At 65.5% G+C, this 57,141-nt stretch carries 48 protein-coding genes, 5 tRNA genes and 1 pseudogene (2 of these 54 only partly in view); 38 read left to right on the forward strand and 16 right to left on the reverse strand.

Features of this window, described 5'->3' with window-relative positions:
* The 10 genes from recO to NHH88_12475 form a co-directional block, all read left to right on the forward strand.
* Positions 1-700, forward strand: the 3' portion of a protein-coding gene (gene recO, locus NHH88_12430) for a DNA repair protein RecO (GenBank protein USX16534.1). The gene continues 197 nt to the left of window position 1, outside the view; the window shows 700 of its 897 coding nt (coding positions 198-897); the start codon falls outside the window, past its left edge; it ends in the stop codon at positions 698-700.
* A 39-nt stretch (positions 701-739) separates the two neighbouring features.
* The gene (pdxJ, locus tag NHH88_12435) at positions 740-1,498 is read left to right on the forward strand and encodes a pyridoxine 5'-phosphate synthase (protein USX16535.1); all 759 of its coding nucleotides are present in this window, start codon (positions 740-742) and stop codon (positions 1,496-1,498) included.
* The gene (gene acpS / locus NHH88_12440; protein ID USX16536.1) at positions 1,495-1,890 is read left to right on the forward strand and encodes a holo-ACP synthase; all 396 of its coding nucleotides are present in this window, start codon (positions 1,495-1,497) and stop codon (positions 1,888-1,890) included. Before pdxJ ends, acpS begins: the two co-directional genes overlap by 4 nt.
* Before the next feature lie 8 nt (positions 1,891-1,898).
* Complete coding sequence (gene uvrC / locus NHH88_12445) at positions 1,899-3,785, forward strand: excinuclease ABC subunit UvrC (GenBank protein USX16537.1); 1,887 nt, start codon at positions 1,899-1,901, stop codon at positions 3,783-3,785.
* Positions 3,786-3,918: 133 nt separating this feature from the next.
* Positions 3,919-4,500: a CDP-diacylglycerol--glycerol-3-phosphate 3-phosphatidyltransferase gene (gene pgsA, locus NHH88_12450; protein ID USX16538.1), complete on the forward strand. Its 582-nt coding sequence runs from the start codon at positions 3,919-3,921 to the stop codon at positions 4,498-4,500.
* 116 nt (positions 4,501-4,616) lie between these two features.
* Positions 4,617-4,692, forward strand: a tRNA-Gly gene (locus tag NHH88_12455).
* A gap of 79 nt (positions 4,693-4,771) precedes the next feature.
* A tRNA-Gly gene (locus NHH88_12460) sits at positions 4,772-4,847 on the forward strand.
* A gap of 53 nt (positions 4,848-4,900) precedes the next feature.
* A tRNA-Gly gene (locus NHH88_12465) sits at positions 4,901-4,976 on the forward strand.
* Positions 4,977-5,030: 54 nt separating this feature from the next.
* Positions 5,031-5,104: transfer RNA gene (locus tag NHH88_12470), tRNA-Cys, on the forward strand.
* 17 nt (positions 5,105-5,121) lie between these two features.
* A tRNA-Gly gene (locus NHH88_12475) sits at positions 5,122-5,197 on the forward strand.
* A 206-nt stretch (positions 5,198-5,403) separates the two neighbouring features.
* On the opposite strand, the gene NHH88_12480 is transcribed toward NHH88_12475, so the two are convergent.
* The 4 genes from NHH88_12480 to NHH88_12495 form a co-directional block, all read right to left on the reverse strand.
* Positions 5,404-5,928: a MarR family transcriptional regulator gene (locus NHH88_12480; protein USX16539.1), complete on the reverse strand. Its 525-nt coding sequence runs from the start codon at positions 5,926-5,928 to the stop codon at positions 5,404-5,406.
* Between the two features lie 28 nt (positions 5,929-5,956).
* Positions 5,957-6,493, reverse strand: a complete 537-nt coding sequence (locus NHH88_12485; GenBank protein USX16540.1) for a YkgB family protein — start codon at positions 6,491-6,493, stop codon at positions 5,957-5,959.
* A gap of 203 nt (positions 6,494-6,696) precedes the next feature.
* Complete coding sequence (locus NHH88_12490; GenBank protein ID USX16541.1) at positions 6,697-8,238, reverse strand: alpha-N-arabinofuranosidase; 1,542 nt, start codon at positions 8,236-8,238, stop codon at positions 6,697-6,699.
* 395 nt (positions 8,239-8,633) lie between these two features.
* A complete protein-coding gene (locus NHH88_12495; GenBank protein USX16542.1) occupies positions 8,634-8,918 on the reverse strand; it encodes a hypothetical protein in 285 nt (94 codons plus the stop codon).
* Between the two features lie 234 nt (positions 8,919-9,152).
* Here NHH88_12495 and NHH88_12500 point away from each other — a divergent pair, with 234 nt between their 5' ends.
* On the forward strand, positions 9,153-9,599 hold the full coding sequence (locus tag NHH88_12500) for a hypothetical protein (GenBank protein USX16543.1): 447 nt from the start codon (positions 9,153-9,155) through the stop codon (positions 9,597-9,599).
* Here the strand turns inward: NHH88_12500 and NHH88_12505 are convergent.
* On the reverse strand, positions 9,527-10,477 hold the full coding sequence (locus tag NHH88_12505) for a LysR family transcriptional regulator (protein USX16544.1): 951 nt from the start codon (positions 10,475-10,477) through the stop codon (positions 9,527-9,529). The two genes, NHH88_12500 and NHH88_12505, sit on opposite strands and share 73 nt — an antisense overlap.
* A 241-nt stretch (positions 10,478-10,718) precedes the next feature.
* Between NHH88_12505 and NHH88_12510 the strand changes: the two genes are divergently transcribed.
* Positions 10,719-11,159 (forward strand): MarR family winged helix-turn-helix transcriptional regulator, encoded by a 441-nt coding sequence (locus tag NHH88_12510; GenBank protein ID USX16545.1) that lies wholly within the window; start codon positions 10,719-10,721, stop codon positions 11,157-11,159.
* Positions 11,160-11,308: 149 nt separating this feature from the next.
* The gene (locus tag NHH88_12515; GenBank protein ID USX16546.1) at positions 11,309-12,280 is read left to right on the forward strand and encodes an alpha/beta hydrolase; all 972 of its coding nucleotides are present in this window, start codon (positions 11,309-11,311) and stop codon (positions 12,278-12,280) included.
* Between the two features lie 2 nt (positions 12,281-12,282).
* Here NHH88_12515 and NHH88_12520 read toward each other — a convergent pair whose 3' ends face one another.
* Entirely contained in the window at positions 12,283-13,098 is an 816-nt protein-coding gene (locus NHH88_12520) for an alpha/beta hydrolase (protein ID USX16547.1), read from the reverse strand.
* Positions 13,099-13,190: 92 nt separating this feature from the next.
* On the opposite strand from NHH88_12520, the gene NHH88_12525 reads away from it, so the two are divergent.
* Positions 13,191-14,150 (forward strand): AraC family transcriptional regulator, encoded by a 960-nt coding sequence (locus tag NHH88_12525; GenBank protein ID USX16548.1) that lies wholly within the window; start codon positions 13,191-13,193, stop codon positions 14,148-14,150.
* 97 nt (positions 14,151-14,247) lie between these two features.
* Positions 14,248-14,793 (forward strand): nuclear transport factor 2 family protein, encoded by a 546-nt coding sequence (locus NHH88_12530; GenBank protein ID USX16549.1) that lies wholly within the window; start codon positions 14,248-14,250, stop codon positions 14,791-14,793.
* Between the two features lie 66 nt (positions 14,794-14,859).
* Here NHH88_12530 and NHH88_12535 read toward each other — a convergent pair whose 3' ends face one another.
* Complete coding sequence (locus NHH88_12535) at positions 14,860-15,510, reverse strand: glutathione S-transferase family protein (protein ID USX16550.1); 651 nt, start codon at positions 15,508-15,510, stop codon at positions 14,860-14,862.
* Between the two features lie 143 nt (positions 15,511-15,653).
* On the opposite strand from NHH88_12535, the gene NHH88_12540 reads away from it, so the two are divergent.
* From NHH88_12540 to NHH88_12575, 8 genes are all read left to right on the forward strand, one after another.
* Positions 15,654-16,217, forward strand: a complete 564-nt coding sequence (locus NHH88_12540) for a TetR/AcrR family transcriptional regulator (GenBank protein ID USX16551.1) — start codon at positions 15,654-15,656, stop codon at positions 16,215-16,217.
* Between the two features lie 225 nt (positions 16,218-16,442).
* Entirely contained in the window at positions 16,443-19,523 is a 3,081-nt protein-coding gene (locus tag NHH88_12545) for a putative Ig domain-containing protein (protein ID USX16552.1), read from the forward strand.
* A gap of 11 nt (positions 19,524-19,534) precedes the next feature.
* Positions 19,535-20,125 (forward strand): NF038129 family PEP-CTERM protein, encoded by a 591-nt coding sequence (locus tag NHH88_12550; GenBank protein USX16553.1) that lies wholly within the window; start codon positions 19,535-19,537, stop codon positions 20,123-20,125.
* Positions 20,126-20,223: 98 nt separating this feature from the next.
* A complete protein-coding gene (locus NHH88_12555) occupies positions 20,224-23,283 on the forward strand; it encodes a histidine kinase (protein ID USX16554.1) in 3,060 nt (1,019 codons plus the stop codon).
* A gap of 32 nt (positions 23,284-23,315) precedes the next feature.
* Positions 23,316-23,966, forward strand: a complete 651-nt coding sequence (locus tag NHH88_12560) for a response regulator transcription factor (GenBank protein ID USX16555.1) — start codon at positions 23,316-23,318, stop codon at positions 23,964-23,966.
* 164 nt (positions 23,967-24,130) lie between these two features.
* Positions 24,131-25,039 (forward strand): LysR family transcriptional regulator, encoded by a 909-nt coding sequence (locus NHH88_12565; GenBank protein ID USX16556.1) that lies wholly within the window; start codon positions 24,131-24,133, stop codon positions 25,037-25,039.
* Between the two features lie 83 nt (positions 25,040-25,122).
* Positions 25,123-26,079: a sensor domain-containing diguanylate cyclase gene (locus tag NHH88_12570; GenBank protein USX16557.1), complete on the forward strand. Its 957-nt coding sequence runs from the start codon at positions 25,123-25,125 to the stop codon at positions 26,077-26,079.
* A 67-nt stretch (positions 26,080-26,146) separates the two neighbouring features.
* Positions 26,147-26,923 carry an ABC transporter substrate-binding protein gene (locus NHH88_12575; GenBank protein ID USX16558.1) on the forward strand — a complete coding sequence of 259 codons (777 nt, stop codon included), beginning with the start codon at positions 26,147-26,149 and terminating at the stop codon, positions 26,921-26,923.
* Between the two features lie 17 nt (positions 26,924-26,940).
* Here the strand turns inward: NHH88_12575 and NHH88_12580 are convergent, their stop codons facing one another.
* Positions 26,941-28,029: an ionic transporter y4hA gene (locus NHH88_12580; protein USX16559.1), complete on the reverse strand. Its 1,089-nt coding sequence runs from the start codon at positions 28,027-28,029 to the stop codon at positions 26,941-26,943.
* Positions 28,030-28,263: 234 nt separating this feature from the next.
* Here NHH88_12580 and NHH88_12585 point away from each other — a divergent pair, with 234 nt between their 5' ends.
* Positions 28,264-29,478, forward strand: coding sequence for an AraC family transcriptional regulator (locus tag NHH88_12585; protein ID USX16560.1), 1,215 nt, complete (start codon positions 28,264-28,266; stop codon positions 29,476-29,478).
* Here NHH88_12585 and NHH88_12590 read toward each other — a convergent pair whose 3' ends face one another.
* Positions 29,479-31,623: a beta-galactosidase gene (locus tag NHH88_12590; protein USX16561.1), complete on the reverse strand. Its 2,145-nt coding sequence runs from the start codon at positions 31,621-31,623 to the stop codon at positions 29,479-29,481.
* Between the two features lie 363 nt (positions 31,624-31,986).
* Here NHH88_12590 and NHH88_12595 point away from each other — a divergent pair, with 363 nt between their 5' ends.
* Positions 31,987-34,245, forward strand: a complete 2,259-nt coding sequence (locus tag NHH88_12595) for a beta-glucosidase (GenBank protein USX16562.1) — start codon at positions 31,987-31,989, stop codon at positions 34,243-34,245.
* Between the two features lie 12 nt (positions 34,246-34,257).
* Here NHH88_12595 and NHH88_12600 read toward each other — a convergent pair whose 3' ends face one another.
* Positions 34,258-34,446, reverse strand: coding sequence for a hypothetical protein (locus tag NHH88_12600; protein USX16563.1), 189 nt, complete (start codon positions 34,444-34,446; stop codon positions 34,258-34,260).
* A gap of 163 nt (positions 34,447-34,609) precedes the next feature.
* Between NHH88_12600 and NHH88_12605 the strand changes: the two genes are divergently transcribed.
* From NHH88_12605 to NHH88_12620, 4 genes are all read left to right on the forward strand, one after another.
* A complete protein-coding gene (locus NHH88_12605) occupies positions 34,610-35,800 on the forward strand; it encodes a DNA-binding transcriptional regulator (protein USX16564.1) in 1,191 nt (396 codons plus the stop codon).
* A gap of 321 nt (positions 35,801-36,121) precedes the next feature.
* Positions 36,122-36,919 carry an SDR family oxidoreductase gene (locus NHH88_12610; GenBank protein ID USX16565.1) on the forward strand — a complete coding sequence of 266 codons (798 nt, stop codon included), beginning with the start codon at positions 36,122-36,124 and terminating at the stop codon, positions 36,917-36,919.
* Positions 36,920-36,935: 16 nt separating this feature from the next.
* Positions 36,936-37,337 (forward strand): hypothetical protein, encoded by a 402-nt coding sequence (locus NHH88_12615; GenBank protein USX16566.1) that lies wholly within the window; start codon positions 36,936-36,938, stop codon positions 37,335-37,337.
* Between the two features lie 70 nt (positions 37,338-37,407).
* Complete coding sequence (locus NHH88_12620; GenBank protein USX16567.1) at positions 37,408-37,866, forward strand: DUF2147 domain-containing protein; 459 nt, start codon at positions 37,408-37,410, stop codon at positions 37,864-37,866.
* Positions 37,867-37,873: 7 nt separating this feature from the next.
* Here the strand turns inward: NHH88_12620 and NHH88_12625 are convergent, their stop codons facing one another.
* Positions 37,874-38,719, reverse strand: a complete 846-nt coding sequence (locus NHH88_12625) for a DUF1080 domain-containing protein (GenBank protein USX16568.1) — start codon at positions 38,717-38,719, stop codon at positions 37,874-37,876.
* 126 nt (positions 38,720-38,845) lie between these two features.
* Positions 38,846-40,132 (reverse strand): ABC transporter substrate-binding protein, encoded by a 1,287-nt coding sequence (locus NHH88_12630; protein ID USX16569.1) that lies wholly within the window; start codon positions 40,130-40,132, stop codon positions 38,846-38,848.
* Positions 40,133-40,295: 163 nt separating this feature from the next.
* Here NHH88_12630 and NHH88_12635 point away from each other — a divergent pair, with 163 nt between their 5' ends.
* Positions 40,296-43,244: a diguanylate cyclase gene (locus NHH88_12635; protein ID USX16570.1), complete on the forward strand. Its 2,949-nt coding sequence runs from the start codon at positions 40,296-40,298 to the stop codon at positions 43,242-43,244.
* A gap of 45 nt (positions 43,245-43,289) precedes the next feature.
* Positions 43,290-44,417, forward strand: coding sequence for a PAS domain-containing protein (locus NHH88_12640; GenBank protein USX16571.1), 1,128 nt, complete (start codon positions 43,290-43,292; stop codon positions 44,415-44,417).
* Positions 44,418-44,441: 24 nt separating this feature from the next.
* Here the strand turns inward: NHH88_12640 and NHH88_12645 are convergent, their stop codons facing one another.
* Both NHH88_12645 and NHH88_12650 read right to left on the reverse strand, forming a co-directional pair.
* The gene (locus tag NHH88_12645; GenBank protein USX16572.1) at positions 44,442-45,419 is read right to left on the reverse strand and encodes a transporter; all 978 of its coding nucleotides are present in this window, start codon (positions 45,417-45,419) and stop codon (positions 44,442-44,444) included.
* Between the two features lie 63 nt (positions 45,420-45,482).
* Entirely contained in the window at positions 45,483-47,243 is a 1,761-nt protein-coding gene (locus tag NHH88_12650; GenBank protein ID USX16573.1) for an amidohydrolase, read from the reverse strand.
* 219 nt (positions 47,244-47,462) lie between these two features.
* Between NHH88_12650 and NHH88_12655 the strand changes: the two genes are divergently transcribed.
* Positions 47,463-47,789 carry an NIPSNAP family protein gene (locus NHH88_12655; GenBank protein ID USX16574.1) on the forward strand — a complete coding sequence of 109 codons (327 nt, stop codon included), beginning with the start codon at positions 47,463-47,465 and terminating at the stop codon, positions 47,787-47,789.
* A gap of 42 nt (positions 47,790-47,831) precedes the next feature.
* Here NHH88_12655 and NHH88_12660 read toward each other — a convergent pair whose 3' ends face one another.
* Positions 47,832-50,015, reverse strand: coding sequence for a TonB-dependent siderophore receptor (locus NHH88_12660; GenBank protein ID USX16575.1), 2,184 nt, complete (start codon positions 50,013-50,015; stop codon positions 47,832-47,834).
* A gap of 236 nt (positions 50,016-50,251) precedes the next feature.
* Here NHH88_12660 and NHH88_12665 point away from each other — a divergent pair, with 236 nt between their 5' ends.
* A complete protein-coding gene (locus NHH88_12665) occupies positions 50,252-50,506 on the forward strand; it encodes a plasmid stabilization protein (GenBank protein ID USX16576.1) in 255 nt (84 codons plus the stop codon).
* Positions 50,503-50,727: pseudogene (locus NHH88_12670) on the forward strand (PIN domain-containing protein). Before NHH88_12665 ends, NHH88_12670 begins: the two are co-directional and overlap by 4 nt.
* Before the next feature lie 97 nt (positions 50,728-50,824).
* On the opposite strand, the gene NHH88_12675 reads toward NHH88_12670, so the two are convergent.
* The gene (locus NHH88_12675; GenBank protein ID USX16577.1) at positions 50,825-53,056 is read right to left on the reverse strand and encodes an NADP-dependent isocitrate dehydrogenase; all 2,232 of its coding nucleotides are present in this window, start codon (positions 53,054-53,056) and stop codon (positions 50,825-50,827) included.
* Positions 53,057-53,357: 301 nt separating this feature from the next.
* Here NHH88_12675 and NHH88_12680 point away from each other — a divergent pair, with 301 nt between their 5' ends.
* From NHH88_12680 to NHH88_12695, 4 genes are all read left to right on the forward strand, one after another.
* A complete protein-coding gene (locus tag NHH88_12680) occupies positions 53,358-54,086 on the forward strand; it encodes a Crp/Fnr family transcriptional regulator (protein ID USX16578.1) in 729 nt (242 codons plus the stop codon).
* On the forward strand, positions 54,083-55,780 hold the full coding sequence (locus NHH88_12685; protein USX16579.1) for an ATP-binding protein: 1,698 nt from the start codon (positions 54,083-54,085) through the stop codon (positions 55,778-55,780). The genes NHH88_12680 and NHH88_12685 overlap by 4 nt, the downstream gene beginning before the upstream one ends.
* Positions 55,773-56,594 carry a response regulator gene (locus NHH88_12690; protein USX16580.1) on the forward strand — a complete coding sequence of 274 codons (822 nt, stop codon included), beginning with the start codon at positions 55,773-55,775 and terminating at the stop codon, positions 56,592-56,594. Before NHH88_12685 ends, NHH88_12690 begins: the two co-directional genes overlap by 8 nt.
* Before the next feature lie 129 nt (positions 56,595-56,723).
* Positions 56,724-57,141 carry the start of an ornithine cyclodeaminase family protein gene (locus NHH88_12695; GenBank protein USX16581.1) on the forward strand. Its footprint extends 524 nt past the window's final position, so 418 of the gene's 942 nt are visible here — the first part of the coding sequence; the start codon lies at positions 56,724-56,726; the stop codon falls past the right edge of the window.

Raw genomic sequence — 57,141 nt, forward strand, 5'->3', positions numbered from 1 at the left:
CGCCGGCCAGCCGGCCTTCGTCCTGCACAGCTATCCGTACAAAGAAACCAGCCTGATCATCGATCTGTTCACGCGTGACTTCGGCCGCGTGGCCTTGATCGCCAAGGGCGCCAAGCGGCCGCACTCGCAGCTGCGCGGGGTGCTGCAAACCTTCCAGCCGCTGTCGTCGAGCTGGGTCGGCAAATCCGAGCTGCGCACCTTGACCGACGCCGAATGGGTGGGCGGCATGCTGCCGCTGGAGAAAACCGCGCTGCTGTGCGGCTTCTACCTCAACGAACTGCTGGTCAAGCTGCTGGCGCGCGACGACGCCCATCCGGCCCTGTTCGACCACTATGTCGCCACGCTCAACCAACTCGCGCACAACGAACCGGCGCCCATCGTCTTGCGAAAGTTCGAACGGGCCTTACTTAGGGAAACAGGGGTCTCGGCCGACCTGTCGCGCTGCACCGCCACGCGCGCGCCGGTGCGGGCCGACGTGGTCTACGTGGTCGATCCGGAGCGCGGCCCGCGTCCCGAACGCGCGTCCGACCAGTCGCCGCGCGTGGCCGGCAAGACGCTGCTCGATATGGAGCGCGAGGACTACCAGGACGCCGCTACGCAATCGCAGAGCAAGCAGCTGATGCGCTTCCTGCTGGCGCACCACCTGGGCGGCGCGCCGCTGAACACGCGCCAAATACTGATCGACCTGTCGCAGTTATAAAACAATCCGCAGTTATAAAAACATACACGGTAAAGACAAATGAGCTACCTGCATCCTTCCGGCACCATCATCGACCTTGGCGTGAACATCGACCACGTCGCCACCTTGCGCAACGCGCGCGGCACCATGTATCCGGACCCGATCCGCGCCGCGCTGCTGGCCGAGCAGGCAGGCGCCGACTGCATCACCTTGCACCTGCGCGAAGACCGCCGCCACATCAAGGACGCCGATGTCATCGCGCTGGCGCCGCAGCTGCTCACCCGCATGAACCTGGAAGCCGCCGTCACCCAGGAGATGATCGACTTCGCCTGCCGCATCAAGCCGGCCGACGTCTGCCTGGTGCCGGAAAAGCGCACCGAGGTCACCACCGAAGGCGGTCTCGATGTGGTTACCCACTTCAATGCCGTGCAGGCGGCCGTCAAGCAGCTGCAGGCCGAGGGCATCCGCGTCAGCCTGTTCATCGACGCCGACGAAGCGCAGATCGCCGCCACGGTGGAAGCCGGCGCGCCAGTGATCGAGCTGCACACCGGCCGCTACGCCGACACAGAGGGCGCCGAGCAGGCGGCCGAACTGGAAAGGGTCAAGCGCGGCGTGTTGTTCGGCGTCTCCAAGGGCTTGAAGGTCAACGCCGGCCACGGCCTGCACTACACCAACGTGCAGGCTATCGCCGCCATTCCGGACATCGCGGAACTGAACATCGGCCATGCCATCGTCGCCCATTCGGTGTTTGTCGGCTGGGAGAACGCCGTGCGCGAAATGAAGGCCATCATGGTCTCGACCCGACTGGGGGCGCGGTGATCTACGGCATCGGCACCGATATCTGCAAAATCCCGCGCATCGAGGAGGCGCTGGCGCGCCACGGCGACCGCTTCGCGAAGAAGATATTGGGCCCGCAGGAAATGGAGAAGTACTTGGCGCGCAAGGCCAAGAATCCGGTGCGCGGCATCCGTTTCGTCGCCACGCGTTTCGCCGCCAAGGAGGCCTTCGCCAAGGCCATCGGGCTCGGTATCCGCATGCCGATGACGTGGCCGGCCGCGCAGATGCTCAACGCGCCGAGCGGCAAGCCGATGATCGTGTGCAGCGGCGTACTGAAAGAATTCATGGACAAGAATAAGCTGACGACGCAGGTGACGGTCAGCGACGAGGCGGAATACGCCGTCGCATTCGTCATCGTCGAACAAGCCAACTGAGATTTGTAATGACTGACGCCGTACCAACCTCGCCAACCGCACCAATCGTAAAAACGCCCGACCCGCGCGAACAAGTGCTGGCCACCGTGGCCAAGCTGCCCAACCTGCCGGGCGTGTACCGCTATTTCGACGCCGAGGACAAGGTCCTCTACGTCGGCAAGGCGCGCGACCTGAAAAAGCGCGTCTCCAGCTACTTCCAGAAGAACATCGCCAGCCCGCGCATCGCCATGATGGTCGAGCGCATCGCACGGCTTGAAACGACAGTCACGCACAGCGAGGCCGAGGCGCTGATCCTCGAAAACAACTTGATCAAGGCGCTGGCGCCGCGCTTCAACATCCTGTTCCGCGACGATAAGTCGTACCCGTACCTGAAGATCACCGGCGGCGATTCGCCGCGCATGGTCTACTATCGCGGCGCGGTCGACAAGAAGAACCAGTATTTCGGCCCGTTCCCCAGCTCCTGGGCGGTCAAGGAATCGATGCAGATCCTGCAGAAGGTGTTCCTGATCCGTACCTGCGAGGACAGCGTCTACTCCAATCGCACGCGCCCATGCCTGCTGCACCAGATCGGCCGCTGCAGCGGCCCTTGTGTCGATTTGATCAGCAAGGAAGATTACAAGGTCGATGTCGAAAACGCTGCCCGCTTCCTGCGCGGACGCCAGAGCGAAGTGATGGAGGATCTGGAAAAGAAAATGCACGCCTACGCCGCCGACCTCAAATTCGAGCAGGCCGCGTCGGTGCGCAACCAGATCCAGTCGCTGTCGCGCGTGCTGCACCAGCAAAGCATGGAAACCACCGGCGACGCCGACGTCGACATCATCGCCGTGCTGGTGCAGGGCGGGCGCGCCTGCGTCAACCTGGCGATGGTGCGCGGCGGCCGCCACCTGGGCGACCGCGCCTACTTCCCCAACCACATCGGCGACGCGGCGGCCATCGCGGAGGACCCGATCGAGGTGGAGGTGCTGGCCGCCTTCCTGGTCCAGCACTACACCGAGAAATTCATCCCCGGCACGCTGATCCTGAATATCGAATTCGACCAGCCGGCGCTGATGGTGGCCTTGCAGGAGCAGTGCGGCCACCGCATCAACCTGATCTTCCAGCCGCAGGACCAGCGCCGCAAGTGGCTGGAGCTGGCGCAAAAGGGCGCCGAGATCTCGCTGGCGCGCCTGCTGTCGGAGCAGGGCTCGCAGCAATCGCGCACGCGCGCGCTGGTCGAGGCGCTGGCGCTGGAGCCGGAGGACATCGACCTGCTGCGCATCGAATGCTTCGACATCTCGCACACGCAGGGCGAGGCGACGCAAGCCTCGTGCGTGGTGTTCCACCACCACCAGATGCAGAACGGCGAATACCGCCGCTACAACATCAACGACATCACGCCCGGCGACGATTATGCGGCGATGCGGCAGGTGCTGTTCCGCCGCTACGAGAAGGTGGCCAACGGCGACGGCGTCATGCCCGACGTGGTGCTGATCGACGGCGGCAAGGGCCAGATCGAGATGGCGCGCCAGGTGTTCGCGGAACTGGGCCTGGATATCGGCTTGATCGTCGGCGTAGCCAAAGGGGAGGGGCGCCGCGTCGGCCTGGAGACCTTGATGTTCGTCGACGGCCGCGCGCCGCAGGAACTGGGCAAGGAATCGGCGGCGCTGATGCTGGTGGCGCTGATCCGCGACGAGGCGCACCGCTTCGCCATCACCGGCATGCGCGCGAAGCGCGCCAAGACGCGCCAGACGTCGCGGCTGGAGGAGATCGAGGGCATCGGCGCCAAACGCCGTCAGCGCCTGCTGGCGCGCTTTGGCGGCCTGCGGGGCGTGGTCAACGCCAGCGTCGAGGACCTGAAACAGGTCGAAGGCATCTCCAGCGCGCTGGCCGAGGAAATCTACCGCCAGCTGCACTAGGGCGTGGTGGAAGGGCCGGGCGGTGGCCCCCGGGGCAAACGTGCTGGTTTAATGTGCGACGGCAAGGTAGACTAGCGGCGCATACAAAATAGTCACAGCGAAAATATTCACACCAGCACTTTCACCCAAGCCTATGCCTTTCAATATACCGATACTGTTAACCTGGTTGCGCGTCGCGCTGATTCCGCTGGTGGTGGGCGTCTACTATCTGCCGACGACGATGCTGCCGGTAGCCGATCAAAACCTGGCGGCCACGCTGGTGTTTATCGTCGCCGCCGTCACCGACTGGTTCGACGGTTTCCTGGCCCGGCGCTGGAACCAGACCTCGGCTTTCGGCGCCTTCCTCGATCCGGTGGCCGACAAGCTGATGGTGGCGGGGGCCTTGCTGGTGCTGGTGCAACTGGACCGCGCCAACGCCGTGCTGTCGTTCGTCATCATCGGCCGCGAGATCGCCATCTCGGCGCTGCGCGAGTGGATGGCGCAGATCGGCGCCTCCAAATCGGTCGCCGTCAGCTCGCTGGGCAAGATCAAGACCACGGCGCAAATGACCGCCATCCCGCTGCTGCTTTATCACGACGTGCTGTTCGGCGCCATCGACACGCAGTTCTGGGGCGCGCGCCTGCTTGAGGTCGCGGCCGTGCTGACGGTCTGGTCGATGTTCTACTACCTGCGCCTGGCATGGCCCCTGATCAAGGAAAAGGCCGGCACGTTGTAGGGCCTGGCGCGGGAACGAAATAAACTATATTCAATCTTTTTCATTCGGCAAAGTTTTGACCATTGACAGCCGGTACAGATACTCTATAATGCTGGCCTGTTGTTGCTGATGACGACGCGGGAGTAGCTCAGTTGGTAGAGCGCAACCTTGCCAAGGTTGAGGTCGAGAGTTCGAGACTCTTCTCCCGCTCCAGTTTGATGGAGCATCAAGTGGTGGAAAAAAGTAGGACTAGAATTAGCAACAGCTTGCTGCTATTATGTTGGACTCCGATGCGGGAGTAGCTCAGTTGGTAGAGCGCAACCTTGCCAAGGTTGAGGTCGAGAGTTCGAGACTCTTCTCCCGCTCCAGTTTCCCAGAAGCTGGCCGGTGCGGTAAAAAGTAGTAAAAATGTAACTCCAATGCGGGAGTAGCTCAGTTGGTAGAGCGCAACCTTGCCAAGGTTGAGGTCGAGAGTTCGAGACTCTTCTCCCGCTCCAGAATTTCGGATCGCAGCGCGTAACCCGCTGCCTTCTCAGGTAATAGTTTCCTCTGGCGAGGTAGCAAAGCGGTTATGCAGCGGCCTGCAAAGCCGTGTAGACGGGTTCGACTCCCGTCCTCGCCTCCAGACAATTTGAACTCCAAGCGGGAGTAGCTCAGTTGGTAGAGCGCAACCTTGCCAAGGTTGAGGTCGAGAGTTCGAGACTCTTCTCCCGCTCCAGTATTGAAGAAGGGCAGCCATGTGGCCGCCCTTTTTGCGTTGGCTTGTCGCCGTTTGCCACAGGGTGGCCTTTCAGGCGCTGGCCGAGTATCGATGATCGCACGCGGCGGTTCAAAATCGATGTCCGCACCATCCGGCGTGGCCAGCGCATGTAGTGATGTTACTACGTCGAGCGCGTAGCTTCAAATGAACATGCCGGGGAGGCATTACATCTGCTTCTTATCCCGACACTCGAGCTCTTCCCCAACCGGGCAGTTTTCGCAGCGCTCATAATCACACAGTCTGCAAATCCGGTAAGCATGCGCCTCATCTTCAACGATCGCGCGGAGCATGCGTTCAGCCAATTCGCCGAGCGTCTTTTGTTCTTCCGGGGTCAACGCTGCAAGGCCACGCGATATCACGTCGTCGCGTGCGCGAAGTATGCCGTCGCACGACATCTCGCCCTTGCTTGTCAGGTGCAATGATCGGGTTCTGGCATCCGTGGCATGGATACGCCGCTCGATCAGACCAAGCGATTCCAGTCGATCGGCGAGGCGTACCGTGCCCGCATGGGTGAGCCCTACACCGCTGGCGAGAGAACGTATCGAAATGCCGGGTGCGTGCCTGATCAGCGCGAGAGCGGAAGCGGCGGGGCCTTCTTCCGGTGCGTTGGAAGAGGCGACCCGGTTGATCTCGTCCGCGAATGCCACAGCGATGGCGCCGATTACATTTCTTTCTTTGAGTTGATTCATATCTTGAGAGGTAAATGAGGTGCAATCATTAATTGTCGCCCGGCGAACCGGCCTTCGCCTTGGCCAATTCCTTCGCCAGTCCTTCGCCGAAAATAAAGAGGCTGACACCGAGCAGCGCGACATCCTTGATCAGGAACTGGCCGAGCGCGCCGAGATAAGGATATCCGCCCAAGCTCGCTTCCCAGATCGGCAGCGCGAACATCGTCGACACCGTGACTGCGAAAGTCCCGACCGCCAGGGCGCCGCCAGCGAGCGCGGCGCGCGGGAACAATGGAGAAGCCAGCAGTAGAAGGGCGGTGATCACTTCGACTACCCCGAGCAGGTAGGAGGTGCCCGCTTCGCCAAACACGGAGTACAGCCATGCCAGCCACGGCGTACCGCTGATCAGCGGTTTCAGTGCGTTGATTTCATAATCGGTGAATTTCAGCACGCCGATGAGAAGCAGGGGGAGCACCACGCCCAGCAGGGCCACCGCCCTCCCGAGTTGAAGGGTGCGGTGCGACACGGTCGCCAGGCGATCGATGCCGAGGGGTGAAATAAATCGTGGGTGAGCCAGTTGGTTCATGGTGTTCTCCGGTTAATGTATGACTCAATCATATATTAATCGGAGGCCATTGCAAGCTCTTTTTCACGATGCCGAGGTCGTGCCCGACGTGGGGCGGAGATTGACGCATGAACCGCTGCTTGATGCGCCGCTGATGTTCAGCGAAAGCAAGAAGGCCGTCCTGAGCACCTGCGTGCCCAAGACGGCCATGGTGGGAGTATGGATTAACCTTCGACCGCGACCACCACCACCGCCTTGGCCGGGATCTTCAAGCTCAACTTGCCATCGACCGCCTTCGCCGCGAACGGCGCCGGCTTGACCGCGTCCTTTTGCTTGAACGTGTTATGCGCGTCCATCACCGCCGCCGTCAGCACCTGGCCGCTGACGCCGGACACCTTCTGTCCGGCGACATTGACCGCCACGTCCGACGCCTCGTGCGGGTTGGTGTTGACGATCGCCAGATACAGCTTGCCGTCCTTGGCGCGCGCCGCCGAGGCGCTGATGCCCGGGACGCTGGCCGCGCCGGCCTTGTACTCAACGTTGTCGCGCAAGGCCACCGGCAACGAGGTCGCGTCCTGGAACGGCACGTACATCTTGAAGGCGTGATAGGTCGGCGTCAGCAGCATCTTGTCCTTCTCGGTGAGGATCATCGCTTGCAGCACATTGACCATCTGCGCGATGTTCGTCATCGTCACCCGGTCCGCGTGGGCATGGAAGATGTTGAAGTGCAGCGCCGCGACCACGGCGTCGCGCAGCGTGTTTTGCTGGTACAGGAAGCCGGCGTTGGTGCCTTTTTCCACGTCATACCAGGTACCCCATTCATCGACCAGCAGGCCGATCTTCTTCTCCGGATCGTTCTTGTCGAGCGCGGCGACATTGTCCTTGATTTGCGTGTCGATCTTCAAGGCGGCCGCCATGGTCGACATCCATTCCTTCTCCGGGAAGCCGGTGGCCGCGCCCTTGACGTCCCACTGGCCGGTCGGAATGGTGTAGTAGTGGAAGCTGATGCCGGTGGTGCGGCCCTTCAGCGTGCGGCTCAGCACGTCGCTCCATTTGCCGTCCGAGTGGCCGCCGCTGGCGATCATTTTCGGACGGAGATGCGCCGGCGCCCTCAGGAAGGTTTCATAGTTGCTGTACAGATTAGCGTAATATTCCGGCGTCATATTGCCGCCGCAGCCCCATGCTTCGTTGCCGACGGCAAAAAAGTCCACCTTGAACGGTTTGTCGCGGCCGTTCTTGCGGCGCAGCTCGGCCAGGGTCGACTTGCTGTCGGAGGTCATGTATTCGATCCACTCCGACATTTCCTGCGGGGTGCCCGTGCCCAGATTGCCGTTCACGTAGGTGTCGGCGCCCAGCATTTCGGCCAGATCGAAGAATTCGTGCGTGCCGACCGCATTGCTCTCTTCCACGCCGCCCCAGTTGGTGTTGACCTTGACCGGACGCTTGCCACGCGCGCCGATACCGTCCCTCCAGTGGTATTCATCGGCAAAGCAGCCGCCGGGCCAACGCACCAGCGGCACGTGCAGTTCCTTGAGCGCGCCGACCACGTCATTGCGCCAGCCCTTGGTATTCGGGATTTTAGACTGCGGACCGACCCACATGCCTTCGTAGATGCCGGTGCCGAGGTGTTCGGCGAACTGGCCATAGACGTTCTTGTTGATGACGGCGCCTGGCTTGGCCGGATCGATGTTGATGGTCACGGCCGCGAACACCGGCGCGGCCGCCAGCATTGCAAGCGCCAGTACGCTGCTCTTCACTACACTCATGTCTTCTCCATTTTTGCAATTTTTGTGGTGCCGGTCCGGCTTCGCTTGCGGAGCGGGGAGGGGCCTCCCTGTCCAGCAAACCGGCCGAGTGTAGCCCAAATATTTTGGCATTTGTATGCGCTGGAATGTGCTGCCGCTTGCCATGCCAGCGGCTCTGCACGGCTTGTACTAGTACTCGTGCGGATTTTGTTATGGCGCGCTTCAGAGGCAGCGGTCCGGGACGGCCGACCGCCTTTGCGCCAGCGGATGCGCCGCCGTCGCGGCGCGTCGAATGCGAAAAAGTGCAGTATCATTGCGAATATTTGCAACTTGTAATTTTTTCACCATTTGCGTTAGTTCGATCATAAAAAAGGGCAGCCGCTGTGGCTGCCCTTTGTACGGATGGCGCGGACCGCTCAGGCGGTGACGTTGATGTGTTGGCCGGTGGTCGGATTGGTGCTGGCAGCCGGCTGGTTCACCACGGGAAGCCGTTGCTCTTCCTGGACACCACGCGCTTTTAGCAATTCTGCAAAGGTGGTCGGCAGTCCGGACACCGGCTTCGGCAGCGGCTGGTCGGTATCCAGCGAGGCATAGTAGGCCGCGTTAGGGCTGCTGGCCCAGCCCGCGCCTGCCGATTTGCCTTGCGCCTGCATGTCCCGGATCCAGGCGGTGCCCGAGTTACTGATCGTTAGTGTGGTCATGTCGTTCCTTTGCTGTTTGGTTGAGGAAATAATCGATAGTTGCTCGTTGACTATACGTTTTCGATGAACCCGTTTCGATGCTCATCTGCACAAGACAGTGATGTCGAAACTGGAACAATTGACGTGCGCGGATTGTCCCGTTTCCGACAATGGTGTAGTGCGTACGGGCCTTCGTCATGTCGCCTGCGGTCCTCTACAATCGCCGCCATCGCATACCAACCACAGGGACCATCCATGCACAAGTTAATACAACTGCGCGAAGCCGGCGCCGGCGCGGAGGAAATCGGCGCCATTCTTGCGCCCGACGTCGTGTTCCACAGCCCGATCCTGTCGCGCAGCGTCATCGGGCGCGATGCCGTGGCGAGCGCCATGGTGGGCGCCATCGCCGTGCGCGAGGGCCATTACGTCACCGAAATGTCGGACGGTAAAGTGACGCTGTTGGTGTGGCGCGGCACGGTCGATGGTCTGCCGCTCGACAGTTTTGAAATGCTACTGCACGACGACGCCGGTCTGGTGGTCGAGCGCAGCGTCGCCATGCGGCCGTTCGCCTCGCTGCTGGCGTTCCGCCAGGCTTTCCACAAGCGGATGAAAGACGTGCTGGACCCCGCTTACTTTGCGTTGCCGTCCACGTCCACGTCGGCGTCGGCGGGGCCGTCGAACGCTTCTCGCGGCAAGGACTGATACAGCGCCGTGAACCAGTCGATGAAGGTGCGCAATCGCTGCGGCATGTGGCGGTTGGGCCGGAACACGATGGACACCGGGCGTGGCGGCGCGGCGTACTCGCGCAGGATTTGACGCAACTGGCCGCGTGTCACAGCGGGACGCAAGGTGTACTCCGACGCGCTGACAATGCCCAAGCCGGCCACGCCGCAGGCGAGGTAGGCATCGGCGTCATCGACAAAGACCGTATGCGCCATCGGCACTTGCTCCAGCATTTGGTCGACGGTGAATTCCCAGGGGCGGCTTCGGCCACCATGGTCCCACACGTAGCCGACGCCGACATGGCGGGCAAGATCGGCCACGCTGCGCGGCTCGCCGTGCCGCCGCAGGTAGTCCGGCGAGGCGCAGGTGATGCGCGCCACCTCGCCGATGTGCTTGACGACCATGTTCGGGTCGTCGCTGGCGCCGACACGGATCGTACAGTCGACGCCGGCCTCGATCAGGTTGACGCGGCGGTCCGAGATGGCCAGTTCGATGTCGATCTGCGGATAACGCGCGATAAAGCCCGGCAGTGCAGGAATCAGCACGCCTTTTGCCATCGCCCCCGGCAGGCTAACCTTCAGCCGTCCGCGCGGCCCCTGCCTGGCGCCGACGGTCGCCTCCATGTCGTCGATCTCGCCCAGCACCCTGGCGCACCGCTCGTAGTAGGCGCGGCCCTCGTCGGTGAGGGTGACATTGCGGGTGCTGCGGTTGAGCAGGCGCACCTTCAGGCGCGCCTCCAGCGCCTGCACCATGCGCGACACCGACGCCGGTGGCAGGTGCAGCGCCTCGGCGGCGCGCACGAAACTGGCCGCGTCGGCCACCCGCACGAATACCTGCATCGTCGCTAGGCGGTCCATCAACGGGGTGCGGCCGTGGCAATGCGGCTGGCCGGGCAGGGGGCTGACTTGGTGCGGGGGACGATGACAGTCTCCATGAAATATCCGTGCGTCGTCGTTCAAGGGAGTTTATTTTACCGCTTGATGTGTAATTGCACATATATAATTGTAAAATGCGGTGGTTTCGGTTCCAGGCCAACGCCGGCGCGGCGCCTGCGGTACACTGGCATCCGCACCGACCATCCTGTTATCGATAGAAGCCATGACCAAGCAACCCGCCAAGCCACTCGCCATTTTGGACTGCAATTGCCTCGCCGTGCGCCAGGCCGCGCGCGCGATCTCCTCGGTGTATGACCGCCACCTCGCGCCGACCGGATTGAGTTCGTCGCAATTCAGCATCCTGGCCGCGATCCACGAGCGGCGCGACATGCCGGTGCAGGAACTGGCCGACACGCTGGTGATGGACCGCACCAGCACGGTGAGGGCGCTGCAACCGCTGACGCGCGACGGCTACGTCTTGCAGCAGCCGGACCCCGCCTATCCGCGCAAGCTGCTGCTGTCGCTGACGGCCGGGGGCCGCGCCACGTACAAGCAGGCGCGCAAGCACTGGCAGGCGGCACAGGCGGAATTCGAAGCCGGCGTCGGCCCGGCGGCGGCGGCGGCATTGCGCCAGCAGCTGGCTGCCTGGAGTCGAAAACCGTAAACTTCGAACGTGCAATAAGCGTGCAATAGTCGTGCAATAAGCTTGCAATAAGCGCGCGATCGGCGCGGCTTGCCGCTTGACAGCGGACGCCGCGCGTTTTACTATCCGCTCAATCTATCTACCGATAGATAGCTAACCAAAGGACTATCATGACGATCAATCACTCCACGACATCCCGCCGCACCTTGCTCGGCTCCCTGGCCGGACTGGCCGCCCTGACCGGACTTGCCGCCGCCGGCGGCCAGGCCGCAGCCGCGACGGCCAAGCCGGCCAAGCCGGCGCCACCGGCCCGACTCACCTCCAGCACCTTGACGCTGAACGACGGCACCACGCTGTACTACAAGGACTGGGGCAGCGGCCCGGCGGTGGTCTTCAGCCACGGCTACCCGCTGTCGTCGGACGCCTGGGAATACCAGATGCTGTTCCTGATGCAGCAGGGCTACCGCGTCATCGCCTGCGACCGCCGTGGTTTCGGCCGTTCGAGCCAGCCGGCCGGCGGCTACGACTACGACACCTTCGCCGACGACCTGGCGGTGCTGATCGAGGTGCTCGACCTGAAGCAGGTCACGCTGGTGGGCCATTCGATGGGCGGCGGCGAGGTGGCGCGCTATATCGGCCGCCACGGCGAACAGCGTGTGGCCCGCGTGGCGCTGGTGGCTGCCGTGACGCCGTTCCTGCTGCAAACGCCGGACAACCCGGGCGGCGCGCCGAAAGCGCTGTTCGACACCTTCCGCGCCGCCGTGCAAGCCGACCGTTCGCAGTGGAACAGGGACGTGACCATGCCTTACTATAGCTACAACCGCGCCGGCGCCAAGGTGTCGGAGGGGGTGCGTGAAGACTACTGGCGCCAGGGCATGAACACCGGCGTACTGGCCGCCTATCACGCGATCACCGCGTTTTCCGAAACCGACTTCCGCGCCGACCTGAAAAAAATCCGCGTGCCGACCCTGGTGGTGCACGGCGACGACGACCAGATCGTGCCGCTGGATATTTCCGGCAAGCTGACGGCGCAACTGGTGCCGAACGCCACGCTGAAGGTCTACGAGGGCGGATCGCACGGCCTGTTGATCACGCAGAAAGACCGCTTGAACGGCGATTTGCTGGCCTTCCTGCGCTCCTGATCCTACAGACCGCCGACGCTGCCGACCGCACCCAGAATGCTGTTGGCGACTTCGGCGGGATGCGAGATCAGCGCCACGTGGCTGGCGCCGCCGATCGCGCTGACACGGGCCTTGATCTGCGCCGCTTCCGCCTGTTGGAAGACGCCGGGGATGATGCCGTCGGCGTCGCCGTAAACCCACCACGACGGTTTGGTTTTCCAGGCGGCGGTGCCGACTTTATCGTCAAGGACATGGTTGAAGATCGGGCCTTGCACCGCCGTCAGCACGGCGCGCTCTGCGGCCGGCACGTCCGGCGCGAAGCTGGCCGCGAAGGTCGGCGCGTCGAGCGACAGATAGCCGGCGCTGTCGACCACCAGGCCCTTTTGCCAGGCGCCGGCCGGGTAGGGCCTGGTGATATCGTTGATCGACTGGCCATCGCCGGGCGCGAAGGCGGACACGTACACCAGCGCCGCCACCTTGCCGTCATTGCCCGATTCCGTGATCACCGCGCCGCCGTAGGAGTGGCCCACCAATACCACCTGGCCGCTTTGCGCGGCGATGGCGCGCCGCACGGTGGCCGCGTCGTCGGCCAGCGACTGGCGCGCCAATTGCACTGCGACGACCTTGAGTCCGCGTTGTTGCAGCAGCGGGATCACCTTGGACCAGCTCGAGCCGTCGGCCCAGGCGCCGTGCACCAGCACCACGGTGGTGAGTTTAATTTCGGCCGGCGCGGTGGCGGCGACAGCGTCTGAACCGCCGCAGCCCGACAGCGACAGGGTGCCGGCGAGCGCCGCCACCGCGAGCGCGATCGCGCCCAAGGGTTTGTACAGTTGTTTCATGAGGTATTCCCGAAAATGAAGATGAAATTAAAGGTGCTGCAGCGATGGGCATCATAGGCAGGCCCCGTCGGCGCGGCCATGGCGCGGACGCCTTGATTCATGACTCATCGTCCGAAACGGCGGGCGTGCCGCAGGCCGATGCCGACCTGCTGTCCCAAGTGCTGACGCAGGTGCGCCTGCGCGGCGGCGCCGTCTACAGGGCCGAACTGGGCGCGCCGTGGGCGTTGCGCTTTTCCGCCGGCGCCGCGCATTTTTACTATGTCGAGGAGGGCGCGGCGTGGCTCCAGCTGGACGGGCGCGCGCCATTGCCGCTGGCGCGCGGGGATCTGCTGCTGTTGCCGCACCGGCAGCAGCACACACTGAGCAGCAGCGCGTTGGTCGCCGCCGCCGACATCGAACCGGTTGACCGGGCCCATTTCGGCGCCGACCGCCGCAGGTTGCGCGCGGGACGGGGCGGGGCGGCCTCCCGGCTGATCGCCGGCCAGTTTCACTTCGACGGCGACGCGGCGGCGGCCGTCGCGGCTGCGCTGCCATCCACGGTGCACCTGCCCGTCGAGGGCGCCGCCGTCCCGCCGTGGCTCGACGCCATCACCCGCTTTCTGCTGCTGGAGGCCGATGGCGGCGGCCCCGGCTCGGCGCTGATGGTGTCACGACTGGTGGACTTGCTGGTGATACGGGCGCTGCGCGGTTGGGCCCAGGGCCAGGCCCGGCACCAGGGCTGGGTCGCCGGGCTGTCCGAGCTTCGGCTGGGCCGGGCGCTGCGCGCTATCCACGCCGAACCACACCGTGGCTGGACGGTGCTGGCGCTGGCGGAGCTGGCCGGCATGTCGCGCTCGGCGTTTGCGGAACGTTTCACCACGGCGGTGGGCAAGGCCCCGCTGCAATACGCGCAGCACTGGAAGCTGACGCTGGCGCATGACATGCTGGCGCAGGGCGCGCCGGTCGGCCAGACGGCCTGGCGCAGCGGATACGCTTCGGAGGCCGCGTTCAGCCGAGCCTTCACGCGCCATTTTGGCTACGCCCCGAGCACGGTTCGCGGGCGGCGCTCTTGACTGAGTGTGTAATTGCACATATGATCGAAGCAGACTATCTGGCGGGACGTAACGTACCTGACCCGATGGCTTTTTAAAATATCCTCGAGGAGTTCTTATGCAAGCTTTTCCCGCCATCTCGCGCGTCAGCCAAGTGGATGCCGCAGACCGCGCCAGCGCCGTCGATTTCGTCAACCGCGTCAACTGGCTGTTTGAAACCTGGGACGTGGAAGGCATGATCGACGCCTTCCTGCCCGACGCCGTGGCCTATCACTTCCACGGCACCATCAGCGGCCACGCGGAAATCCGCCATTTCTTCGAACACGATTACCCGTATCTCATTCCGGGCGTGAGCCGTCATGCGACCAACCACATTGTCGATGCGGATGGCGATGGCGTGCAGGTGCGCTATCACAACCTGCTGGTGCGCCACGCCTTGCCGGAGGATGCGCCCGCGCTCGGCGCCGGGCAGGTGATGACCAGCCACGACGGCCTGCCGGCCATCTGGCTGTATTCGCCGATGCGCGACCGCCTGGTCCGCACGGCCGATGGCTGGAAGATCGCCGAGCGCTATATCGGCGGCTCGACCACCAATGCCGCGCTGACGCCGGCCGATACCTCGGCGGCGGCCTTTGAAGGACTGATGCCGGTCCTGCCTGACTGATAATGGATCGGCACCGGGCGGCACATCGGCCGGCATGAAAAGGGAGTCCCACGGGACTCCCTTTTTTTATTGTCCGCTGCGGTTTTTCACGCTTGGACGCTCCGCCACCGCCGCTTGCCAGGCCTTCAGCGCCGGGTACTCGTCCGTGACCGTGATGCCGACGAAGGCCGCGTGCAGCAGCGCGCAGTACACGGTGATGTCGGCCATCGAGAATTGTGCGCCGGCCAGATAGGGCGTCTTGGCCAGGACGCCGTCGAAATAGCGCATGCCGGTCTTGAATTTCTCCAGCTGGCGCCCGCCCCATTCCTTGCGGCCGACCCAGTCGGGACTCTTGTGCGCCTCCAGCGTGGCGCCCAGGCCCGGCGTGGCGTAGTGGAAGTAGCCGCCGATGCCATCGATCATCCAGTCGTCGGCGCGTTTCTGCATCATGTGGACCATGGCTTTTTCGCGAGGCGTCTTGCCGGTCAGGACCGGGTCGCCATCGAGGTTGTCGAGGTACTCGGTGATCGCCACGCATTCGGCGATGTGGGTACCGTCGTCCAGCTCCAGCACCGGCACCACGCCGTTTGGATTCTTCGCGAGGAAGTCCGGTTGCTTGTGCTCGGCGGCGATCAGGTCCACCGGAATGAAGGTGAACAACTGGTCGATGCCTTTTTCCGCGAGCACGATACGGATGCGGGCCGGGTTGGGGAAGCCTGGGGTGTCATAGATTTTCATGTTCCGCTTTCTGTGAGTCTACCTTTCGGTAGATAGAGTAAAATGAACGATAGAGACGCCTTCTGGAGTTGTCTATCTATCGATAGGTAGATAATAGCTCCGGCGGTTTTGTCGCGTCAAGCGAAACTTTTCCAGGATCAGGTATGGCAAGCGATAAAAAACAGGAAGTAATGATGGCGGCAAGGCTGATGGTGCAGGCGCGGGGCTACAGCGCGCTGAGCTTTCGCGATTTGGCCGAGGCGGTCGGCGTCAAGAGTTCCAGCATCCATTACTATTTCCCGACCAAGGGCGACCTGGGCGCGGCGTTGGCGCGGCAGTACACCGAGGAGTTCATGGCGTACCTGACCGGCCTGCAACAGCAGGGACTGGACTGGAAAACCTGCCTGGACAAATACGCCGACGTGTTTCGCGAAACGCTGCTGCGCGAAAACCGCATGTGCATGGCGGGCGTGCTGGCGGCCGAGCGACCCGGTCTGGCGCAGGAGGTGCGGGCGGAAGTCGAGCGCTTCACCGAGCAGATCGTCGGCTGGCTGGCGGGTGTGCTGGCGGTGGGGCATCCGCGCATGGACGCCGAGGCGGTGAGGGGACGGGCGTTCGCGGTGTTCTCCGCGATCGAAGGCGCGCAGCTGGTGGCGCGTGGCTGCGACGACGTGTCGGTCTTCGACAGTACCCTGGCGGCTTACCGCCTGGCCGGTCTGTTGCCGTAAACGCGGCTGTTGTTTGTTTGATACAGAAAATCAAGCGTCTCGTGTTACATTTGCTGTTCCCCACATCAATTCGGCATCTCTCAACGCCTAAAATTGTTATCGATAACTTTGTCTTCGATGGATATTTCGGCACGAGATCAGCCTTTTTTTATCGTGAATTGTTATCGATAACAATGAATAGAAAATGATAGAGGGAACTCAGCATTTCTAACTATAAGGAGACATATGGACAACCAAACCCTTCAGGGCCTCAAGCGGCAAGGACCGCAAGCGCCCGCCCATCGGCGCATCAAGCTGTGTGCCGCGATAACCTCGGCACTGCTGCTCATTTCAAGCCCGTGGGCGACGGCCGTCAGCTTCGTGGCCACACCGCAGGCCCAGCCATCGGTCAGCGAGGCCGGATTCAAGCATCCCGCGCTCGGCTTCACCCTTGAGCAGCTCGAGTACGCCCGCCAGCAGGTCAGGGCGGATGTCGAGCCCTACAAGACCTACTACAACACCCTCGCCACGGTCTGCTGCAACTACGCCAACATCAACCTGCAACCGACCAACCGCGACACCACCAAGGTCGACACCCCCAATACGCCCAACTTCAACAACGGCACCGCCCAGACCCGCCTGATCAACGATTCGCAAGGCGCGCTGACGCAATCGCTGCTGTACTACATGACCGGCCAGAACGAGTACCGCCGCAACGCGATGCGCATCCTGCGCACTTGGAGCAACATGAATCCCAACGGTTACGCCTACTACCCGGACGCCCACATCCACACCGGCGTGCCGCTGTTCCGCATGCTGCTGGCGGCCGAGATCATGCGCTACACGCCGGCCGATGCCGCCTACGCCGCGTACCCGCTGGCCTGGACCGCCACCGACACGCAAAAGCTCAAGGACAACCTGATCGACCCGATGGAGCGCACCTTCTTCGCCAGCAACGAGCGCTTCATGAACCAGCACGTGTATTCGATCGCGGGCCGCCTGGCCGGCGCCATCTTCACCGACAACCGCGCCCGCTACGACGAAACAGTGGAATGGCTGACGGTCAACGCCACTTCGACCCGTCAGGATATCAACGGCGGCATCCTGCCCCTGATTCCTTTCATCGACACCGATAACCCGCACAACACGGCGGGCTATCCGTTCTATCAGATCCAGGAAATGATGCGCGACCAGGCCCACGGCGGCGACAATGTCGACAACCTGATCGGCTTGCTGCGCCTGGTGACCGCGCAGGGCACCAAGGTCGACCCGTACAGCGGCAAGCCGTCCACCGCCGGCGACGCCGTCAGCGTCTACAAATTCGGCGGCAACCGGCTGCTGATGGGGGCCGATGCCTACGCCCGCTTCATGCTGGGCCATGACACGCCGTGGGCCGACACCAGCGGCGGCACATCGGGCATTTCCGAAGCTTACCGGGGTCGGTTGAACCAGGTCGAAGGCATCTCCGAGGTCTACAACGTCTATAAGTACGAGCAGGGCGTCGATGTCGATACCGTGGCGCCTTATCTGGCGACGGCGGCCGCGCACGCGAACGGTCCGGTCACGCCCTGGGGGCCGGCGAGCCCCGCGAACAAGGACTTTGGCGCCGAGGCCTTCCTGACGTTGCCGAAGGCGCTGACCGGCATCCCGCTACCCGTCAACACGGGGATGCTGGAGACCGAGCGCAAGTCCATCTACCTCAACGGTGACTGGAACACGGCGACCGAAGGCGAACGCACCTACGGGCGCGCGCAGCTGACGCCGACCGGCGCCACCGTGGTGTTCCACGACATCGCCTACGCCGATCGCAGCAAATACGCCCCGGTCGGCCTGATGGTGCGCACCAACGCCGTGACCAAACTGGCCGCCAGCGCGACCGCAGGCGCCAAGCCGTGGAGCGAGATGACGGTGCCGGACACGGGCGGCCAATGGCGCTACATCGTGCCCGACAGCGCGAACGCGGCGACCGCCGGCAGGCGGCTGGGCGACAACATCATCTACTTCAAATTCACCGGCCCCGACGGCGCGACGGTGGACGTCGACTTCGTCAACATGGCCGCGCCCACGCAGCTGACGCCGCCGCGCTTCGCCATGCCGGTATTCCCGGTGACGGAGCTGGTGGTGCAGGGCATGCCTTACCAGGCCGTGTACACCGCCACCGACGCCAACTCTGCCGACACCGTGGTCTACAAGGCGGTCAGCCTACCGCCCGGCGCCACCCTGGACACGACGACCGGCGCGCTGACCTGGACGCCAGCCGCGAACCAGGTCGGCATGCAAGACCTCGTCATCAGCGCGACGGACGGCGTCTCCATCAGCACGATGACGGCGCGCATGAGCGTGCAGCCCGACCGCCATACGGCGTTCGCCGCCGCGATGGGCGGCTATGACGCGGGGTCGATCTATACGACGCCATCGCTGGCGACGTTCAAGGCCGAACTGGCGCCGTTGCGCAAGGCCATGGCCACCGTTCCCGACGCCGAATTTCCGGCCCTGCTGAAAAAGGTGCAGGAAGTGACGCGCAAGCTGGAGCTGTTGAATCCACGGCTGGCCTCCGACGGCAGCCTGGACTGGAGCAAGAACATGGTCACCCCGACCGTGCTGAGCCCCAACGCCATCCCGTCGCTGGTGGACGACGACTACAACACCACCTCCGGCGATTTGCGCAACGTCGTGACCCTGGACTTCGGCGAGAACTACCGCGTCGCGGCCAACGCGTTCGGTATCCGCGCGCGCTTCATGTTCGGCAATCGTTCCCAGGGCATCAATGTCTACGGTTCGAACGACAACGCGTCGTGGACCCTGTTGACCAGCCGGGAGACCGCCGATACGAGCAGCCAGAACTTCATCATGGAGGTCATTCCCGTGCTGCCGGGACTGGAGAACGAGCGCTATCGTTACTTCATGGTGCGTGTCGACCATCCGGGCGCTCCGACCGATCCGGCCTATCCCGGCATCTCGTCGTACAGCGAATTGCATTTCCACGGCTCGCGCTTCGATTTGCTGGCGCCGGTCGATGTCAGCGCCAGCGTCCGGATGCTGCAGTCCGGCTTGACGGTGAACCGCTTCACGCAGAAATATAGCGGCACGGTGTCCATCACCAACATCACGCAGCAGGCCATCAAGGGACCGTTGCACTTCCGGCTGGAGAACCTCACCGACGGCGTCACGCTGGACAACGCGACCGGTGAGGATCGCTCTCCCTACATCACGCTGCCCGTCGGTGAACTGGCGCCGGGTCAGAGCGTGACCCTTACCACCACCTTCAGCAACCCGTCCAAGCTGACCATCGGCTATGGCCGCAAGCTGATCAGCGCTAAATACTAGGGAGATACGCGATGAACCATATGAAATACCTGTTGGTGAAATTGTTGCTGGCTGCCTGCATGCTGGGTGGTGAGGCCCATGCCGGCGCCGCGCCGCAGTACACCGTCACCATCGACACCGCCACCCTGGGCAGTGGAACGGCGTATCTGGGGCTGTACTTCCTCGGCTTGGCCGATGCGGCGCCGGCCACCGCGACGGTGAGCAATCTGGCCGGGGCGTTCTCCGGCATGCCGCAACTGACTGGGTCCGTCACCGGCGTGCCGCCGGGGCCGCTGGTGTTCAGCAACGTCGGCGGGGGCGGCGAGTTGGTCATGACCGTCAGCCTGGGCGGCTTGCTGTCGTTCGACGTCGGCTTCACCTTGGGCGCCGGTGACGTGGGCACGACCTTCGGCTGGTTGCTGTTCAACGATGTCGGCTACCTCGGTGCCGATGGCGACCTGGGGACGGTGTCGCTGCAACCGGGCGCCGCGCACGGGGCCATTTTTGCGGTCAACAACGCCAGTCCGCTGAGCCATGTGCAGGCCGTGCCCGAGCCGTCGACCGTGCTGCTGATGGCGGCTGGCATGCTCTGCCTGATGGCGCACGCGCGCCGTCGTCGTTAATCGCGGGGACGCGATCAGAGGGGGGGGGCGGTGGGCATTGAGCTTAGACGGGCTATGCTGTAATCTGTTGCTTTTTGGTTACTAAGTATGCTGCCAGTATGAGTTTCCCGTCGCCCGCTCCCCTGGCCGGCCCGCCATCCGCGCGCCGGCATCGCGCCCTGTGGGCGGCGGCGGTCTTTGCGGTCACGGCCACGACGATGGCCACGACATTGGCCACAACGATGGCCACGACGGCCGCCGCCGAGCTGCCGCCGTTCTGGCGCACCAGCCTGTCGCACAAAGCCTGGACCAAGCAGGACGGCGCCCCGTCCGACGCCATGGCGATGGTGCAGGACCGCGCCGGCATGCTGTGGTTCGGCGCGTCGGACGGCCTGTTCCGCTTCGACGGCGTGCGCTTCGAACGGCTCGACGATATCGCCGGCAACAAGCTGCTGTCGCCCAACGTGCGCTCGCTGGCCTTGTCCGGCGACGCGTTGTGGGTGGGCTACGCGCACGGAGGAATTTCCGTGTTCGAGCATGGCGCGGCGCGGCACTACGGCGAAGCGGAGGGTGTGCCGCCGAGCGCCATCCTGCAAATCGCCCAGAGCGGCGACGGCACGCGCTGGTTTTCCAGTCCCGCCGGCATCTACCGGCTCGACGGCATGCGCTGGCGCCGGGTGTCGCCGGCCGATGGCGTGCCGCCCGGCGATCAGCCGACCTTCAACGTCCTGCCCGACGGTGGATTGCTCGTCACGCATCTCGATGGCTTGTATCGCCAGATCCCCGGCACGCACCGATTCCGCCAGGTCGACGGCTTCGGCAGCATGCAGCCGAGCCAACTGCTGCCCGACGGCAGGGTGAGGGTTTTCCGCTTCGGCGTGCAGCCACGCATCTTCGATCCGGTGTCCGAGACCTCTGCGCCGCTGGTTTTGCCCGACCTCGGCGTCATGCCCTACAGCGTGTACCGGGACCGTCGCAACGGCTGGTGGATCGGCCCGGGCGACGGCATGCGGCTGTACACGCCGGACTTGGTCTTGAAGAAGCGGCTGCCGGCGCCCAACGGTTTTAGCGCCAGGCGCGTGTTCACCGGCCCGTTCGACGACCGCGAGGACAATCTCTGGTTTATGACGGAGAACGGCGTCGATCGCATACGGGAAATCCGGTTGTCGGTGCAGGATATGCCGGCCGGCAGCACCGATTTCAGCCTCACCGCCGGCGCCGACGGCGAGGTCTGGATCAACAGCCACTCGTCGTTGAACGCGCTCTCGCCGCCGACCTTCGCCATCGCGGCCGACGGGCGCCGCATCGCCAGCACGATGGAGTCGGCCACCGCCGGCGTGCTCGGCGCCGATGGCACGCTTTGGTTCGGCAACGTCCATGCGCTGTGGAGCCGTCGTGATGGCGTGGTGCGGCGCTGGGCGCTGCCGCCGGCATTGATCCAGCAGCCGGTGCAGGCGCTGGCGATCGCCGGAGACGGCCGGTTGTGGGTGTCGATCATGCGGCGCGGCGTGCACACTTTCAAGGACGGTATCTGGCAGGCCGGTGGCGGCCACGCCGGGCTGGCCGGGCGCGACGCCACCTCCCTGCACGCCGACCCCGGGGGACGGCTCTGGCTCGGCTACGCCGGCAACGCCATGGCGATGCTCGACCAGGGAAAAATCCGGCGCTTCGGCGCCGCCGACGGCCTGGCGGTCGGCAACGTGCTGGCCATGTTCAGCCGCCGGGGCACGCTGTGGGTCGGCGGCGACCAGGGCTTGGCCCGCTTCCACAATGGGCGCTTCATCGCGCTCGACGACAGCACAGGCCGGCCTTTCGCCGGCGTCTCGGGCATCGTGCAGACGGCGGCGGGCGATCTGTGGCTGCACGGGCTCGATGGCCTGGTGCGCATCGGCGCCGCCGACCTGGCCGCCGCAACGGCAGCGGATGGCGAAGGTGGTAAAACCGGCCGGGTCGCCGCCGAACGTTTCGACCACCTGGACGGCCATGAGGGCGTGCCGGCCCAGGTGCTGCCGCTCGACAGCCTGGTCGAAGCCGGCGACGGCCGCCTGTGGTACGCCACCTCCGGCAGCGTTGGCGCGGTCGATCCGCGCCGCATCGCCCGCAACCCGGTGGCGCCGACGCCGCTGATCACCGCGCTCACCACCGACACGCAACGCTACCGCGCCTCCGGCGGCCTTGCCCTGCCGAGGCACACGCACAACCTGCGCATCGACTTCACCGCCGCCGTGCTGTCGATTCCGGAACGGGCGCGCTTTCGCACCCGGCTGGTCGGACAGGACCACGCCTGGCGCGACGGCGGCGCGCTGCGCCAGGCCTTCTACACCAACCTCGGCCCCGGCGACTACCGGTTCGAGGTGATGGCCGCCAACGAGGATGGTCTCTGGAGCGCCGCGCCGGCCAGCCTGGAATTCCGCATCGCGCCGGCGTTCTACCAGACCCTCTGGTTCAAGCTGGCCTGCGGCGCGCTGCTGGCCGCCAGCGCGTATCTGCTGCACCGGCGCCGGCTGGCCAGCCTGACGGCGCGCGCGGTCGAACGCATGCGCGTGCAGCTTGAGGAGCGCGAGCGCATCGCCCGCACCCTGCACGACACCTTCCTGCAAAGCGTGCAAGGCCTGATCCTGCGCTTCCACAGCATCAAGAACGCGCTGCCGAAGGACGATGCGGCGCAGGCCCGCATCGACGCGGCCCTCGACGCTGCCGACGCAGTCCTTGACGAGGGGCGCGACCAGTTGCTGGACCTGCGCGTCCACCATGCCTGCCGCGACGATCTGGCGCCGGCGCTGGCGACCGTCGGCGGCGCGGCGTGCGCCGAGCGTGGCGTGGCGTTCTCGCTGCATGAGCGCGGCGAGCGGCGCGCGCTGCGGGCCGACGCCCAGGACGAGCTGTACGCCATCGCCAAGGAGGCGATCGCCAACGCGCTGCGCCATTCCGGCAGCACCACGCTGGCCGCCGAGCTGTCGTACGGCGCGACCGCCTTCACCTTGGCCATCCGCGACCAGGGCAAGGGCTTCGATGTCGCGCCGGGCGCGCCGCCGGCCGCGCAGGGCGGGCGCCACTGGGGCCTGACCGGCATGGCCGAGCGCGCCGCGCGCATCGGCGGCGCGCTGCGGCTGGAGAGCGCGCCCGGCGCCGGCGCCACCGTCGAGGTGTCGCTGCCGGCGGCGCTGGCCTACCGGTAGCCGCGCGCTTGTGTCAGAATGGGCGCTCCCACTTGCCCCTGGTTTTTATGAGCGCCTTCAAGCCGTTGCCGATCACGATCCTGAGCGTCGATGACCACCCGCTGTTCCAACAGGGCATCGCCAGCGTCATCGCCACCGAGCCTGACCTGTACCTCGTAGGCCAGGCCGCCAGCGGCGCGGAAGCGATCGCGCTGCACCGTGCCCTGCGTCCGGCCGTCACCTTGATGGACCTGCAAATGCCCGACATGGGCGGTGTCGAAGCGATCGCCGCCATTCGCGCCGAATTTCCCGCCGCGCGCATCGTCGCGCTGACCACGCTCGAGGGCGACTGCCACGCGGCGCGCGCCATCATGTCCGGCGCGGTCGGCTATGTGTTCAAGAGCGCGGTGCGCAAAAGCCTGCTCGAGACGGTGCGCCACATCCACGCGGGCGGCCGCAGCATCCCGCCGTCGCTCGAATCGGCGATGACCCATACCCGCAACGGCACGGTGGTCACGGCGCGCGAGGTGGACGTGCTCAAGCTGGTCGCGCGCGGCAACACCAACGCGGCCATCGCCGAGACGCTGGGTATCTCGAGCGAAACGGTCAAGGGCTACATGAGCAACATCCTGCTCAAGCTGCAGGCGCGCGACCGCGCCCACGCGGTGATGATCGCGCTCGAGCGGGGCATCCTCGGCCTTTGACGCCGGCCGCGCCGGCCCGATGGTGCCGGCGCTGTCGTGGCCCCCCATTTCAGGGGGGTATTCAGGCGCCATCTGCGCGGCGCACCGCCCCGGCCGGGAGAAAATCAGGCAAGCTGGTCGCTACTACGCTACTACTACGACTTCCAACGGGGACGGCCTTGGCAATGGACCAGATTCATCTCATGCGCGTGTTTGTCGCGGTGGGCGAACAAGAGAGTTTTTCCGGCGCCTCGCGGCGGCTCGCGCTGTCGCCGGCGGCGGTCACGCGCGCCGTGTCCGCGCTTGAGGCGCGCCTGGGCGTGACGCTGTTGCTGCGCACGACGCGCAACGTGCGCCTGACCGAGGCCGGCCGGCGCTACCTGGACAACAGCCGCGAGATCCTGGCCAGCATCGAAGAGGCGGGGCGCGCCGCCGCCGACGTCAACGCCGCGCCCAAGGGGCGCCTGTCGGTCACGGCCTCGGTCTTGTACGGCAAGTCCTTCGTCGTGCCCTGCGTGGTCGAGTTCCTCAAGCGCTATCCGGAGGTCGAGGTGCTGGCGCACTTCCTCGACCAAAACGTCAACTTCGTCGACGAGGGCATCGACGTGGCCGTGAAAATCGGCCCGCTGCCCGATTCGAGCCTGAAGGCCTTGCGCGTCGGCCAGGTGCGGCGCGTGCTGTGCGCCTCGCCGGAGTACCTTGCCAGGCACGGCGTGCCGGACCATCCGGGCGAGCTGCAGCGCCATACCGTGATCGCGGCGGCCGGCGTGTCGCCGGGCGTGGAATGGAAGTTCGGCGGCGCTGGCGAGCCGACCACGGTACGGATGAAGCCGCGCCTGACCGTCACCAGCAACGACGCCGCGATCGAAGCGGTGCTCGCCGGCCTGGGTATTTCCCGGCTGCTGTGCTACCAGGTGGCCGCCGGCCTGGCCGAGGGCCGCCTGCGCATCATCCTGGCCGATTACGAGGAGGCGCCGTGGCCGGTGCACATCCTGCACCGGCATGGCACGCTGGGGTCGTCGAAGGTGCGCCACTTCATCGACCTGCTGGCCGCATCGCTGCGCGCGCATCCGTACATGAACCACCACGCCTGAAATTGCGTTCTTTTTCGGTAGCGTTGCCCCATTGGGCGGTTTTGCGGGCACAATGCGGCTATGTTCGCTAACTTCCTTCAATTATGAAACCGACTCTTCCCGGCACCGATTCGGCCGTCCCCGCCGATCACGGCGTCTATCGCACTTTGCTCGAATCGACCCGCGCTATTCCCTGGCGCATCGACTGGGCCACGATGAGCTTTAGTTATATCGGCCCGCAGATCGAGGCGCTGCTCGGCTGGAGCCAGTCCAGCTGGCTCTCGGCCAACGACTGGATCGAGCGCATCCACGAGGAGGACCGGCAAAAGACCGTCGATTTCTGCATCGCCCAGTCGCAGAAGGGTATCGACCACGAGGCCGACTACCGCGCCCTGACCAGCGACGGCGACTACGTCTGGATCCGCGACGTGGTGCACGTGGTGCGGCGCGAGGACGGCAGCGTCGATTCGCTGGTCGGCTTCATGTTCGACATCACCGAGCGCAAGCAGGCCGAGGACAAGATCGTGCAACTGCAGCGCGAACTGGAAGTGCTGTCCTACCGCGACAGCCTGACCAACGTCGCCAACCGCCGCATGTTCGACACCCTCTATCCGGTCGAGTGGGCCAAGGCGCGCGCCACCGGGGAGCCGCTGTCGGTGGTGGTGGTCGACATCGACTACTTCAAGCAATACAACGACCACTACGGTCACGTGCAGGGCGACGATTGCCTGCGCCGCGTGGCCCAGGCGCTGGACGCGGGCGCCTCGCGTTCGCGCGACCTGTGTGCGCGCTTCGGCGGCGAGGAGTTCGTGCTGCTGCTGCCGGCGACCGACGAGGAAGCGGCCCGCAATGTGGCCGAGCGCTGCCGCAAGCTGCTGGCGCAGAAGGAGTTGCCGCATGCCCGCTCGGGCGTCGGGCGCATGGTCACCGTCAGCATGGGCGTCGGCACCATCGTGCCGGGCGCGCAGGACGACGCCCACGTCTTCCTGGACCGGGTCGACCGCCGCCTCTACCAGGCCAAATCCTCGGGGCGCGACCGCATCTGCGACGTCGAGGCCTGACGCGGCATTTCAGTTATGCCAAAACTTGCCGATATAGAGGAAGGGCAAAAACAAGGCGGCACACGGCATGAGGATTCGAGCAGCATTTTGTATTATTATTTTGGCCACGGCCAACCCGGCGCTTGCCGCCAAACAGCCCTCGACAGCCGCGACAGCGGCCGCCGCGCCGGCCGTCACGCTGCGCATCGCCACCGAGCGCATGCCACCGTCGAGCATGGTCGTGGACGGCGTCATCACGGGCCGCGAGACCGACAAGATACGCGAGCTGATGACGCGTACTGGCACCGCATACAAGCTTGAGCTTTTGCCATGGAAACGGGCTTACGTCAACGCCCTGACCCATGATCACGCCTGTGTGTATTCCACGACGCGCACGCCCGAGCGGGAGCCGCTGTTCAAATGGGTGGGCGCTACCGACTTTGCCGAATGGCAGCTGTGGGGCCGCGTCGATTCGGGATATACGTTGAAAACCCTGGACGATGCGCGCAAGCTGCGCATCGGCACCGCCAACGGCGATGCGCGCGATGAGTTCCTGCGTAGTCGCGGGTTCGTCGTCGAGCCGGTCAATGAAGACACCTTGAACGCGCAAAAATTATTAATGCGCCGAATCGACCTGTGGGCGGTCAGCGTGCGCAACGGCACCAAGGGACCGCGCGGGCTGGCCGGGTCCGAGGTGGCGCCACTGCTATCGTTTCACCGGGTACAAGTCTATTTGGCGTGCAACAACTCGGTGCCGGACGCCCTGATCGAACGGCTCAACGCCGCCGTGGCCGACATGTGGCGCGACGGGACCATGGAGCGGATCGGCCGCAAGTACGAGAACTGGACGCCGCCGGCCAAATGACGCCGGCCGGCAACGGCTTACGGCACCACCGTCACGAACAAATACACTGCGAAAATCATCAGCAACACCGTGCCCTGCATGATGGTGGTGCGCCCGCTGCCCAGCGACAGCGAGGTGACGATGATCGACAACAGCAGCAACACTGTCGATTTGACGTCGATGCCCAAGGTCAGGGTCCAGCCGTTGACCAGCGACACGAGCGCCACCGCCGGAATGGTCAGGCCGATGCTGGCCAGGGCCGAGCCCAGCGCCAGGTTCAAGCTCGTTTGCAGGCGGTTGGCGCGCGCCGCCTGGTAGGCGGCGATGCCTTCCGGCAGCAGCACCACGGCCGCGATGATGATGCCGACCAGGGCCTTGGGCGCGCCCATCTTGAGCACGGCCGCCTCCAGCGCCGGCGACAGCGATTTGGCCAGCAGCACCACGCCGCCCAGGCACACCAGCAGCAGCGCGCCGCTCCACCACGCCAGCCTGGCCGGCGGCACCGGCGCATGGTCGTCCTCGTCGCCGCTGGCGGGCAGGAAGTAATCGCGGTGGCGCACCGTCTGCACGAACACGAACGTGCCGTACAAGACCAGCGAGACCACGGCGATGAAAATCAGCTGGCTGCCGCTGTAAAACGGTCCCGGCGTGGTGGTGGTGTAGTTGGGCAGCACCATGGTCAGCACCGCAATCGCCGCCAGGGTGGTCAGCGCCGCCGACACGCCGCTCAAGGTGAAGGTTTGTTCGCCATGACGGCTGCCGCCGGCCAGCAGGCAGATGCCCACCATGCCGTTGAGGATCAGCATGACGGCGGCGAACACGGTGTCGCGCGCCAGGCCGGTGGTCTCGGCGCCGCCGGCGATCATCAGCGACACGATCAACGCCACCTCGATCGCGGTCACGGCCACCGCCAGCACCAGGGTGCCGTAGGGTTCGCCGATCTTGTGCGCCACCACCTCCGCATGGAACACCGCCGCCAGCACGCCCCAGAACAGGCCGATGGCCAGCACCACCAGATAGGCGCCGCCCAGCAATTCCTGGGCGCCGAGCGCCTTGCCGGCCAGGGCGAGCCAGCCGACCACCGGTCCGGCGATGGCCCAGACGGGCAGGGTGGTGGATATTTTCATAGGCGGCTCATCGGGATCTGGTGGAGGGATGGCGGGCGATTTATTGCCAGCGCGTTAATTTTACCCGATGGGCCGCCGCCGCACCTGTCCTGGTCGCGCCCGCAATCGGGAGCGTTGTGGCGGAAATGCGCCACTGTGTCCGGCAGCCGCCGTGCTGCCGGACTGAACTGCTATGATGCGAGCGCGCACCCGAGCTGAGGTGATGCTTCAAAAGGATTGAGACTTCAAAACGCAATGCAAGATTTCTACAAGAGAGCGCTGATCGCGCTCCTGCTGCTGGTGGCTGCGGACGCGCTGCTGGCGGGCTTTTTCATCTATCGGAGCTATCCGACATTTTCGCTGTTGCCGGCGCAGCGGGACGACGCCCGCTGGCATTACCGCACCTATTCGGACCAGGCGACGGCGGGAACGTCGTCGGTGCGCATGCCGGCGCCGTCGCGCGAGCGCATGCGCTTCGACTTCAAGCTGACCGACAAGGCGCCATTCCCCTATGTCTCAACCGAGCTGGTGCTGGAGGACCAGCACGGCAAGCAGGCCCACATGGATTGGTCGAAGTACACCACCATCAGCTTCCTGGCCAAATGCTCGCCGGCCAATACGATGTCGCTGGTCATTTCCACCTACGACGCCAGGATTTCCACGCTGGGCAAACCGGAGACCTACCGCTCGCCCGGCAGCTACTTCTCGTGCAACGAGCAGGGCGTGCCGGTGTCGCTGGACATGACCCGCTTCACCATGCCGCAGTGGTGGTTCGAACAGATGAAACTGGACCTGGCGGAGCAGGGCTATACCTTGGACGGCGTGTCGAAAATCGTCTTTGGCACCGCTCCCTTCAGTCGCCGCGACATCGATTCCTATCTTGAGGTGAGCGAGCTGACCTTGCGTGGCCGCGACTACCGCTATCTGGTCGCGCTGGCGGTGCTCACGCTGGCCAGCTGGCTGGGCTTCGCCGTATGGTTTTTCCGCGGGCAGGCGCGTGCTTTGATCGCCAACCGGGATTCCCAGATCCACAAGGATTTGCCGCTGGTCGCCTATCGCCAGTTGACCCTGGAGCCTTTCAAGGACAAGGAAAAAGCGTCGGTACTGCGCTTCATCGCGACCAACTATACCGACCAGGGGCTGGATCTTGACGGCGTGGTGGCCGGGACCGGCGCCAACCGCAACAAGGTCAACGAGGTGCTCAAGGCCGAACTGGGCATGACCTTCACCAGTTACCTGAACAAGCTGCGCCTGACGGAGGCGGCCAGGTTGCTGGCCGAGAAAAACAGCGCGGCGGTGGCGGAAATCGCCTACTCGGTCGGCTACGGCAACGTGTCCTACTTCAACCGCCTGTTCAAGGAGGAATACGGCTGCACGCCGAAAGCCTTCCGTGCCATGTCCACCCAACCAGACAAGGCGCCAACCGAAACACCGGAGGCCGGCCGCTCCGAAGAGACGGCCGGCCCCTGATCACTTGCCGTCTTCCTCGACGATGGCGACTTCCCACGGCCCCAGGGTCAGCTTCTCGGCGGCGGCCACGCGCCGTCCCGCCAGCAGCTCGGTGCCGGCCTTGCGCGGATAGTTGAAGCTCACCTCGGCGCCGCTGTAGTTGAAGTAGTAGTGCACCGCGCGCTTGAAGCCGTTGATGCCGGTGCGCGTTTGCACGCCCGGCGGCAACTGCTGGTCCGGTCCCATCATGCCCAATTCCCGCAGCGACGACTGCAACACCGCCTTTTGCAGCTTGTCCGACAGATAGGTGCCCTGGTACACCACCTTGCCCGCGCCGAACTGGTTGGACGTGATGGCGGGCCAGCGGCCGAAGAAGGAATGGTCGTACCAGGCCAGCGCCTTGGCCGTGTCCAGCTGCAGGAACTCGGCCCAGTGCTTGACCTGGTTGTCGGCGCCCGCCTGGAAGGGATCGCCCTTCAAGGCCAGCGGCTGCGCCAGGTTGGAGAATTCCTGGTAGTGGAAGCCCAGCGCCTCGCGCAGCGGGCCCGGCGCCATGGTCCAGCGCACGGCCGCATTCTCGTTGACGAAGCCGCTTTTGAAGGTCATCACGACATGGCCGCCCTTGCGGATGTAGTCCGAGATGCGCTTGAGCAGCGCGTCGTCGGCCACGTACAGAGACGGCACCACCAGCATCTTGTAGGACGAGAAATCCTCTGTGTCGTCGAACACGAAATCGGTGCCGACGTTCATGTCGTAAAGCTGGCGGTGCAGCTGGCGCACCAGCGAGCCGTAGTCGGCCTTGTTGCCGCTGGCGCCCCATTGCGATTCCTTGGCGAAGGGCATGTCGTTGAGCGCGTTGAGCGAGTCGCGGCTCCACAGGATGGCGACGTCGTTCTTGATCTTCATGTTGACCAGGCGCGGGCCGATCTTCTTCAGCTCCTGTCCGGTGCGGCTCATTTCCGCGTAGGCGCGGTTCGGCTCCAGGTCGTGCGACAGCACGCCTTTCCAGTAGGTTTCCTGGTTGGCGTGGACCGAAGACCAGTGCCAGTATTCGACCATGTTGGCGCCGTTGGACAGGTGGGTGTAGACGTCCTGGCGGAACTGGCCGTCATACGGCGGATACTGGAACGACGAGCTCCAGTCGGTCGTTTGCGCGTTAGTCTCCGTCACCAGGAAATTGCCGCGCTTGAGCGAGCGCGTGAAGTCGGCGTCCAAGGTCTGCCCGGCGCCGTTGTAGTACTCGCGTGGCCCCCAGTTGTAGACGTTCACGGCCGGCATGTCGAGCTTGCGCGATACCGCCACCTCGTTGACGTCGCCGTGCATGGAGCCGGCGAAATCGTGCGTGACGAACTGGCGCGGCGAGGCGCATTCGCGGATCAGCGCGGTCTGCCATTGCAGGAAGTCGGTCACCCGCATCTGGCCCCAGCGCGACCATTCGAGCTTGTAGCCGGTGCTCTGGGCGCCGTCCGGGCGCGGCAGGTCCACCCAGCTGTGCAGGTTCTGGCCCCAGTAGTTCAGGAACCAGGCTTTGCTCAGGGCTTCCGGCGTGCCGAACTTCTTTTCAAGATAATGCTGGAAGCGGACGAAGACGTCGTCGTTGGCGGCGCCGTAGGTGCCGGTCTCGTTGTCGACCTGCCAGCCGATGACGTTGGGGTTGTCCTTGTAGCGGGTGGCGATCTTGCGGATCAGGCGCTCGGCGTAGAAGCGGTAGGCCGCCGAGTCGGTGTTCATGTTCTGGCGCATGCCGTAGGTGTTTTGCACGCCGTTGAACTTGCGGGCCAGGATTTCCGGGTTCTGCTTGGCCATCCAGGCGGGAATCGAGTAGGTCGGCGTGCCCATGATGACCTTGATCCCGGCCTTGGTCATGGCGTCGATGACGCGGTCCATCCACGCGTACTCGAAGCGGCCGTCCTCCGGCTCCCACAGGCTCCAGGTCGATTCGCCCAGGCGCACCACGTTGAAGCCGGCGGCCTTCATCATCGCCACGTCTTTTTCCAGCCGCTCGTAGGGCATGTACTCGTGGTAGTAGGCGGCGCCGTACAGCACGGTGGGAAATTCCGGCGGGGTGGTCTGCGTGGCGGGCGCCGTTTGCGCGGCGGCCGGCGCGTGCAGCGCGGCCGCGAGCATGCACGACAGCGCGCAGGAGAGGAGGGTACGTTTCAGCATTCGGTGTCTTCCTAATTTATTTTGTCTATGGCGCCAGTGTAATAAAGCGGGCGCGCGCCCATTGGGCCACGGACGGGCCTGCCGCGCAATTACAAAATTCACCGGCGGGCGCAATGATTTGTCAGTATTCGCCGCGCTGCGCAATTTCATGTTCCGCATTGACGAATATTGCAATTGCGGCATGGCGGCGCAGATTCCACAATGAGTCATCACATCGGCTGCACGGAATTGTTTCATGTAACCCGCTTGTGTTTGTCTGCCTCTCCAAAGGCACTTTAGGGGCGGCTTCGGCCGCCCCCTTTTTTTCACCACTCGTTTTCACCACTTATTTTCACCACTCAATCAATACCGATGGAAGCAACGATGAGTTTCAAGAAGCAGATCAGTGTGTTGGCGGCCGCCGTGGCCCTGTGTTATGGAAGCGCCTGGGCGGCCGAAGCCGCCGCGCAACCGTGGATGAACGCGCGCCTGGACGCCGGCGAACGCGCCGCCCTGGTGCTGCAGCAAATGACGATGGACGAGAAGTTGAAACTGGTCTACGGCTACTTCGGCATGGACAACGAAGGGAAGAAAACCAAGCGGCCCGAGGGCGCACACCCGCAGTCTGCCGGCTTCGTCTACGGCGTGCCGCGCCTGGGCATTCCGCACCTGCGCGAGACCGACGCCGGCCTGGGCGTCGCCAGCCAGGGCGGACCCGAGGTGCGGGCCGGCACGGCGCTTCCGTCCGGCCTGAACACCGCGGCCACCTGGGACCTGAAAACCGCCTACGAAGGCGGCGCCATGATCGGCGCCGAGGCGCGCGGTTACGGCTTCAACGTGCTGCTGGCCGGTGGCGTCAACCTGATGCGCGAGCCGCGCAACGGGCGCAATTTTGAATACGGCGGCGAAGATCCTTTGTTAGCGGGCAAGATCGTCGGCGCGCAGATCAAGGGCATCCAGTCCCAGCGCGTAGTCTCGACGTTGAAGCATTTCGCGCTGAACGACCAGGAAACGGGGCGCATGACGCTCAACGTCAAGATCGACGACCGGTCGGCGCGCATGTCCGACCTGCTGGCCTTGCAGATCGCCTATGAGGATGGCAACCCCGGTTCGGTCATGTGCTCCTACAACCGCGTCAACGGTTTTTACGGCTGCGAAAGCCAGTATCTGCTGACCGAGGTGCTGAAGAAGGACTGGGGCTTCAAGGGCTGGGTAATGTCGGACTGGGGCGCCGTGCACAGCACGATCCCGGCGGCCAACGCCGGGCTGGACCAGCAATCGGGCATGCCGTTCGACCTGTCCGACTACTTCGGCCCGCCGCTGAAGGAAGCGGTGCTCAACGGCTGGGTGCCGCAGGCGCGCCTGGACGACATGGCGCGCCGCATCCTGCACGCGATGTTCGAGCACGGCGTGGTGGACCACCCGGTGGCGCCGGCCGTCGACAGCATCGACTTCAAGGCGAACGCCGTCGTGTCGATGAAGGACGCGCAAGAGGGCATGGTGCTGCTGAAAAACAGCGCGAACCTGCTGCCGCTGAACAAATCCGTCAAGCGCGTGGCGGTCATCGGCGGCTACGCCGATCGTGGCGTGATGGCCGGCGGCGGCTCGTCGCTGGTGTATCCGGCCGGCGGCAACGCGGCGCCGGAACTGCTGCCCAAGACCTGGCCGGGTCCGGTGATGATCTATCCATCCTCGCCGCTCAAGGCGATCCGGGCGCGCCTGCCGGACGCGGTGGTGACCTATCACAACGGCGCCGATGCCGCCGCCGCCGCCAAGCTGGCGGGCGAGAGCGACGTGGTCGTGGTGTTCGCCACCCAGTGGACCACCGAATCCCTCGACGTGCCCAACCTGTCGCTGCCCGACCGGCAGGACGCGCTGATCGCCGCCGTGGCCGCCGCCAACGCCAAGACCGTGGTGGTGCTGGAGACCGGCGGTCCGGTGACGATGCCGTGGCTGCCCAAGGTGTCGTCGGTGCTGGAGGCGTGGTATCCGGGCACCAGCGGCGGCGAGGCGATCGCCGGCGTGCTGTTCGGCGAGGTCAACCCGTCCGGCCACCTGCCGGCCACCTTCCCGGCGTCGGAGTCGCAATTGCCCCGCCCGACCCTGGACGGTTATCCGGAAGTGGCCGACCGTCGCTTCGACGTCACCTACCACGAGGGCGCCGCCGTCGGTTACAAATGGTTCGACCTGAAGGGCCTGACGCCGCTGTTCCCGTTCGGCCATGGCTTGTCGTACACCGATTTCACGCTGTCGGACCTGTCGGCCGGCGTCAAGAACGGCGTGCTGAGCGCGTCCTTCACGATCAAGAACATCGGCAAGGTGGCAGGCAAGGAAGTGGCCCAGGTCTACGTGGCCCCGGTCAACGCCCGCTGGGAAGCGCCAAGGCGACTGGCCGGTTTCCATAAGGCCGAGGTGGCGCCGGGCGGCGCCGCCAACGCGACCATCACCGTCGATCCGCGCCTGCTGGCGATGTACGACTCCGCCAGCAAAACCTGGAGAGTGGCCAAGGGCGACTATAAAGTCATCCTCGCGGCGGACGCGGCGGCGGCCGGCGACAGGCAGGCAATCAGCAAGGTGGTGCGGCTGGAGGCGGCCGTTTATGACGTCAATGGAAAACCGCTGCGCGCCCGCAAGGGTAAATAAGACCGGCGTATTTTAAATAGAGGCCGCAATATAAAGTTGCGGCCACTTTCTCATTTTAATCATCACCAGGGTAATAAAAGCTTTTAATTCTCCAAGCGTTTCTGGGGTTTCTTTTTTGCAATGCGCTACTTGTGTCACCGGACCAACGCGGCTTTCTGGCGTTTGTAGTACTTTCTGCAGAACTTCTCGCACTTTTTGCACCGTACTACGAATCCTTATGGGCCCGTTATCAGTGCGCCGGGGCCGATTATATGCTGGGCTCAACTTCGCCACGTGGCTTCTAGCCGGGGGCGGCGAAGGATTTATTGACCGAGGCGCTGCCATAAAGCGCCCGGATAAAACATATAAATCGGAGACGAAGACCATGACTGCGAAAGTACGTCGTATTGCCCTGTTATTTAATGCGAATAAGAGTTTCGATCGTGAAGTTACCGCCGGCATCGCTTCTTATCTCGGTAGCACGCGGGCGGCCTGGGACCTGTTCCTGGAAGAGGATTTCCGCCTGCGCCTGTCCGGCATAGAGCGCTGGCAAGGCGACGGCATCATCGCCGATTTCGACGATCCCGCCGTGGCCGACGCCTTGTCGCACTGCAGCGTTCCGGTGGTGGCGGTGGGCGGCTCCTACGCCGATCCGGCCGACTACCCGGTCGGTGTCCCCTACGTGGCCACCGATAATTACAAGCTCATCAAAATGGCGCGCGACCACCTGATCGACGTCGGCCTGTCCCGCTTCGCCATGTTCAGCCTGCCCAAGACCAGCGAGAACCGCTGGGCGCAAGAGCGCGAAAACGCTTTCCTCGGCCTGATGCGGCAGGACGGCATGGAGGGCGAAATCTTCCATGGCAACGGAACCTGCGCCTCTTCCTGGGAGGAGTCGATGCGCGGCCAGATCGACTGGCTGCGCAGCCTGCCCAAGCCGGTCGGCATCATCGCCGTCACCGACGCGCGCGCCCGCCAGCTGCTGCAAGCCTGCATCATCGGCGGCATCGAGGTGCCCGAGCAGGTGGCGCTGATCGGCATCGACAACGACCCGATGGTGCGCATGCTGACCCGGATACCGCTCAGTTCGGTGATCCAGGGGGCGCAGGAGATGGGCCGCACGGCCGCCCACCTGCTGGACCAGATGTTGCACGGCGTGCGCCTGCCGCACACCCGCATCCAGGTGCCGCCGGCCGGCATCAACATCCTGGCTTCCAGCGAGCACCAGCGCATCAGGCATCCGCAGGTGATGCGGGCCTGCCATTTCATCCGCCAGTACGGCTGCCAGGGCATCAAGACGCAGCAAGTGGCCGAACACGTGGGCGTGTCGCGCTCGTCGCTGGAAGCCTATTTCCGCGAGGAGCTGGGCTGCAGCGTGCACGACATGATCCTGCGCTTCAAGCTCGACGCGGCCAAGGCCGGGCTGCAGGGCCGCGAGCGCAGCATCGCCGACGTCGCGCTGGGCTGCGGCTTCACCTCCACCCAATATATGCACCTGGTGTTCAAGCGCGAGCTGGGCTGCACCCCGCGTGCCTACCGCGACCGCGTGCTGGGGGAGAACATGGAGGCGGCCTGAGGTTGCCCGGGGCGCCGACCGCCAGGCAGGCGCTCCGCACGCATCTCGAGTGCGTGCGCGCAACCATCGCGCACGCCGTCCGGGCAATGCCGGACCACGCCCGCTACGTCGGGAACCCGGCCGGCGCGTCCCGAAAATTCGGCTGCGCACATTCCAAGAAAGTAGTATATGATGATCGTCATAAATTCACCGGCAGGCCGCCGGTGAAGGAGGGCGACGGTTGGCCGTTTTTTTTAACCAGCAATATGATGATCGTCATATCGTGCGCCGAGCGCCACACCACCTCGTCAGGCAATACAACTCAACGATAAGGAAGCAACGATGTCCACCCCAGCCAAAAAAATTGCAGTAATCACCGGTGCGTCGTCGGGCATAGGGGCGGTCTACGCCGACCGCATGGCGCGACGCGGTTACGATCTGATCCTGGTGGCGCGCCGCGCCGACCGCCTGCAGGCGCTGGCGGCGAGCATCGAGAGCACACACGGCGTGAGCGCCAGGGCGCTGGTCGCCGACCTGGAGACGGAGGCCGGCGTCTCCAGCGTCGAGCACATCCTGTCGACCGACGCCGCCGTTGGCATCCTGGTCAACAACGCCGGCATCGCCCGCCTGGCGCCCGTCGCGGCCAGTCCCGTGCAGCACTCGCTGTCGCAGATCGCGCTCAACCTGACGGCGCTCACGCGCCTCACGCATGCGGTCCTGCCGGGTCTGAAGGCGCGCAACGAGGGCGCGATCATCAACATCGCCTCGGTCCTCGGTCTCCACACGCTGCCGATCAGTGCCGTCTACAGCGGCACCAAGGCTTTCGTGGTGGCGTTCAGCCGGGGACTGGAGCAGGAACTGGCCGGCACCGGGGTGCGGGTCCAGGCGGTGTTGCCGGCGTCCACCGCCACCGAGGTGTGGGACAACTCCGGCGTACCGCTGTCGGCGCTCAATCCGGAATCGGTCATGACAACCGACGACATGGTGGACGCGGCCCTGTCCGCGTTCGACAAGGGCGAAACGCTCACCTTGCCATCGGTGGCGGACGCGGGCCTGATCGACCGCTACGAGGCCGCGCGCGGCGCGTTGTTCGCCGCCACGCAAACCGGCAAGGCGGCCCCGCGCCTGCTGCCGGCCTGACCCGAACGGAGCCGCCATGAAACTGAGCTTCCGCGGATTGTCCATCGCGACCTCGCTGCTGTTCCTGTTGATCGGGTCGCTGTGGTTGTTGGCGCCCGGCCTGCCGCTGTCGGACTGGGGGCTGGCCTTGACGCCGTCGGCCTCCGTGCTGGGCCGGCGCTCGGCGGCGTTGTATGTGGGACTGGCCGCCATGTTCTTCCTGGCCAGGAACGCCGAGCCCTCGACGGCGCGCTCGGCGCTGGCCAGGGGCCTGGTGCTGATCGGCCTGATGCTGGCGGCCATCGGTGTCGTCGACTTCGCCACCGGGCGCGTTTCGCCCCACATCCTGGTGGCCGTCGCGCTCGAAGTCTCGCTGGCGCTGGCGTTCCTGTACGTGGGGCGCTCGCAGCCCCTGCGCTCGCGGGCCGGCCGGCGATAGCAGCCCCTGCGGCATAGCGGGCCGGCCCCGCGCGTTTCATTTAATTATCGTAGTCAAGGAGACCTTTGCAATGCATACATTCAAACAATCATGTGTCGCCACGCTGGCGCTGGCCGCCGCGCTGGTATCGCCGGCGGTGCTGGCCCAGACGGCCTCGCCGGCCGGGCTATGGAAAAACATCGACGACGTCAGCGGTAAGCCCAGGGCGCTGATCCGCATCACCGAGACCAACGGCACCCTGGAGGGCAAGATCGAAAAAGTGTTCCCGGGGCCGACCGAAAGCCAGAACCCCAAGTGCGAGAAGTGCGAAGGCGCCAACAAGGACGCGCCCATCGTCGGCCTGGTCATCTTGAGCGGCCTGAAAAAGGATGGCGACGCCTACGCCGATGGCCAGATACTCGATCCGGACAACGGCAAGCTGTACTCAAGCAAGGTGCAACTGGCCGACGGCGGCAAGAAGCTCAACGTGCGCGGCTATATCGGCGTGCCGATGCTGGGCCGCAGCCAGACTTGGGTGCGGCAGGAGTAGGGCGCCGTCAGCCGGGTTTGTTGGCCGGCGCCGGTGGCGGCACCGGCGCGTTCAATTTTCGCACTTGAATATCCTTGAAAAACGCCTCGGCTCCCTCGGACTGGATCGAGAACTTGCCGCGCGTGAGCGGAATCATTTTGCCGTCCACCAGTTGGCGCGAATTGGTCATGCGCAGCACTTCGCGGCCGTTGACGATGTGGACCAGCGTCTTGCCGTCGGCGATCACTTCCATCGTGTTCCATTCGCCGCTGGGCTTTTCGAAATTGCCCTTCTTTAGGATGCGCGCCTTGATGTCTTTGCGCAGCGGCAGGGAAGGCTCGTAGCGGTAGAATTTCCAGTCGCCCTGGTTGGCGTCGCCGACATGGGCGTCGACGGCCACGCCGTCGAGGCTGTGGTAATCGGCGCAGTCGCCTTCCTGCAGCTGGAACTCGTGGCTGCGCATCCAGTGCCCGTCCTGCGCGCCTTCCTTGCCGACCGCGTAGTACAGCAGGCCGCTGTCGCGCATCACGTTCTCGCGCGGCGGCCACTTCTTGACGCCCCATTTGAATTCGAACTTCAGGTGGAAGTTTTCATACTCGTCCAGGGTGGAAACGCTGCCCCATTCCTCGCCCGAGACGCGCAGCATGCCGTCGACCACGGAAAACACCCGGCGCTGGTCGTTGTCCACCCCGCGCACCGACGTCGGCGTCTTCATGCCTTCGGTGGTTGGCTGCATGCTGACGTAGGTGCTCCAGCCGGCCAGGTCCTTGCCGTTGAAGAGCGATTTCCAGGGGCCGGCGTCGGCGGCCGACGCCGTGCAGCCCAGCGCGAACAGGGCGCCCAGCAAGGCGGTTTTGGTGAACAGGTTTTTCATATCGATTCGTCTCCTTTTTTGGAAAAAAACGAATCTATCACGCGTCGGCGCGGGCGGGCCCGAAAAAGCCGGGATCGCCGATTTCGTTATAAAAATCTCCGAATTTTGACAGGGGTGCTGGCAGCACTACTTGATGTCGGTCCGCGCTTTCCTGATCGCCTCGTCGATGTAGCGCACCACCTGATCGGTGTCGTGCGGCGCCTGGAGGAAGCGGCGCAGCCCGTCGTAGGTGGGGCCGACCAGTTCGGCCTTGGCGTCGCGGTCGAAGAAGAAGGTCAGCCCGGCGGCGGCGCCCCACACGCGGGCGGGGGCGTCGCCCAGCCAGATGGGGCGCGGGTTCGGGTCCACCTGCGCCGACAGTGTCTGGTCGGCCTCGGCGATCTTGCGCATGGCGCCGGTCTCGGCCAGGAAGGCGAGGAAGCGTTTGCGGGCGCGCGGATTCAGGCCGCGCGCCGGCAGCACCAGCACGTCGATCGGCGCTTCCTCGTACGCGGGCACGCCCGGCGTGTGGTTCGGGAAACCGAAAAAGCCCATGTCGGCGGCGATCGCGGCGGGAAACCGGGAGGCGACGAAGCTGCCCGAGAGCATCATGCCGACCCGGTCGCGGTACACATAGGGCATGACGCGCTCGGGCTCCTGCTCCATCGTCGCCTCGAGGAAGTAGCCCTTGCGCAGCAGATCGCCCCAGACATCGAACACGCGCCGCACCTGCGGGCTGTCGAAGCGCGCGTCGCCGCGCACCAGCTTGCGATGGAAGTCGATGCCGTTGATGCGCAGGTTCAAATAGTCGAACCAGCCGGCCGCCGGCCAGCCGCTTTTGGCGCCCACCGCCAGCGGCGTCACACCCGCCGCCTTGAGCCGTTCGCAGGTGTGCAGGAACTCGGCCCACGTGGTCGGCGGCCGGAGCCCCAGCCGCTCGAACAGCGACTTGCGGTAGACGAAGCCCCAGACATAGTAGTACAGCGGAAAACCGTAGACGGCGCCGTCGATGCGCGTGCCGTCGAGCGTGGCCGGCGAGAACTTCTTTTTCTTCAGCAGCGCGACCAGCTCGGCGTCGAGCGGGGACAGCAGCTTGTTCCTGGCGGCGTCGCCCAGGCGCTCGCCCGCGTACCAGAACGCCAGGTCGGCCCGTCCGGAGCGCAGCCGGGCCGTGAAACCGCGTTTGTACTCCTCCTGCGGATAGCCCTGGTGGATGATGCGGATGTCCGGATTGGCGGCGGCGAATTCATCGATGATGCCGACCCAGGTGGTGCGCTGCGGGGTGTTCGACACCACGTAGTCGATCACCAGGTGTTCGGTGGGGGCGGTGGCGGCGCTCGCCCCGAAGGCCGGACACAGCAGCGCCCATGCCAGCCAGCCCCGGTTGCGTATGGCGGCAATGCGGGAACGGCGCGGAATCGGAGTGGGATGCATCAATAAAGTTTGTGCGCGATGGCGGGCGCTGTCAACTCCGATGGCCCTGTTGGCCGCCGCCGGCGCGCGCCGGGGCCGCTCTGTGGCGTAATTGGGACGACTTCTTGTACAGCCTGCTGTAGAGCCTGCTTGTCGCGATGATCGTTGCTATACTGCAATGACTATGTCCACGCCATATTCGTCTGTCCTGTCCCAACTGATGCTGGCGCTTGCGGCGCTGCTCGCCTTTGCCTGGCCCGGCGCAGTGTCGGGCCAGCAGGTGCCGCTGCGCTACCTGACCCAGCAGGACGGCCTCGGCAATTTGTCGATCAACACGCTCGTCCAGGACCAGACCGGCTATGTGTGGGCGGGGACGGATAACGGCTTGTTCCGCTACAACGGCGCCGAATTCCGGCGCTTCGGCCAGGCCGAAGGGCTGGCGAACACCCAGATCAGCGCGCTGCTGGCCGACCGCCGGCAGCGCCTGTGGATCGCCGCCGGCGAAACGCTGTACCTGCGCGTGGGCGAGCGCTTGGCCACAGTCAAAATCGAGGGGCGGGACTTCTGGATCGCGACCGGCCAGCCGCTGGCGGACGGGCCGGGGGACAGCGTGCTGGCGGTGAGCTACCAGCGCCTGCTGCGGCTGACCGAGGCGGGCGGCAAGGTCACCGTGCGCGACTACTTCACCGAAGAACAGCTCTTGCGCCAGCCCGCGCTCAAGGTGGTCAACAGCATCATGGCGGACGGCGGCGAGCGGCTGTGGATGGGCTGCGGGAAGGCGCTGTGCGCAACAACGTCGGGCACGGAGGATGGCGGCGTGACCGTGTGGGACGCCGCCGCCGGCGTGCCGGAGGACGAGTGGGTCAATCTGCGGCGTTCGGCAGACGGCGCGCTGTGGGCGCGCGGGGCGCGCCACGTCATCGTGCTGGAGGCGGGCGCCGGGCGTTTCGTCGACCGCACGCCGCCCGGCGACGTCATGCGCAAGGCCACGGCGTCGACCACGCTGGTGGAGGACGGCGACCAACGCATGCTGCTCAATGTCGACCACGGCGTGGCGCGCTGGCGCGCGGGGCGCTGGGAATTTTTCGGCCCGCCCAATGGCCTGAAGATGGGGAGCGGCGTGCCGGCCATGTTGGTCGACCGCGACCAGGGGTTGTGGCTGGGCACGGGCGGCCACGGCCTGGCGCGCTGGCTGGGCTATGACAATTGGGAAAACTGGGGCGCGGCGCAGGGGCTGCCGGACGACAAGGTGCTCGCCTTCCTGCGCGACGTCCACGGCCGTCTGCGCATCGGCACCCGTTCCGGCATGGCCATGCTGGAAGGACGCGCGCCCACGCGGGCCGTGCCGGCGCCCGGCTACCCGCCCCAGCAATGGAACAGCATGGTGCTGGACCACCAGGGCAATATATGGACCTCCAGTTACGTCGGCTCGCTGATGCGCGAGGACGGGCGCACCGGCGCCGTCACGCAGGTGGCCACGCTGCCGATGATCCTCAAACTGATGGTCGACCGTAGCGGGCGCCTGTGGATCAGCACCTACGAGGGCGTGTACGTGATCGAGCGGCCCGGGGCGGGCGAAGCGCCGCGGCGGCCCGCCGGCGTGGCCCCGGACAACGGCCTGGTGCTGGACCCGGGGATCGATAGTTGCGAGAGTACCGACGGCACCTTGTGGTTCATTACCGGGATCACGCTGCGCCGCCTGCACCAGGGGCGCTGGAACTTCTACCCGATATCGGACGTGGGGCAGCCGGAGCTGCAGGCGATGGCGTGCGCCGCCGACGGCGCCGTGTGGCTGAGCCAGAGCCCGGGCGTGCTGTTGCGCTTCGAGTTGCGCGGGCAGGGCTTCGTCAAGCGCGCGCAGGCGGTCCCGCTGTTGCAGGGCAAGTCGCTCGCGGCCATCCACGAGGACCGCGACGGCTGGCTGTGGTTGGCCACCGACGCCGGCCTGCTGGTGTGGAACCGGCACGAGTGGCGCCAGTTCGACAACGGCGACGGCCTGGTGTGGAACGAACTGAGCACGCGGCCCCTGTACGAGGACATCGACGGCACCCTGTGGCTGGCCAGCGCCAACGGCGCCTCGCAGGTGAAGCGCCCGGGGCGGCTGTTCGCGCCGTACGCGATGTCGGCCATCGTCGAGTCGGCTGAGCGCGACGGCAAGACCTTCACGCTGCGCGACGGCCAGGCGCTGCCGTGGTCGGCCGGCGCGCTCAACCTCACCCTGGCCAGCCTCAGCTACCAGCACCGCGGCGCCTTGCGCTTCCGCTACCGGCTGGCCGGCCTGGAGACGGAATGGACCACCACCGCCGTGCCGCGCCTGCGTTACGCGGCGTTGCCGCCGGGGCAGTACCGGCTGCAATACGCGGTCGAGAACCTCGATACCCAGAGCAAGTCGGACGTGCGCGAGCTGCCCTTTACCATCCTGCCGCCGTGGTGGTTGAGCGACTGGTTTTTCCTGCTGTGCGCGCTCTTGGCCATGCTCGCGCTGTGGGGACTGTACCGCTTCCGCGTGCGCGGCCTGCGCCGCCACAACGCCGAGATGGAGCGCCTGGTGCGCGAGCGCACCGGCGAGCTGGAGGCGCGCACGCGCGAGCTCGAACTGTCGCAGGAGGCCTTGCGCGAGCGGGCGCTGCGCGACGGCCTGACCAAGGCGTGGAACCGGGTGGCGATGCTGGAGATGATGGACCAGGAAATCCTGAAGTCCGAACGCCAGGGCAACACCTTTCTGCTGTGCCTGCTGGACCTGGACCACTTCAAGCGCATCAACGACACCCACGGCCACCTGGCCGGCGACGCCGTGCTGCGCGAGCTGGTGCCGCGCCTTGCCGACGGCCTGCGCGCCTACGACTTGGTGGGCCGCTACGGCGGCGAGGAATTCCTGGTGCTGTTGTCGGACTTGAGCCAGGCCACCGGCGCGTCCCGGGTCGACGCCATGCGCGCGGCGGTGGCGGCCACGCCGTTCGACATCGGCGAGGGCCGCACCCTGGCGGTGACGGCCAGTTTCGGCGTGGTCCAATTCGATCCGGCGCAGCCGGTGGCGGGCCTGGAGCTGGTGCGGCGCGCCGACCTGGCCCTTTACCGCGCGAAGCAACTGGGCCGCAACCGCGTAGAATACGCCGGACCGGCCGACCACTGAGCGTCCGCCAAACGATCGCCCAAGCACTCGCCCAAGGACCCGCCCATGACCGTCTCGGACCAGCTTTTGCTTCATCTGTACGCCTGTCCAGGGGAACCGGGCCGCTGGCCCGGCGTGCTCGATCAGATCTGCCGCGAGACGGGCGCGCGCTCGGCCGTGGTCCAGCGGATCGAACACGACCGGACCGGGCTGGCGGTGGCCTGGTCGAGCGCCGACCACGCCACGCTGGCCGGCGAGGCCGGGCCCAAGAACGAGCTGGCCGGCGCCGGCAATCCGCGCATCGCCCTGCGCCGCATTGCGCGGGGACTGGACCGGGTGGTTCGCGACGATGATTTGTTCGACCCGGGCGACGCCGAGCAGGCGCGCATGCAGGCGCAGTTGGCCGAGCGCGGCCTGGGGCGTTTCATGGGCAAGTTATGCGCGGCGGGCGAGGGCGCCTATCTGGGGCTTGCGCTGCACCGGGGCCTGGACGATGGCGCCGATTTTTCGGCCGCGCAGGTGGCCCGCTTCGCCGCGCTGGCGCCGCATGTGCGGCAGGCTTGCGAACTGCAGCTGGCGCTGGGCGTCCAGGCCGAACGGCAGCGGCGTTTGCACCAGCAACTGGACCAACTGCGCGCCGGCATGCTGATGTGCGATGGCGCGGGACGGGTGCAATGGCACAACCGCAGCGCCGGCGCCTTGTTGCGGGCCGGTGACGGCATCGACCTGCGCGACGGCCGGCTGCGGCTGGCCCGGCGCGACGACGCCGAGCGTTTGCGCGGGTTGATCGCCGATGTCGCCGAAGGCCGCCGCGCCAGCGCCTTCCTGACCTTGGGCGGCGGGGGCGGGCCGCTGCATGTCGCGCTCCAGTCGCCGCCCGTTGCAGCGGCCGGGCGCGTCGACGGCGTGGTGTTCCTGGTGCTGACCCGCGCCGGCGCCGGGGCCGCCATGTCGCCCGAGGCGATCGCCTGCCTGTTCGGTTTGAGCGGGGCCGAGGCGCGCCTGGCGGCCGGCCTCGTGGCCGGCAACACGCTGGAACAATATGCGGCGCAGCGCGGCGTCGGCATCGGCACCGTGCGCGGACAGGTCAAGCAGGTGTTCGCCAAGACCGGCGCCACGCGCCAGGCCGAGCTGGTGGGATTGCTGCTGACATCGGCCGCCGCGCAGCTGATCGAACGCGACGGCCCGGACTGACGATGGCGCTCCAGCGCCCGCGCGTCAGAGCACGAAGGCGGCGCGCAAGGCGATCTGCGTGCCCTGCGAGCGGTTCCTGCCGTTGAACTCCTTGTAGGCGTGCAGCCAGATGTTGGGCAAGCCCGAGCCGGGGCGGAAGAAGCTCACGGCCGGGCCCAGCGCCGCCACGCCGGCGCGGTTGCCCACGCCGACCCCATGCACATGGTCGCCGCCGATCTGGCGGTAGACGTAGCCGCCCAGCCCCACGGTGAAGTCGCCCACGTGCTGGCCGACGGCGAACTCCTGCTGCCACTCGGCGCCGGAACGGTAGCCGTTGTCGCGGTTGCGGGTGCTGAAGTTCACCTGCATGCTCGACGACACCTCGAAGCCGCCACGGCCGATGTGGGTGAACGCGTAGGTCGGCGAGACGGTCCAGTGGTTGGTGCCCGGGTTGACCAGGCGCGCGGCGTCGTAGGCGCCGGTGGGCGCCTGCACCATCACTGCCGCGTACTGGAACAGCCCCGGCGCGGTCCATTGCAGCGCCGCCGGGATCAGCTGGATATCGCCCTGCGCGCGCCGGCTGCCCGCCTGCCGCAGCGGGCCGGCCGGGGTGGGAATGGTCAGGTCGAGCTTCATGTCCAGCACGGGCAGCACGGCGCCGTAGCCGTAGTTGACGCCCCAGAAGGTGGTCCGGGTCATCTTGATCAGCGCCACGCCGACGCTGGTGACGGTCAGGTCGGCGCCGATGGGCGCGTGCCGTCCCTGGCCGTCGCGCAACTGGTTGGCGTGGTAGGAGGTGGCGCGGACGCCGATGGCCGGCAGGTCCGATGGCGGTGGCAGGATGCCGGCGCCGAAGTCGTTGACGCCGAACGGCGTGATCGGGGCGCCGCCTTCGACGGCGTGTGCGGCACCGGACGGCAGCAGGGTGATGGCCAGCGCGGCGAGCAGTGCGGTGACCCGCGCGGAGGTGAATGCAAAGGCGTGACGGGACGACGCCGGATGGCGGGCGGTGGAGAAGCGCATGATGAGTCCTTCAAATAAGGTGGTCGCGGCGCCCGTTGGCGCCGGCGGTGATCGGTTGGCGCATCAGCGCGGGCGCGTGTAGACCTGGCGGCCCTGGAAATAGGTGTGCTCGACCCTGGTCTCGTGGATGCGCTCGGCGGGGACGGCGTACAGGTTCTGGTTGAGCACGATGAAGTCGGCCGACTTGCCCGGCGCGATCGAGCCGGTGGTGGCGCCCAGGCCCATCGCGGTGGCGCTGTTGATGGTGTAGATGCGCAGGGCCGTGTCGAGGTCGACGGCTTGCTCCGGCCACAGCGCGCCCGGTATGCGCCGCAGCGGATCGCGGCGCGTGACCAGTCCCTCGATGCCGAGCCATGGATCGGGCGTGGACTGGCCGGCCGGCCAGTCGGAGCCGCCGGCCACCAGCGCGCCGGCCTTGACCAGGCTGCGCACCGGGAAGATGCGGGCGGCCCGCTCGGCGCCGATGGCGGCGGCGATGGCCATGCCCGGGCCGGTCGGATACCACAGCATCGGCGAGATGTCGGCCGTCACGTTCAGGCGCTTGAAGCGGCCGATGTCGCTGTCGGCAATGAAGGAGGCGTGGGCGATCTGGTGGCGTTGCCCCGGCATGCCGTTGCGCTTGCGCACGTCCTCGATGGCGTCGAGCGCCAGCCGCAGCGAGCCGTCGCCGGTGGCGTGCAGCTTGACGGCGATGCCCTCGCGGTCCAGCGCCGCCAGCCGTTCCGCCAGTTGCGCGCGGGTGAAGTTGCTCTTGCCGTGGAAATGGGCGCCGTGTTCCTGGTCGGGCAGGTAGGGGGTGAGGAACTCGGCGGTGCGCGCCGGCGGCACGCCGTCGAGGAACAGCTTGGCAAAGGTCGGATGCAGGTGGGCGCCGGCGTAGTCCCGGCGCCCGGCCAGCAACGCCCGCGTGGCGGCCTCGTCCGTCCCGGCGGCCGGCATCGCCGGCAGCGAGCTGACCATGTGCAACGGCAGTTTGCCGTCGCGGTCGGCCTGGCGCCAGACGCGCAGCATGGCCTCGTTGGCGTAGGCGTCCTGCACCCCGGTGATGCCGAAGGAAGCCAGCGTGAGGCCGGCGGCGGCGGCCGCCTGCGACTGGCGCGCGTCGGTGCGCGGCGGGATCGCCTGTTCGAGCGTGGCGAAGGCGGCGAACTCCTTCAGCAGTCCGGTCGGCGCGCCGGTGGCCGGGTCCTTGTCGATCACGCCGTTGCCCGGCGAGACGCTGGCGGCGGTGATGCCGGCCAGGCGCAGCGCGGCGCTGTTGGCCCAGCGGTTGTGGAAGGAGTCGTCGCGCAGCACCACCGGATGGCCGGCGCCGGCGCGGTCGAGCGCGGCCAGCGCGGCCGGCGTCGACAGCTGCCCCAGCAAGGTGCTGCTCCAGGCGCCGCCGACGATCCAGTCCCCGGGCGCGGCGCGGCTGGCGCAGTCGGCCACGCGGGCGACGATCTGAGGCAGGTCGCTATCCGGCCCGACGTTGCAGGCGAACAGATCCTCGTAGGCGCCGTCGAGCGGATGCATGTGGACGTCGTTAATGCCCGGCATGGCCATCGCGCCGGCCAGGTCCACCACGCGGGTGGCGGGGCCGACCAGGCGGTCGATGGCGGCGTTGGCGCCGACGGCCACGTAGCGGCCGTCGCGCACGGCGAACGCCTGGACTTGCTCGCCCGGCCGCGCCATGGTGTGGATCAGGCCGTTGCGCACGACGAGGTCGGCCGGTGCTTGACGCTTCTGCCGGGGCGCCGCGTCCGCGGTCGCCGCCGTTGTCAATGCCAGGGCGGCGCACAGCGTCGCCACCCGGTAGCGGATGGTATGTGTCTCCAATTGCATGGTTTCTCCCGTTATAAGTCTTGTTGTGTACGACAAGACCAGTGTAGGGAGCGCGCCGGCGGCGCGTCATGTACCAATTGGGAGGTCGCGCACAATAAAGACGTGGCGCGCGACAGTGGGGAGGGAGCGCGGGGCCGGCCGGCCCGGCCGGCTTCCGGGTAGAATCCAGGCTTCGGCGAACCCGGCTGCCGAGCCACCAATACTTCGAGGATGGAACTGATGATTTACGAATTACGCGTCTACCACTGCGCCGCCGGCCGCCTGCCGGCCTTGCACAAACGATTTTCGCACGTGACCTTGCCGCTGTGGCAGAAGCACGGTATCGAGCAAGCCGGCTTCTTCACCACCGTGGTCGGGCCCAGCAACCAGACCTTGACCTATCTGCTGAAGTGGGAAAGCCTGGCCGAGCGCGAGACCAAATGGAACGCCTTCGCCACTGATCCGGAATGGCTGACCGCGCGCGCCGCATCGGAGGCCGACGGCGTCATCGTCGAGCGCATCGACAACTCCTTCCTGGAACCGACCGCCTATTCGTCGGTGCGGTGAGGATCAATTGATGTGTTCCTCCCGGCGCCTGCCGTTGGCTGGCTAGAAATGCAGCGCCAGGCTGGCGCTGGCGGTGCGCGGCGCGCCGGCGTTGACGTAGGTGCTGGCATACGCCCAGTAGCGCTTGTTAAAGGCGTTGTCGACATTAAAGCGCAAGGTCGCCGGCGTGCCCGCGATGCTGGTCTGGTAGCGCGCGCCCAGGCCGAAGATGGTATAGGCGGGCGCGGCCTCGCCGGTGTTCTCGGCGACCACCTCGCGTTCGCCCGTATGCGTCAAGTTGCCGGAGAAGGTCCAGCCGGTCAAGGCGCCGGGCGCGTATTCGACCGTGGCGGCCAGCCGTTGCCTGGGCGTGTCCGCCGGCCGCTTGCCCTCGGTCGCCGGGAGGTTGGTCCTGGCCAGCTTGGCGTCGAGCAGCATGGCGCTGGCGAACAGCGTCCACGCACGTGACAGCTTGCCGGTCAGCGACAGTTCCAGTCCCTGGTGCCGGCGCAACCCATCCTGCACATAGGTGCGGGTACCATCGCCGTTGGTTTGCGTGAACTCGGCGGCCTTCTCGATGCGGAACAGGGCCGCTTCGGCCGAGAGACCCCCGGCCAGGTCGGCCTTGACGCCGGCCTCCCATTGCTTGCTGACCAGCGGCGCCAGCTGCGCGCCAACGTTGGTGGTGCCGACCGGCGCCTCGCCGCCGCCCTCCAAACCTTCGATATAGCTGACGTGGCCGGCGACGTTGGCCGCCGGTTTGAACACGATGGCCGCGCTCGGGGTGAACACGGATTTTTCGTAGCGGCGGGTGAGGGCGCCTGTGTTGGTGTTGTAGCGCATCTGCTGGCGGTCGGCGTAGCGGCCGCCGAGGTGCAGGGTCCAGGCGTCGCCCAGGCCAATCGCGTCGTTGAGGAACGCGCCGCGTTCCTTGGTATGTTCGGCCAGCGCCGAGGCGGGCACGGTCACATTCGGGTTGGCGATGGCCACCGGGCGGTAGATGTTGTTGGTGCCGATGTTGCCCCAGAAGCCGCCGCCATAGCGGGACTTGAACTCGTGCGCCTGCAGGCCGAAGGCCAATTGGTGGGTGAGTGGACCGGTCGGGAAGACGCCGTTCACGATGACCCTGGCGTTGACCGGTTCGCGCGTCTGGTCCGGGCTGTAATAGAGGGCGACGGTGCCGGTGCCGTCCGGCTGGATGTTGGCGACCGACCAGATCTGGTTCTGGTCGCGCCGCAGCTTCATCCAGCTGGCGTCCAGTGCCAGCGACCATTGCTCGTTGAAGGCGTGTTCGAGCTTGCCGCTGAGCAGGTTGAATTTGGTCGGGTAGCGCGTCCAGCTTTGTCCCAGGAAGGTGCGCGGATCGAAGCCGGTCGGCAGCTTGCCGTTGCTGCGCTCCAGGAACGGTTGGGCGTTCTGGTCGCGTCGTTCGTGTTCGAAGTCGAGTTGCAGCAGCGTGTCCGGAGCGATGCGCGCGTCGGCGGCCAGCGACAGGAAGCTGCGGTTGCCGTCGATATCGCGCACGTAGGAGCGTTCGTCCTCGAAGGCGGCGTTGACCCGCAGGCCGAAGCGGCCGTCGTCGCTGCGGCGGCTGGCGTCGGCATGCACCCTGTAGTTGCCGTACTGGGTGGCCGACAGATGGACGTCGGTGACGGCCGCGCCGTCGGGACGCTTGGTGACGTAGTTGATGATGCCGCCCGGTGCGGAGAAGCCCGCCTGCAGCGCGGACGGACCCTTGAGGATCTCGACCCGTTCCTTGTTCTCCAGGGCGGTGGCCTGCTGGTTGACCATGGTCTGGCCGTTGTAGCGGAAATTGCTGGCGTTATCGAGCGTGAAGCCGCGGATGGTCGGCGAACTGAACCAGCCCGGGCTGGCGGCCGACGATCCCACGCTCGCGTCCAGCCGGTCGATGCCGGCAATGGTGTCGATCTTTTGGTTCAGCAGCAGTTCGGCCGGCAGCACCTTGACCGACGACGGCGTGTCGAGCAGATCCCGGTCGCTGAAGCCGGCGATGCCGGACCGGCGTACGCGGTAGCCGTCGGCCGCCGAGCCGTCGGCGCCACGCAGGCCGGTCACCGTCACGGTCGGCAGCGGGAGGCCGGCGTTGTCGGCTTCGGCTTCCATGGCGCCGGCCTGGGCGGCGCCGCCGCTTAGCAGGCCGAACAGGGCCGCCCGCAGCGCGCGGCTGAGGGGTTTGAGCGCGATGGTGGAGGCGGTGTTGGTATCGGAATGGCCAAGTGGATGCATGAGGAGATCGATTGCGGGTGGAAAAATCGTGGTGGTGACAGGCTACGCGGCATGTCAAGGGGCGGTCGTGCGCGCCGGCGGGTGGAGCGAATTAGGCCGTATGTAACCCCAGACGAATTACTGTCGCGTTTGTTTAGTCGATGCTATTGGCTTGCCTGCGGTCGCGATATCTATAGATTGCAAAATGCATTCGATACTCTAGAATGAATGCATCGAGTGTTTAATATGGTGATGTTATGGCGATGTTGACTGTGCGTAATCTGCCGGACGATATACATCGCGCCTTGCGCCTACGCGCCGCTCAGCACGGACGAAGCACGGAGGCCGAGGTCCGCGAGATCCTCTCTGCTGCGGTGAAACCCGTGGACCGCGTGCGCCTTGGCGATGCCATGGCCGCCCTGGTTCAAGGCACAGGATTGACGAATGAGGATATCGAGGCTTTGCAGCGGACGATGGATAAGACACCGGCCGATCCGCCGAGGCTTGAGTGATTCTTCTCGATACCAATGTTGTTTCGGAGATGATGAGGTCCGCAGCCAGCCCGGTCGTACGGGCCTGGTTGAATCATCAAGCTATAGAAACCATGTATTTGTCCAGCGTGACGCTGGCCGAGCTATTGTTTGGGGTAGGCGCGCTTCCTGCCGGTAAGCGTCAAGACAACTTGGCGCGGGTGCTTGATGGCCTGACCGACTTGTTCAAGGATCGGATACTTCCGGATCGCCCCCCGTATAAAAAAGGGAAGCCACGTGGGCTTCCCTTTTTGCTGTGGAGGTGCGGCGCCAAGCGCCGCGCCGTTCACCAACTGATCGTTAGATGCTATCCAGTGCCGCGTTGAAGCTGGCGCTAGGACGCATGATCGCTTCGGTCTTGGCCGGGTCCGGATAGTAGTAGCCGCCGATTTCAGCCGGCTTGCCCTGCACATCCTTCAACTCGCCCACGATCTTGCCTTCGTTCTCGGCCAGCGCCTTGGCCAGCGGCGCGAAGTGCGCTTGCAGCTCGGCGTCGTCGGTCTGCGCGGCCAGCGCCTGGGCCCAGTACAGCGACAGGTAGAAGTGGCTGCCACGGTTGTCGAGCTCGCCCGTGCGCGACGATGGCGATTTGCTGTTGTCGAGCAGCTTGCCGGTCGCCACGTCCAAGGTCTGCGCCAGGATCTTGGCCTTGGCGTTGCCTTCCTTGATGCCCAGCTCTTCGAGCGAAACGGCCAGCGCCAGGAACTCGCCCAGCGAATCCCAACGCAGGTGGTTTTCCTCGACCAACTGCTTGACGTGCTTCGGCGCCGAACCGCCGGCGCCGGTTTCGTACATGCCGCCACCGGCCATCAGCGGCACGATCGACAGCATCTTGGCGCTGGTGCCCAGTTCCAGGATCGGGAACAGGTCGGTCAGGTAGTCGCGCAGGATGTTGCCGGTCACCGAGATGGTGTCGAGGCCGCGCGAGACGCGTTCCAGGGTGTAGCGCATCGCGCGGGTCTGCGACATGATGTGGATGTCCAGGCCGCTGGTGTCGTGGTCCTTGAGGTAGAGCTGCACCTTCTTGATCACTTCGGCTTCGTGCGGACGGTAGGTGTCCAGCCAGAACACGGCCGGCATGCCGGACTGGCGCGCGCGGGTGACGGCCAGCTTGACCCAGTCGCGGATCGGCGCGTCCTTGACCTGGCACATGCGCCAGATGTCGCCCGCTTCGACGGTCTGGGTCAGCAGCACTTCGCCCGTGTCGAGGTCGGTGATGTTGGCGATGCCGCCTTCGGCCACTTCAAACGTCTTGTCGTGCGAGCCGTATTCCTCGGCCTGCTGGGCCATCAGGCCGACGTTGGGCACGGTGCCCATGGTGGTCGGGTCGAAGTTGCCGTGCCATTTGCAGAAGTTGATCATCTCCTGGTAGATGCGGGCGAAGGTCGATTCCGGCATGACCGCCTTGACGTCGGCGGTGCGGCCGTCGGCGCCCCACATCTTGCCGCCGATGCGGATCATGGCCGGCATCGAGGCGTCAACGATGACGTCGTTTGGCGAATGGAAGTTGGTAATGCCCTTGGCCGAATCGACCATGGCCAGCTTGGGACGGTGCTCCAGGCAGGCGTGCAGGTCCTTCATGATCTCTTCCTTCTGCGACGAAGGGAGCTTGTCGATCTTGTCGTACAGGTTGACCATGCCGTTGTTGACGTTCACGCCCAGTTCCTCGAACAGCTTGGCGTGCTTTTCGAACGCGTCCTTGTAGAAGATGCGCACGCAGTGGCCGAACACGATCGGGTGGGACACCTTCATCATGGTGGCCTTGACGTGCAGCGAGAACATCACGCCGGTCTTGTAGGCGTCGTCGATTTCCTTCTCGTAGAACGCCAGCAGCGCCTTCTTGCTCATGAACATGGAGTCGATGATCTCGCCGGCCTGCAGCGCGACCTTCGGTTTGAGCACGATGGCCTTGCCCGAGGCGGTGATCAGTTCCATCTTGACGTTGCGGGCCTTGTCGAGGGTCATCGACTTTTCACCGTGGTAGAAGTCGCCGCCGTGCATGTGCGACACGTGGGTGCGCGAGGCCTGGCTCCATTCGCCCATCGAGTGCGGGTGCTTGCGGGCGTATTCCTTGACGGCCTTCGGGGCGCGGCGGTCGGAGTTGCCTTCGCGCAGGACCGGGTTCACGGCCGAGCCGGTGCACTTGCTGTAGCGCGCCTTGAGGGCTTTTTCCTCGTCGGTTTTCGGATCTTCCGGGAAGTCGGGCAGGGCATAGCCCTTTTCCTGCAGTTCGCGGATGGCGGCCTGCAACTGGGCCACCGAGGCCGAAATGTTCGGCAGTTTGATGATGTTCGCTTCCGGCTTGAGCGTCAGGGCGCCCAGTTCGGCCAGGGTGTTCGGGACTTTTTGTGCGTCGGTCAGGAATTCCGGGAATTCGGCCAGCACGCGGGAGGCGACGGAAATATCTTTGGCGACAACGTCGACGCCGGCCGGCGCGGTGAACTTCTTGACAATCGGTAGCAGGGAATACGTCGCCAGCAACGGCGCCTCGTCAGTCAGTGTGTAGATGATTTTCGACTTTTCTGTTGACATTGTCATTCCCTTGTATACGGTGGTGTAGTTAATGTTCCCGTTCCGGGGTGGCAGGATAGTCTGCAACAACCCGGGGCGGATGGTGCGTGGCGCGGTCGCCATTTTCACTCAAGCGCTTATTTTAGGACAATACTGGCGGAGATGGGCGGAAACCCCTGCAAAGGACGGGGTCGCCAGGGGATTTTTTGCCTTTTCAGGGGCTGGCGGGGTGGCGGCGGCCCGGATGTGCTATTGTGCGGCACGGTCATCGTTCACCGTCCCCGCAGCCCGCCTAGTTGACGACTGGATAACGATTGTTTCCATGCGTCTCAACGACCCGAACCAAAACCACCTGCTGTCCGCCTTGCTGGAGTCCGACTTCGCGCGCCTGTCGCCGCACCTGGAACCGATCATGATGCGGCTGGGCGATGTGCTGTACGAGTCCGGCGGCCAGCTGCAACATGTCTATTTCCCAACATCGGCGATTGTTTCCTTGCACTATGTGCTGGAGAACGGCGGCTCGTCGGAAATCGCCGGCGTCGGCAACGAAGGCATCCTCGGCATCTCATTGTTTATGGGCGGAAATACCACGCCCAGCCGCGCGATTGTGCAGACGGCCGGCCACGGCTACCGGCTCAAGTCGCACATCCTGATGGAAGAGTTCAACCGCGCCGGCCCCGTCATGCGGCTGCTGCTGCGCTACACGCAGGCGCTGCTGACGCAGATGTCGCAAACGGCCGTCTGCAACCGCCACCACACGGTCGAGCAGCAACTATGCCGCTGGCTGCTGCTCACGCTCGACCGCTTGCCGGGCAACGAGCTGACGATGACGCAGGAATTGATCGCCAACATGCTGGGCGTGCGCCGCGAGGGTGTCACCGTTGCCGCCGGCAAGTTGCAGGAGAACGGCTACATCAGCTACCGCCGCGGCCATATCACCGTGCTCGACCGGGTGGGCCTGGAGGCCGAGGTGTGCGAGTGCTACGACGTCGTCAAAAAGGAATTCGCGCGGCTGATGTCAGACGTGCGGCAACGCCAGGGATCCCAATGAGCCAGAACAAGACCGACGCGCCGCTGCTCAAGGCCGACGCCTTGCAGCAGGCCATCTTTAAAAGCGCCAATTTTTCCTGCATCGCCACCGACGCCCAGGGCGTCATCCAGCTGTTCAACGTCGGCGCCGAGCGCATGCTCGGCTATAGCGCGGCCGAGGTGGTCAACCTGATCACGCCGGCCGGCATCTCCGACGCGCGCGAGGTGATCGAGCGGGCCGAGGCGCTGAGCCTGGAGCTGGGCACCACCATCCGCCCGGGCTTCGAGGCGCTGGCCTTCAAGGCCTCGCGCGGCATCGAGGACATGTACGAGCTGACTTATGTGCGCAAGGACGGCAGCCGTTTTCCCGCCATCGTCTCGGTCAGCCCGCTGCGCGACGGCGACGACAAGATCATCGGTTATTTGCTGATCGGCACCGACAACACGGCCCGCAAGCAGGTCGAGGACGCGCAGGCCGTGCTCGACGCCCGCCTGCGCGAGCAGCAACTGGCGCTGCAGGAGACCAACGTCGAACTGGAGGCCGCGCGCGCCATCGCGGACAAGGCCAATCGGGCCAAGTCGGAGTTCCTGTCGAGCATGAGCCACGAGCTGCGCACGCCGCTCAACGCCGTGCTCGGCTTCGCGCAACTGCTGGCGTCGGACAAGCCGCCGCCGACGCCGTCGCAGTTGCGCTCGATCGACCAGATACTCAAGGGCGGCTGGTATCTGCTGCAACTGATCAACGAGATCCTCGACCTGGCCATGATCGAATCGGGCAAGGTGACGATGTCGCAGGAATCGATGGGGCTGTCCGACGTACTCAAGGATTGCGAGGCGATGGTCGGGCCGCAGGCGCAAAAGCGCGGCATCCAGCTCATGTTCAGTCCGATGGCCAGGCCGTTCTTCGTCCACGCCGACCGCACCCGCGTCAAGCAGGTGATGATCAACCTGCTCTCGAACGCCATCAAGTACAACCGCGTCGGCGGCAGCGTCACGGTCACCTGTGCCGAGGGCAGCGAGGGCATGGTGCGCGTGAGCGTGGTCGACACCGGCGCCGGTCTGAGCCAGGAGCAACTGGCCCGCCTGTACGAGCCGTTCAACCGCCTCGGCCAGGAGGAGGGCGGCGAGGAGGGCACCGGCATCGGACTGGTCGTCACCAAGCAACTGGTGGAACTGATGCATGGCGTGATCGGCGTCGACAGCGCGGTCGGCGTCGGCACCACGTTCTGGGTCGAGCTGGCCGCCAGCGACGAGCCGGTGCTGGAGATGGCTGCCTTCGACACCAGCACCTACATCGACCAGCACGTCGTCGCCGCGCCGCGCACCCTGCTGTATGTCGAGGACAATCCGGCCAACCTGAACCTGGTCGAGCAATTGATCACGCGCCGCCCCGACCTGAAGTTGTTGACGGCGATCGACGGCTATGCGGGCATCCAGCTGGCGCGCACCTACCAGCCGGACGTGATCCTGATGGACATCAACCTGCCGGGCGTCAGCGGTTTCGGTTGCCTGAAGATACTGCAGGAGGATGCGACCACGGCCCACATCCCGGTGATGGCGCTGTCGGCCAACGCCATGCCGCGCGACATAGAAAAGGGCGAGGAGGCGGGTTTCTTCCGCTACCTGACCAAACCGATTAACGTGCCCCAGTTCATGGACGCATTGGACCTGGCGCTGGCGTTTGCCGCCGCCCATAAGGAAGTGCACCGTGATTGACCCCACCCAAATGTTAAACGCCAGTATCCTGATCGTCGACGACCAGGAGGCCAATGTCATGCTGCTCGAGCGCATGCTGGACAACGCCGGCTACACCCGGGTCACCAGTACCATGGACCCGTTCGCCGTCGGCGCGCTGCACCTGGCCAACCATTACGACCTGATCCTGCTCGACCTGCAAATGCCGGGCATGGACGGCTTCGAGGTGCTGGAAGCGCTCAAGTTGATCGAGCCCGACGGCTATGTGCCGGTGCTGGTGGTGACCGCCCAGCCCGGCCACAAGCTGCGCGCGCTGCAGGCCGGCGCCAAGGACTTCGTCGCCAAGCCGTTCGAGCTGGTCGAAGTCGAGACGCGCATCCGCAACATGCTCGAAGTGCGCCTGCTGCACCGCCAGCTCAACCGCTACAACCAGCAGCTGGAGCACCAGGTGATGGAACGCACGGCCGAGTTGCGCGCCAGCGAGGCACGCTTCCAGCGCTTCGCCGAGCTGTCGAGCGACTGGTACTGGGAGCAGGACGCCGACGGCAAGCTCAACCACTGGTCGGGACCGGTGATGGACATGGTCGGCATCGGCGCCGGCGCGGCCGACGGCTGGGACGTGGCCGAGCGCGCGACCCTGGAAGCGAACATCGCCGAGCGCAAGCCGTTCCTCGACTTCGTCTACCGGCGCACCGCCCCCAACGGCAGGGTGCAGTATCTGCAGGTCAGCGGCGAGCCGATGTTCGACGAGGCCAGCCGCTTTGTCGGCTACCGTGGCGTGGGCCGGGATGTGACGGCGATGGCGGCGATGTTCGGCGCGACGGCTGACCGCTGACCTGGAAATTCCTTGGAAACACGTAGGGCGGATTAGGCGGGACGCCGTAATCGGCCATGCGTGCGCCGCTGGCGGCTCATGGCCGATTACGCTACGCTAATCCGCCCTACGTGAATTAGAGGAATGCCGATGCTGCTGCCAAGTGAATCATCGCTGACCGACGCGCTGCCGTTTCCACTGCTGATACAGGCATTGCGCGACGCCTTCGCCGCCGGCGCCGACGTCCCGCTACGCCACACCCACCACATCGGCACCGGCGACACCGCCGGCATCTCGCTGCTGATGCCCGCCTGGGACGCCGACGGCTTCTACGGCGTCAAGATCGTCAACATCTACAGCAACAACCACCAGCGCAACAAGCCCGGCCTGCACGCCACCTACATCCTGCACGACGCCACGACCGGCGAGCCGCTGGCCATCTTCGACGGCAATGTCATCACCTCGCGCCGCACCGCCGCCGCCTCGGCGCTCGGCGTCGACTACCTGGCCAGGCACGATGCACGCTCGCTGCTGGTGTGCGGCGCCGGGCGGGTGGGGAGCCTGCTGG

The organism is Oxalobacteraceae bacterium OTU3CAMAD1 (genome assembly GCA_024123915.1).
Lineage (GTDB): Bacteria > Pseudomonadota > Gammaproteobacteria > Burkholderiales > Burkholderiaceae_D > Rugamonas.

What these genes read in the sequence shown, in the direction of transcription:
- NHH88_12685 (USX16579.1), top strand. Translation starts at nt 54,083, where the DNA reads ATGAGCCAGAACAAGACCGACGCGCCGCTGCTCAAGGCCGACGCCTTG.
- NHH88_12555 (USX16554.1), top strand. Translation starts at nt 20,224, where the DNA reads ATGAGTTTCCCGTCGCCCGCTCCCCTGGCCGGCCCGCCATCCGCGCGC.
- NHH88_12540 (USX16551.1), top strand. Translation starts at nt 15,654, where the DNA reads ATGGCAAGCGATAAAAAACAGGAAGTAATGATGGCGGCAAGGCTGATG.
- NHH88_12545 (USX16552.1), top strand. Translation starts at nt 16,443, where the DNA reads ATGGACAACCAAACCCTTCAGGGCCTCAAGCGGCAAGGACCGCAAGCG.
- NHH88_12625 (USX16568.1), bottom strand. Translation starts at nt 38,719, where the DNA reads ATGAAAAACCTGTTCACCAAAACCGCCTTGCTGGGCGCCCTGTTCGCG.
- NHH88_12565 (USX16556.1), top strand. Translation starts at nt 24,131, where the DNA reads ATGGACCAGATTCATCTCATGCGCGTGTTTGTCGCGGTGGGCGAACAA.
- NHH88_12515 (USX16546.1), top strand. Translation starts at nt 11,309, where the DNA reads ATGACGATCAATCACTCCACGACATCCCGCCGCACCTTGCTCGGCTCC.
- NHH88_12495 (USX16542.1), bottom strand. Translation starts at nt 8,918, where the DNA reads ATGACCACACTAACGATCAGTAACTCGGGCACCGCCTGGATCCGGGAC.
- NHH88_12645 (USX16572.1), bottom strand. Translation starts at nt 45,419, where the DNA reads ATGCGCTTCTCCACCGCCCGCCATCCGGCGTCGTCCCGTCACGCCTTT.
- NHH88_12680 (USX16578.1), top strand. Translation starts at nt 53,358, where the DNA reads ATGCGTCTCAACGACCCGAACCAAAACCACCTGCTGTCCGCCTTGCTG.
- NHH88_12590 (USX16561.1), bottom strand. Translation starts at nt 31,623, where the DNA reads ATGCTGAAACGTACCCTCCTCTCCTGCGCGCTGTCGTGCATGCTCGCG.
- NHH88_12620 (USX16567.1), top strand. Translation starts at nt 37,408, where the DNA reads ATGCATACATTCAAACAATCATGTGTCGCCACGCTGGCGCTGGCCGCC.
- NHH88_12535 (USX16550.1), bottom strand. Translation starts at nt 15,510, where the DNA reads ATGAAAATCTATGACACCCCAGGCTTCCCCAACCCGGCCCGCATCCGT.
- NHH88_12575 (USX16558.1), top strand. Translation starts at nt 26,147, where the DNA reads ATGAGGATTCGAGCAGCATTTTGTATTATTATTTTGGCCACGGCCAAC.
- NHH88_12605 (USX16564.1), top strand. Translation starts at nt 34,610, where the DNA reads ATGACTGCGAAAGTACGTCGTATTGCCCTGTTATTTAATGCGAATAAG.
- uvrC (USX16537.1), top strand. Translation starts at nt 1,899, where the DNA reads ATGACTGACGCCGTACCAACCTCGCCAACCGCACCAATCGTAAAAACG.
- NHH88_12490 (USX16541.1), bottom strand. Translation starts at nt 8,238, where the DNA reads ATGAGTGTAGTGAAGAGCAGCGTACTGGCGCTTGCAATGCTGGCGGCC.
- NHH88_12530 (USX16549.1), top strand. Translation starts at nt 14,248, where the DNA reads ATGCAAGCTTTTCCCGCCATCTCGCGCGTCAGCCAAGTGGATGCCGCA.
- pdxJ (USX16535.1), top strand. Translation starts at nt 740, where the DNA reads ATGAGCTACCTGCATCCTTCCGGCACCATCATCGACCTTGGCGTGAAC.
- NHH88_12550 (USX16553.1), top strand. Translation starts at nt 19,535, where the DNA reads ATGAACCATATGAAATACCTGTTGGTGAAATTGTTGCTGGCTGCCTGC.
- NHH88_12665 (USX16576.1), top strand. Translation starts at nt 50,252, where the DNA reads ATGGCGATGTTGACTGTGCGTAATCTGCCGGACGATATACATCGCGCC.
- NHH88_12500 (USX16543.1), top strand. Translation starts at nt 9,153, where the DNA reads ATGCACAAGTTAATACAACTGCGCGAAGCCGGCGCCGGCGCGGAGGAA.
- NHH88_12585 (USX16560.1), top strand. Translation starts at nt 28,264, where the DNA reads ATGCAAGATTTCTACAAGAGAGCGCTGATCGCGCTCCTGCTGCTGGTG.
- NHH88_12580 (USX16559.1), bottom strand. Translation starts at nt 28,029, where the DNA reads ATGAAAATATCCACCACCCTGCCCGTCTGGGCCATCGCCGGACCGGTG.
- NHH88_12675 (USX16577.1), bottom strand. Translation starts at nt 53,056, where the DNA reads ATGTCAACAGAAAAGTCGAAAATCATCTACACACTGACTGACGAGGCG.
- NHH88_12570 (USX16557.1), top strand. Translation starts at nt 25,123, where the DNA reads ATGAAACCGACTCTTCCCGGCACCGATTCGGCCGTCCCCGCCGATCAC.
- NHH88_12520 (USX16547.1), bottom strand. Translation starts at nt 13,098, where the DNA reads ATGAAACAACTGTACAAACCCTTGGGCGCGATCGCGCTCGCGGTGGCG.
- NHH88_12640 (USX16571.1), top strand. Translation starts at nt 43,290, where the DNA reads ATGACCGTCTCGGACCAGCTTTTGCTTCATCTGTACGCCTGTCCAGGG.
- NHH88_12505 (USX16544.1), bottom strand. Translation starts at nt 10,477, where the DNA reads ATGGACCGCCTAGCGACGATGCAGGTATTCGTGCGGGTGGCCGACGCG.
- NHH88_12595 (USX16562.1), top strand. Translation starts at nt 31,987, where the DNA reads ATGAGTTTCAAGAAGCAGATCAGTGTGTTGGCGGCCGCCGTGGCCCTG.
- NHH88_12510 (USX16545.1), top strand. Translation starts at nt 10,719, where the DNA reads ATGACCAAGCAACCCGCCAAGCCACTCGCCATTTTGGACTGCAATTGC.
- NHH88_12485 (USX16540.1), bottom strand. Translation starts at nt 6,493, where the DNA reads ATGAACCAACTGGCTCACCCACGATTTATTTCACCCCTCGGCATCGAT.
- pgsA (USX16538.1), top strand. Translation starts at nt 3,919, where the DNA reads ATGCCTTTCAATATACCGATACTGTTAACCTGGTTGCGCGTCGCGCTG.
- NHH88_12615 (USX16566.1), top strand. Translation starts at nt 36,936, where the DNA reads ATGAAACTGAGCTTCCGCGGATTGTCCATCGCGACCTCGCTGCTGTTC.
- NHH88_12635 (USX16570.1), top strand. Translation starts at nt 40,296, where the DNA reads ATGTCCACGCCATATTCGTCTGTCCTGTCCCAACTGATGCTGGCGCTT.
- NHH88_12630 (USX16569.1), bottom strand. Translation starts at nt 40,132, where the DNA reads ATGCATCCCACTCCGATTCCGCGCCGTTCCCGCATTGCCGCCATACGC.
- NHH88_12650 (USX16573.1), bottom strand. Translation starts at nt 47,243, where the DNA reads ATGCAATTGGAGACACATACCATCCGCTACCGGGTGGCGACGCTGTGC.
- NHH88_12660 (USX16575.1), bottom strand. Translation starts at nt 50,015, where the DNA reads ATGCATCCACTTGGCCATTCCGATACCAACACCGCCTCCACCATCGCG.
- NHH88_12480 (USX16539.1), bottom strand. Translation starts at nt 5,928, where the DNA reads ATGAATCAACTCAAAGAAAGAAATGTAATCGGCGCCATCGCTGTGGCA.
- NHH88_12655 (USX16574.1), top strand. Translation starts at nt 47,463, where the DNA reads ATGATTTACGAATTACGCGTCTACCACTGCGCCGCCGGCCGCCTGCCG.
- NHH88_12610 (USX16565.1), top strand. Translation starts at nt 36,122, where the DNA reads ATGTCCACCCCAGCCAAAAAAATTGCAGTAATCACCGGTGCGTCGTCG.